Annotated in this window: 54 protein-coding genes, 1 pseudogene and 1 riboswitch (1 of these 56 running past the window's edge); of the genes and pseudogenes, 20 read left to right on the top strand and 35 right to left on the bottom strand. The window is 69.6% G+C overall.

Translation table 11 applies throughout. The features are described 5' to 3' along the window. The 12 genes from AO398_RS04245 to phaZ all read right to left on the bottom strand — a co-directional run. Window positions 1–217: the 5' portion of a hypothetical protein gene (locus AO398_RS04245; protein ID WP_058190785.1), read on the bottom strand. Its footprint begins 110 nt before the window's first position; 217 of the gene's 327 nt are visible here — the first part of the coding sequence; its start codon is at window positions 215–217; the stop codon falls past the left edge of the window. A 10-nt stretch (window positions 218–227) separates the two neighbouring features. Then, entirely contained in the window at window positions 228–1,430 is a 1,203-nt protein-coding gene (locus tag AO398_RS04240; RefSeq protein WP_058190784.1) for a molybdopterin-dependent oxidoreductase, read from the bottom strand. 169 nt (window positions 1,431–1,599) lie between these two features. Beyond that, on the bottom strand, window positions 1,600–2,592 hold the full coding sequence (locus AO398_RS04235) for an Ldh family oxidoreductase (protein ID WP_058190846.1): 993 nt from the start codon (window positions 2,590–2,592) through the stop codon (window positions 1,600–1,602). Between the two features lie 54 nt (window positions 2,593–2,646). Further along, window positions 2,647–3,567, bottom strand: a complete 921-nt coding sequence (locus tag AO398_RS04230) for an ABC transporter permease (RefSeq protein ID WP_152997405.1) — start codon at window positions 3,565–3,567, stop codon at window positions 2,647–2,649. After that, window positions 3,560–4,330, bottom strand: a complete 771-nt coding sequence (locus tag AO398_RS04225) for an ABC transporter ATP-binding protein (protein ID WP_058190783.1) — start codon at window positions 4,328–4,330, stop codon at window positions 3,560–3,562. Before AO398_RS04225 ends, AO398_RS04230 begins: the two co-directional genes overlap by 8 nt. 408 nt (window positions 4,331–4,738) lie before the next feature. Continuing rightward, window positions 4,739–5,878, bottom strand: a complete 1,140-nt coding sequence (locus AO398_RS04220; protein ID WP_058190782.1) for an amidohydrolase/deacetylase family metallohydrolase — start codon at window positions 5,876–5,878, stop codon at window positions 4,739–4,741. A gap of 20 nt (window positions 5,879–5,898) precedes the next feature. Further along, the gene (locus tag AO398_RS04215) at window positions 5,899–6,903 is read right to left on the bottom strand and encodes an oligopeptide/dipeptide ABC transporter ATP-binding protein (protein WP_058190781.1); all 1,005 of its coding nucleotides are present in this window, start codon (window positions 6,901–6,903) and stop codon (window positions 5,899–5,901) included. Window positions 6,904–7,156: 253 nt separating this feature from the next. Beyond that, window positions 7,157–8,170 (bottom strand): ABC transporter ATP-binding protein, encoded by a 1,014-nt coding sequence (locus tag AO398_RS04210; RefSeq protein ID WP_058190780.1) that lies wholly within the window; start codon window positions 8,168–8,170, stop codon window positions 7,157–7,159. After that, entirely contained in the window at window positions 8,167–9,030 is an 864-nt protein-coding gene (locus AO398_RS04205) for an ABC transporter permease (RefSeq protein ID WP_058190779.1), read from the bottom strand. Before AO398_RS04205 ends, AO398_RS04210 begins: the two co-directional genes overlap by 4 nt. A gap of 107 nt (window positions 9,031–9,137) precedes the next feature. Further along, window positions 9,138–10,079 carry an ABC transporter permease gene (locus AO398_RS04200; RefSeq protein ID WP_058190778.1) on the bottom strand — a complete coding sequence of 314 codons (942 nt, stop codon included), beginning with the start codon at window positions 10,077–10,079 and terminating at the stop codon, window positions 9,138–9,140. 264 nt (window positions 10,080–10,343) lie between these two features. Next, a complete protein-coding gene (locus AO398_RS04195) occupies window positions 10,344–11,930 on the bottom strand; it encodes an ABC transporter substrate-binding protein (protein WP_058190777.1) in 1,587 nt (528 codons plus the stop codon). 482 nt (window positions 11,931–12,412) lie between these two features. Further along, entirely contained in the window at window positions 12,413–13,690 is a 1,278-nt protein-coding gene (gene phaZ / locus AO398_RS04190; protein ID WP_058190776.1) for a polyhydroxyalkanoate depolymerase, read from the bottom strand. A 291-nt stretch (window positions 13,691–13,981) separates the two neighbouring features. On the opposite strand from phaZ, the gene AO398_RS04185 reads away from it, so the two are divergent. The 5 genes from AO398_RS04185 (at window position 13,982) to purQ (ending at window position 17,428) form a co-directional block, all read left to right on the top strand. After that, complete coding sequence (locus AO398_RS04185; RefSeq protein ID WP_058190775.1) at window positions 13,982–15,367, top strand: ActS/PrrB/RegB family redox-sensitive histidine kinase; 1,386 nt, start codon at window positions 13,982–13,984, stop codon at window positions 15,365–15,367. A gap of 58 nt (window positions 15,368–15,425) precedes the next feature. Then, complete coding sequence (locus AO398_RS04180) at window positions 15,426–16,025, top strand: ActR/PrrA/RegA family redox response regulator transcription factor (protein WP_058190774.1); 600 nt, start codon at window positions 15,426–15,428, stop codon at window positions 16,023–16,025. Window positions 16,026–16,144: 119 nt separating this feature from the next. Then, window positions 16,145–16,378 (top strand): hypothetical protein, encoded by a 234-nt coding sequence (locus tag AO398_RS04175; protein WP_058190773.1) that lies wholly within the window; start codon window positions 16,145–16,147, stop codon window positions 16,376–16,378. A 130-nt stretch (window positions 16,379–16,508) separates the two neighbouring features. Continuing rightward, the gene (gene purS / locus AO398_RS04170) at window positions 16,509–16,748 is read left to right on the top strand and encodes a phosphoribosylformylglycinamidine synthase subunit PurS (RefSeq protein WP_058190772.1); all 240 of its coding nucleotides are present in this window, start codon (window positions 16,509–16,511) and stop codon (window positions 16,746–16,748) included. Then, window positions 16,748–17,428: a phosphoribosylformylglycinamidine synthase subunit PurQ gene (gene purQ, locus AO398_RS04165; RefSeq protein ID WP_058190771.1), complete on the top strand. Its 681-nt coding sequence runs from the start codon at window positions 16,748–16,750 to the stop codon at window positions 17,426–17,428. The genes purS and purQ overlap by 1 nt, the downstream gene beginning before the upstream one ends. A 437-nt stretch (window positions 17,429–17,865) precedes the next feature. Here purQ and AO398_RS04160 read toward each other — a convergent pair whose 3' ends face one another. From AO398_RS04160 to AO398_RS04140, 5 genes are all read right to left on the bottom strand, one after another. Continuing rightward, window positions 17,866–20,289 (bottom strand): penicillin-binding protein 1A, encoded by a 2,424-nt coding sequence (locus AO398_RS04160; protein WP_058190770.1) that lies wholly within the window; start codon window positions 20,287–20,289, stop codon window positions 17,866–17,868. Between the two features lie 168 nt (window positions 20,290–20,457). Further along, on the bottom strand, window positions 20,458–21,726 hold the full coding sequence (locus tag AO398_RS04155; protein ID WP_058190769.1) for an N-acetylmuramoyl-L-alanine amidase: 1,269 nt from the start codon (window positions 21,724–21,726) through the stop codon (window positions 20,458–20,460). Between the two features lie 132 nt (window positions 21,727–21,858). After that, a complete protein-coding gene (locus AO398_RS28735; RefSeq protein ID WP_058190768.1) occupies window positions 21,859–22,422 on the bottom strand; it encodes a phasin family protein in 564 nt (187 codons plus the stop codon). Window positions 22,423–22,572: 150 nt separating this feature from the next. Next, the gene (locus tag AO398_RS04145; protein ID WP_058190767.1) at window positions 22,573–22,929 is read right to left on the bottom strand and encodes a phasin; all 357 of its coding nucleotides are present in this window, start codon (window positions 22,927–22,929) and stop codon (window positions 22,573–22,575) included. A gap of 316 nt (window positions 22,930–23,245) precedes the next feature. Next, window positions 23,246–24,499 (bottom strand): glycosyltransferase, encoded by a 1,254-nt coding sequence (locus AO398_RS04140; protein WP_058190766.1) that lies wholly within the window; start codon window positions 24,497–24,499, stop codon window positions 23,246–23,248. A 111-nt stretch (window positions 24,500–24,610) separates the two neighbouring features. On the opposite strand from AO398_RS04140, the gene AO398_RS04135 reads away from it, so the two are divergent. Together AO398_RS04135 and AO398_RS04130 are read left to right on the top strand one after the other, a co-directional pair. Then, window positions 24,611–25,879, top strand: coding sequence for a glycosyltransferase family 4 protein (locus AO398_RS04135; protein ID WP_058190765.1), 1,269 nt, complete (start codon window positions 24,611–24,613; stop codon window positions 25,877–25,879). Between the two features lie 113 nt (window positions 25,880–25,992). Then, window positions 25,993–26,172 carry a hypothetical protein gene (locus AO398_RS04130; RefSeq protein ID WP_058190764.1) on the top strand — a complete coding sequence of 60 codons (180 nt, stop codon included), beginning with the start codon at window positions 25,993–25,995 and terminating at the stop codon, window positions 26,170–26,172. A gap of 73 nt (window positions 26,173–26,245) precedes the next feature. Here AO398_RS04130 and AO398_RS04125 read toward each other — a convergent pair whose 3' ends face one another. The 4 genes from AO398_RS04125 to AO398_RS04110 form a co-directional block, all read right to left on the bottom strand. Further along, entirely contained in the window at window positions 26,246–27,928 is a 1,683-nt protein-coding gene (locus tag AO398_RS04125) for an acyl-CoA dehydrogenase family protein (RefSeq protein ID WP_058190763.1), read from the bottom strand. A 208-nt stretch (window positions 27,929–28,136) separates the two neighbouring features. After that, window positions 28,137–28,343 (bottom strand): hypothetical protein, encoded by a 207-nt coding sequence (locus tag AO398_RS04120; protein ID WP_058190762.1) that lies wholly within the window; start codon window positions 28,341–28,343, stop codon window positions 28,137–28,139. A gap of 193 nt (window positions 28,344–28,536) precedes the next feature. Continuing rightward, window positions 28,537–30,087 carry an FAD-dependent oxidoreductase gene (locus AO398_RS04115; protein ID WP_058190761.1) on the bottom strand — a complete coding sequence of 517 codons (1,551 nt, stop codon included), beginning with the start codon at window positions 30,085–30,087 and terminating at the stop codon, window positions 28,537–28,539. Window positions 30,088–30,185: 98 nt separating this feature from the next. Further along, complete coding sequence (locus AO398_RS04110) at window positions 30,186–31,076, bottom strand: DMT family transporter (protein ID WP_058190844.1); 891 nt, start codon at window positions 31,074–31,076, stop codon at window positions 30,186–30,188. Between the two features lie 185 nt (window positions 31,077–31,261). On the opposite strand from AO398_RS04110, the gene AO398_RS04105 reads away from it, so the two are divergent. From AO398_RS04105 to AO398_RS04095, 4 genes and pseudogenes are all read left to right on the top strand, one after another. Continuing rightward, the gene (locus AO398_RS04105) at window positions 31,262–32,164 is read left to right on the top strand and encodes a YihY/virulence factor BrkB family protein (protein ID WP_058190760.1); all 903 of its coding nucleotides are present in this window, start codon (window positions 31,262–31,264) and stop codon (window positions 32,162–32,164) included. Window positions 32,165–32,607: 443 nt separating this feature from the next. Beyond that, window positions 32,608–33,510: a hypothetical protein gene (locus AO398_RS28080; RefSeq protein ID WP_152997403.1), complete on the top strand. Its 903-nt coding sequence runs from the start codon at window positions 32,608–32,610 to the stop codon at window positions 33,508–33,510. 257 nt (window positions 33,511–33,767) lie between these two features. After that, a pseudogene (locus tag AO398_RS28075) lies at window positions 33,768–33,968 on the top strand (hypothetical protein); the annotation flags it as partial. Further along, window positions 33,947–34,819, top strand: coding sequence for an alpha/beta hydrolase (locus AO398_RS04095; protein ID WP_058190758.1), 873 nt, complete (start codon window positions 33,947–33,949; stop codon window positions 34,817–34,819). The pseudogene AO398_RS28075 and the gene AO398_RS04095, both read left to right, overlap by 22 nt. Before the next feature lie 5 nt (window positions 34,820–34,824). On the opposite strand, the gene AO398_RS04090 is transcribed toward AO398_RS04095, so the two are convergent. From AO398_RS04090 to rho, 6 genes are all read right to left on the bottom strand, one after another. Next, on the bottom strand, window positions 34,825–35,007 hold the full coding sequence (locus tag AO398_RS04090; RefSeq protein ID WP_201025708.1) for a hypothetical protein: 183 nt from the start codon (window positions 35,005–35,007) through the stop codon (window positions 34,825–34,827). 108 nt (window positions 35,008–35,115) lie between these two features. Beyond that, window positions 35,116–35,757 (bottom strand): dephospho-CoA kinase, encoded by a 642-nt coding sequence (gene coaE, locus AO398_RS04085; protein ID WP_058190757.1) that lies wholly within the window; start codon window positions 35,755–35,757, stop codon window positions 35,116–35,118. Next, the gene (locus AO398_RS04080) at window positions 35,754–36,605 is read right to left on the bottom strand and encodes a shikimate dehydrogenase (protein ID WP_058190842.1); all 852 of its coding nucleotides are present in this window, start codon (window positions 36,603–36,605) and stop codon (window positions 35,754–35,756) included. The genes coaE and AO398_RS04080 overlap by 4 nt, the downstream gene beginning before the upstream one ends. Then, the gene (locus tag AO398_RS04075; protein WP_058190756.1) at window positions 36,602–37,624 is read right to left on the bottom strand and encodes a cation diffusion facilitator family transporter; all 1,023 of its coding nucleotides are present in this window, start codon (window positions 37,622–37,624) and stop codon (window positions 36,602–36,604) included. The genes AO398_RS04080 and AO398_RS04075 overlap by 4 nt, the downstream gene beginning before the upstream one ends. 10 nt (window positions 37,625–37,634) lie before the next feature. Next, window positions 37,635–38,246 carry a nucleoside triphosphate pyrophosphatase gene (locus AO398_RS04070; RefSeq protein ID WP_058190755.1) on the bottom strand — a complete coding sequence of 204 codons (612 nt, stop codon included), beginning with the start codon at window positions 38,244–38,246 and terminating at the stop codon, window positions 37,635–37,637. A 238-nt stretch (window positions 38,247–38,484) separates the two neighbouring features. After that, window positions 38,485–39,852, bottom strand: a complete 1,368-nt coding sequence (gene rho / locus AO398_RS04065) for a transcription termination factor Rho (RefSeq protein WP_243959235.1) — start codon at window positions 39,850–39,852, stop codon at window positions 38,485–38,487. A gap of 581 nt (window positions 39,853–40,433) precedes the next feature. On the opposite strand from rho, the gene AO398_RS04060 reads away from it, so the two are divergent. From AO398_RS04060 to AO398_RS04025, 8 genes are all read left to right on the top strand, one after another. Next, on the top strand, window positions 40,434–40,937 hold the full coding sequence (locus AO398_RS04060) for a DUF3429 domain-containing protein (protein ID WP_058190754.1): 504 nt from the start codon (window positions 40,434–40,436) through the stop codon (window positions 40,935–40,937). A gap of 425 nt (window positions 40,938–41,362) precedes the next feature. Beyond that, window positions 41,363–42,913 (top strand): histidine--tRNA ligase, encoded by a 1,551-nt coding sequence (hisS, locus tag AO398_RS04055; RefSeq protein ID WP_058190753.1) that lies wholly within the window; start codon window positions 41,363–41,365, stop codon window positions 42,911–42,913. 171 nt (window positions 42,914–43,084) lie between these two features. Then, window positions 43,085–44,227 (top strand): ATP phosphoribosyltransferase regulatory subunit, encoded by a 1,143-nt coding sequence (locus tag AO398_RS04050; protein WP_058190752.1) that lies wholly within the window; start codon window positions 43,085–43,087, stop codon window positions 44,225–44,227. Continuing rightward, window positions 44,224–45,216 (top strand): ATP phosphoribosyltransferase, encoded by a 993-nt coding sequence (gene hisG / locus AO398_RS04045; RefSeq protein WP_058190751.1) that lies wholly within the window; start codon window positions 44,224–44,226, stop codon window positions 45,214–45,216. Before AO398_RS04050 ends, hisG begins: the two co-directional genes overlap by 4 nt. A gap of 10 nt (window positions 45,217–45,226) precedes the next feature. Beyond that, window positions 45,227–46,087, top strand: coding sequence for a LysR family transcriptional regulator (locus tag AO398_RS04040; RefSeq protein WP_058190750.1), 861 nt, complete (start codon window positions 45,227–45,229; stop codon window positions 46,085–46,087). Between the two features lie 146 nt (window positions 46,088–46,233). After that, the gene (locus AO398_RS04035; RefSeq protein WP_058190840.1) at window positions 46,234–46,947 is read left to right on the top strand and encodes an amino acid racemase; all 714 of its coding nucleotides are present in this window, start codon (window positions 46,234–46,236) and stop codon (window positions 46,945–46,947) included. A gap of 78 nt (window positions 46,948–47,025) precedes the next feature. Further along, window positions 47,026–47,313 (top strand): type II toxin-antitoxin system HigB family toxin, encoded by a 288-nt coding sequence (locus AO398_RS04030; RefSeq protein ID WP_058190749.1) that lies wholly within the window; start codon window positions 47,026–47,028, stop codon window positions 47,311–47,313. A gap of 4 nt (window positions 47,314–47,317) precedes the next feature. Beyond that, on the top strand, window positions 47,318–47,725 hold the full coding sequence (locus AO398_RS04025; protein WP_058190748.1) for a transcriptional regulator: 408 nt from the start codon (window positions 47,318–47,320) through the stop codon (window positions 47,723–47,725). Between the two features lie 150 nt (window positions 47,726–47,875). On the opposite strand, the gene AO398_RS04020 is transcribed toward AO398_RS04025, so the two are convergent. The 3 genes from AO398_RS04020 to AO398_RS04010 all read right to left on the bottom strand — a co-directional run bounded on the left by AO398_RS04020 (window position 47,876) and on the right by AO398_RS04010 (window position 49,881). Next, window positions 47,876–48,229: a lysozyme inhibitor LprI family protein gene (locus tag AO398_RS04020; protein WP_058190747.1), complete on the bottom strand. Its 354-nt coding sequence runs from the start codon at window positions 48,227–48,229 to the stop codon at window positions 47,876–47,878. A gap of 89 nt (window positions 48,230–48,318) precedes the next feature. Next, the gene (gene hemJ, locus AO398_RS04015) at window positions 48,319–48,750 is read right to left on the bottom strand and encodes a protoporphyrinogen oxidase HemJ (RefSeq protein WP_058190746.1); all 432 of its coding nucleotides are present in this window, start codon (window positions 48,748–48,750) and stop codon (window positions 48,319–48,321) included. A gap of 3 nt (window positions 48,751–48,753) precedes the next feature. After that, the gene (locus tag AO398_RS04010; protein ID WP_058190839.1) at window positions 48,754–49,881 is read right to left on the bottom strand and encodes a uroporphyrinogen decarboxylase; all 1,128 of its coding nucleotides are present in this window, start codon (window positions 49,879–49,881) and stop codon (window positions 48,754–48,756) included. 484 nt (window positions 49,882–50,365) lie between these two features. Here AO398_RS04010 and AO398_RS04005 point away from each other — a divergent pair, with 484 nt between their 5' ends. Continuing rightward, window positions 50,366–51,196 carry a pyruvate, water dikinase regulatory protein gene (locus AO398_RS04005; protein WP_058190745.1) on the top strand — a complete coding sequence of 277 codons (831 nt, stop codon included), beginning with the start codon at window positions 50,366–50,368 and terminating at the stop codon, window positions 51,194–51,196. A 121-nt stretch (window positions 51,197–51,317) separates the two neighbouring features. Here the strand turns inward: AO398_RS04005 and crcB are convergent, their stop codons facing one another. From crcB to AO398_RS03980, 5 genes are all read right to left on the bottom strand, one after another. Then, window positions 51,318–51,695, bottom strand: a complete 378-nt coding sequence (gene crcB, locus AO398_RS04000) for a fluoride efflux transporter CrcB (RefSeq protein WP_058190744.1) — start codon at window positions 51,693–51,695, stop codon at window positions 51,318–51,320. A 64-nt stretch (window positions 51,696–51,759) separates the two neighbouring features. Then, window positions 51,760–51,832: riboswitch (Fluoride riboswitch) on the bottom strand. 48 nt (window positions 51,833–51,880) lie between these two features. Beyond that, window positions 51,881–52,390: a hypothetical protein gene (locus AO398_RS03995; protein ID WP_058190743.1), complete on the bottom strand. Its 510-nt coding sequence runs from the start codon at window positions 52,388–52,390 to the stop codon at window positions 51,881–51,883. Between the two features lie 159 nt (window positions 52,391–52,549). Beyond that, window positions 52,550–53,800, bottom strand: a complete 1,251-nt coding sequence (locus AO398_RS03990) for a BatD family protein (RefSeq protein ID WP_058190742.1) — start codon at window positions 53,798–53,800, stop codon at window positions 52,550–52,552. 215 nt (window positions 53,801–54,015) lie between these two features. Then, a complete protein-coding gene (locus AO398_RS03985) occupies window positions 54,016–54,936 on the bottom strand; it encodes a tetratricopeptide repeat protein (protein WP_058190741.1) in 921 nt (306 codons plus the stop codon). Continuing rightward, on the bottom strand, window positions 54,936–55,685 hold a 750-nt coding region (locus tag AO398_RS03980), incomplete at its 5' end, for a VWA domain-containing protein (protein ID WP_058190740.1). The genes AO398_RS03980 and AO398_RS03985, both read right to left, overlap by 1 nt.

Here is a 55,685-nt window from a genome sequence, read left to right as displayed (position 1 = left end):
CCCGGCCCGGCGGCTGGGTGGTGAGGTAATCGACCGAGTGGCAGGTCTGGCAATTGGCCTGCGCCGCGGCAAATCCCTGACCCTGGCTGCCCCCCTCCCCATCCTTGGGCGCCTTCAGCTGCGCCGTGGGGTCCGGTACCGCGTAGCTTCGCGGCGCCGACAGAGCGGAGCCGGCGACCAGACCGGCAGCCAGCGATCCGAGCAGAAGCGCGCGCATCCCGTTCTCCTCACGCCACCCGGACACGGGTGGTCTCCACCACGTTGCGCATGTAGCCGGACGGGTTCCAGCGCGCGCCTATCGGCTGCGTGCTCCCGTCGTTGGCGGTGGCCCGGACCCGGAGCACGTATGCCCCGGGAGTCAGATCGAGACCGAGCGACCAGGGCCGGAACGCGTAAGCGCCGAGATCCTGGCCGAGCTCCGCATTCGTCCAGGTCCGGCCATCATCGGCGGACACCTCCACCGTCCGGATCCCGGAGCCGCCGTCGAACGCGATGCCGCGCAGTTGCACCGGGCCGGCCTTGATGTCCGCCCCGTCGGCGAGGTTGGTCAGAAACGAGCGGACGTTGAGGCGTCCGATCGGCACCGTGGCGGCAGCGGCTTGGCCGGGTTCCGTGCAGGCGCACGCATTGTCCGGGATGCGGTAGGCGCTCTTCATGAAGAAGCCGTCGAACGGCGTGTCGCGAACCGTGATGGCGGTCAGGTGCTTGACCCAGTAGGTGCCGTAGAAGCCCGGCACCACGAGGCGCAGCGGGAAGCCGTTGAGCCAGGGCAGATCCGCGCCGTTCATGGCCCAGGCCAGCATCACCTGCCCGTCGCGGGCGTGGTCGAGGCGGAGCGCCTTCACGAAATCCGGGGTCTCGGGCAGGACCGGCCCGTCCAGCCCATCGAATGTGACCTGCTCGGCACCGGCCTTCACGCCGGCCCGGTCCAGCACGCTCTTGAGCGGCACGCCGGTCCAGCGGGCGCAGCCCATGGCGCCGTTGCCGAGCTGGCCACCGGCCATGCGCGGCTCGAAGAAGCCCCGGGAATTGCCGGAGCATTGATTGACGGCCACGATCTCGGTCCGCCCGGGCAGCGCCTTGATCTCGGCCAAAGCCAGCGAGACCGGCCGCTCGACATGGCCGGTCACGCCGAGCCGGAACGTCTCCGGGTCGATCTCCAGCGGGATGTCGGCCAGATGGTAACGGACGAAGAAGGCATCGTTGGGGGTGATGGCGCCCTCGTCGAACACCGCGAACGGCGTCTCGAGCTGAGGGGGCCGGGCCGTGGTCTGCAGGAGCGGGCGCTTGCCCGGATAGGTCACCAACGGACGCACGCCGTTGCCGAATGGAAGTGCGACCTCCTCGGCCCGGGCACGCAACGGTGCCGCGGCGGCCGCGAGCGCGCCGAGGCCGCCCCGCAGCACCCGGCGCCTGTCGAGATGAGCCATCGTCGCGTCCCTGTTTAGCGACCCCGGGGGAGCCGAGCGATCCTGTGCGGACGCCTTGTGAGGCGGCGATCCCCGGGAAGGCTCTTACTCTGGCGGTGTATCAGAATTTCTTCTGGTCGAACCGGCTTGGCCCGCAGCCTGGCTGGCTCCCGGGAACCATCCGGCCTCGTCATCCCAGCTTCGCGATCTCGGAGAAAAGAGCGTCCGGTAGCATCAGCCCATCCACCACGGCGCGGGCGCGCAGAGCGAGGCGCCGGCTTCCCGGCAGGCGGGTGCCGTCCTGATCTTCGATCGCGGCGGCGAGGACGGCAAAGCGCTCCGGCGCCCCCGGGCTCAAGGCGGACGCATCGATTGCCAGAACCAGCTGACCGGTCCCGGGCGGGTCGCCCGCGGCGTCGAGGAACGAGCTGGCTTCCGCGGCGAAGCGTGCGCCCGTGAGCCCGGCCGCCAGAAGCTCTACCATCAGAGCCAGCGCCGTCCCCTTGGCGTCGCCGAGCGGTGCCATCGTGCCGTCGAGGGCGGCGGCGGGATCGGTGGTCGGATGACCCTCGGCATCGAGGGCCCAGCCCTCCGGGATCGCCTCGCCGCGCTGCTTCGCGCCCACGATGGTGGCCCGCGCGACCTTCGACAGGGCGAGGTCGATCACGATGGGCGCCCGGCCGGGCAGCGGGCAGCCGAAGGCCAGCGGGTTGGTGCCGAACACGGCGCGGCTGCCGCCCCAGGGGGCCATGGCGGCGGGGGTGTTGGCGAACAGGATCGCGATGCACCCGGCCTCGGCCAGCTTCTCCACAGGCAGTCCAGCCGCACCGCAATGATGCGAGCGGCGGATCCCGGCCGCCGCGATGCCCTGGTGGCGCGCGAGATCCGGCAGCGTGGCCAGCGCAGCATCGAGGGCCGGATAGGCGAAGCCGTGCCCGGCATCGATCGCCAGAAGCCCCGGCCGCGGATGGGTCACGACGATCTCGGCATCGCCCACGACCTTGCCGGTCCGCAGCTGCGCCGCATAGCTCGGCACCCGCGACAGCCCGTGGCCCGTCAGGCCGTCCGCCTCGGCGGCCACCAGGGCCCGGGCAGTGCTGTCGGCCGCGGCGGGTGAGGCTCCGCACCGGCGGAAGGCGCCGGCCACGAGGGTGTGCGCCTCCGCGAGGGACAGGATCGGCATGGTCAGGGCTCCGGATGGCTGCACGACGTCACCCGATGCCATGCCGGAGTTCGATCAGGCCTGCATCCCCCAGCGCTGGATGGTCCGCCGCTCGATCGTCTGGAAGATCAGGTTCTCCACCACGAGGCCGATCAGGATCACGGTGAGCAGCCCGGCGAACACGTTCGGGATGTCGAGCATGTTCTTGTTCTCGAAGATGAACCAGCCGAGCCCGCCCGCCCCGGAGCTGACGCCGAACACCAGCTCGGCCGCGATCAGGGTGCGCCAGGCGAAAGCCCAGCCCACCTTCAATCCGGTGAGAATCGAGGGAAACGCTGCCGGGATCAGGATCTTGGCGATCAGCCGCGGTCCCGACAGACCATAGTTGCGCCCGACCATTCGCAGGGTCCGGCTCACCGACAGGAAGCCGGAATGGGTATTGAGCGCGATCGCCCAGGTCACCGAGTGGACCAGGACGAAGATCAGGCTGCCGTTGCCAAGCCCGAACCAGATCAGCGCCAGCGGCAGCAGCGCGATCGCCGGCAGCGGGTTGAACATCGACGTCAGGGTCTCGAGGAAATCGGTGCCGATCCGCGACGCGATGGCGATGCCGGTGAGCAGGGTCGCCAGAACGATGCCGGCGGCGTAACCCATCAGCAGCACCTTCAGCGAGCTCCAGGCCCGGGCCGGCAGCGTCCCGTCGGCGACCGCCCGGAAGAACGCCTCCATGGTGGCCGAGAAAGTCGGGAACAGCAGGTCGTTGTCGAGGTAGCGCCCGTAGGCCTCCCAGATCCCCGCGAGCAGGACGAGGATCAGGATCTTGCGCAGCCAGGCCTGGTTGTAGAGCCGCTCGAAGGCCGAGAGCGGCTTCTCCACCACCGGGGCGCCGTGGGCGTGGCCGGTCTCCCGGACGATCTCGGGGCGGACCGGCTCCGCGGCGGCCGGGCGTGGCGGTACCGTCAGGGGAGCGCCGGTCAGGACGCGCGCGTTAGACATTCTCGGCTTCCTCGATCTCCTCGGAGAACAGCATCTCTTGAATGCGGTTCTCGAGCCGCAACGCCGCTTCCGGGGTGGCGGCGCTGTTGAGCTCGGCCTTGACCTCACCGGGATGGGGCGAGAGCAGCAGGATGCGGGAGCCGACCTTGATCGCCTCGGGGATCGAGTGCGTCACGAACAGGACCGTGAACCGGGTCTCCTCCCAGAGCATCAGCAGCTCGTCCTGCATGCGCCGCCGGGTGAGCGCGTCCAGCGCCGCAAACGGCTCGTCCATCAACAGGATGTCGGGCTCCATCGCCATGCCGCGGGCGATAGCGACGCGCTGCTTCATGCCCCCCGACAGGGTGTGCGGGTAGCTGTCGGCGAACTTCGTGAGGTTGACCTTGTCGATGTAGAGGTTCGCCCGCTCCAGCGCATGCCGGCCTTTGAGCCGGCCCGAGGCTTCGAGGGCGAAGACCACGTTCTGCCGGACCGTCTTCCACGGCAGAAGCTGGTCGAATTCCTGGAACACCATCATCCGGTCGGATCCGGGCTCGGTCACCGGGCGGCCTTTCAGCCGGATCTCCCCCTCGGTGGGGGCCATGTAGCCGCCCACCGCCTTGAGCAGGGTCGACTTCCCGCAGCCGGACGGCCCCAACAGGACGAACCGGTCCCCGGGCCAGACCTTGAAGCTCACCCGATAGGTGGCCGTGACGAGGTGGTCGGGCGTCTTGTAGCGGAGCGTGACGCCGTCGACCTCCAGCAGAGGTTGACCCGTACCCATCCATCCTCCCTGGCGCCGCAGCTTGAGCCGCGTGTCGCTGATGGCCCGGAGATGGTCCAGGCCTCACGGGAAAGTGTAGGGTCGGCGAGGAGAGACTGTAAAGCGGCGTATTCTTGATAAACTCGGATTGCTGTCCGGATTGAGACGATGATTTCGTCATCCTGGGCTGCCGCGCAGGTTCGGGAATATCCTACAAGGCTGTTCCCAGCGGTCAGCCGAAGGGGCGTATTTGGTACGCCTCCGGGTCGAAGCGCGCGTTCGATGGTCCCGCACCGTCATTGCGAGCGCAGCGAAGCAACCCAGGGCAGCGCGCGATCCCGGGAGGTGGCGTTTCCCTAGGTTGCTTCGCTGCGCTCGCAATGACGGTGGAGCGTGAACCCTCCGAAGGGAAACCTCACCCTCCCCATCTTACACCGGGTGCCACCAATGGCCCCGCAGCACCACGCCCTCGGAAATGATCCGCTGGGCGCCGGTCATGTGCTCGCCCCTTGTGTCCACGTAGTCGAACGCGCCGTCCCGCACCGACAGCACGGTGGCGTCGCCGAGCGCGCCGACCTTCAGGGTGCCGTATTCCATGCGCTTCAGCGCCACCGCGGCATTGACCGTGGAGGCGGCGATGACCTCGTGCAGGTCCATGCCGAGGCAGAGCATTTTGGACATGGTGGTGACCTGGTCGAAGGCCGGCCCGTCGATGCAGAGCTGGTGCACGTCGGACGAGATCGTGTCCGGCATAAAGCCGCCGGCCAGCATGGCCCGGGCGGTCTTGAACGCGAACGAGCCCTTGCCGTGGCCGATATCGAACAGCACGCCCCGGGCCCGGGCCTCGCGCAGCGCCGGCTTGACCGCCCCCTGCGCGGTCACGGGCGCGTTCGGGAACGGCCGAAAGGCGTGGGTCAGCACATCGCCGGGGCGCAGCATGGCGAGCACCTCCTCGTAGCTCGGCGGCGGCTCGTCGATATGGGCCATCAGCGGCAGCCCGGTCTCCTCGGCAACCTGGAGGGCGATGTTGAGCGGCGCGGTACCCTGGTCCCCGGAGGAATTGCGCCCGACCCGGACCTTGATGCCGACGATCACGTCCCGGTTGGCCTCGGCCACCTCCACGGCCTCGCGCGGCGCCATGAGCCGCGGATCCTGGCTCTCGCCGACCATGATCGTCTTCGAGAAGGCGTAGATGCCGGCAAACGACACGTGGAGATAGGCGAGGATGCGCGCCTCCGACCGGTCGATCACGTGCTTGCGAAAGCCGGCAAAGTTGCCCGGCCCGGCGCTGCCGGTATCGACCGAGGTGGTCACCCCGGAGGTGCGGCAGAAATCGTCGGCGTCGATGCCGATCGAGGTGCCGCCCCAGTAGACATGGGTGTGCAGGTCGATCAGCCCCGGGGTGACGATCGCCCCGGCCATCTCCCGCACCTGCGTGCCCGGACCCGCAACCAGGTCGCGGCCGAAGCCGGAGACCCGGCCCTCCGCGAAGGCGACATCGCAAAGCCCATCGTGGTTCTGCGACGGGTCGATCACCCGGGCCCCCTTGAGGATGAGATCGTGCTGCACGGCTGTCTCCGGTAGGGGCGTCAGGCCGCGACCGCCGGCGCGGCCGCATCATTGAGGTGGCACGCGGCAAGATGGCCGGTGCCCACGGTGTCGAGGCGGGGCTCCTCGACCCGGCAGCGGTCGAAGGCCTGCGGACAGCGGGTGTGAAAGCGGCAGCCGCTAGGCGGGTTGATCGGGCTCGGCACGTCGCCCTTGAGCACGATGCGGGTGCGCCCGGCCCCGGGCTCCGGGATCGGCACCGCCGAGAGCAGCGCCTGGGTGTAGGGGTGCTTGGGGGCCAGGAACAGCTCCCGGCGGGGGCCGATCTCAACGATCTTGCCGAGATACATCACCGCCACCCGGTGGGTCATGTGCTCGACGATGGCGAGGTCGTGCGAGATGAACAGCATGGCGAGGTCGAGCTCGCGCTGCAGGTCGCGCAGCAGGTTGACGATCTGAGCCTTCACCGACACGTCCAGCGCCGAGACCGCCTCGTCGCAGATGATCAGGTCCGGCTCGGCGGCGAGCGCCCGGGCGATGCCGATGCGCTGGCGCTGACCGCCGGAGAATTCGTGGGGCCAGCGCCCCAGCGCCTCCCGCGGCAGGCCGACCCGCACCACCAGGGCGGCGATCTTCGCCTCGAGGTCGGCCGAGCCCTTGGCCAGCCCGAAATTGCGGATCGGCTCGGCCAGGATCGCCCGCACCCGCATCCGCGGGTTGAGCGACGAGAACGGGTCTTGGAACACCATCTGCATCCGCCGCCGCAGGGGCCGCAAAGTGCCGGCCGAGAGATCGTCGATGCGCCGGCCAGCCAGCACCACCTGCCCGGCCGTGGGGGCGTAGAGGCGCATCAGCGCCTTGGCGACCGTGGACTTGCCGCAGCCGGATTCCCCGACCAGCGAAAGGGTCTCGCCCCGGTCCACCGTGAAGGACAGGCCGTCCACCGCCTTGAGCACCCGGGTCGATCGGCCGAACAGACCGCCGCCGAGCGGGAAGTGTTTTTTCAGGTCGTTGACCTGCAGGAGGGTGCGGGCGGTCGTGGTCACGGGCGGGTCTCCGTGACGAGACGAGGAAAGGCGCGCGCAGCGCGTCCCCTCCCCCCTCTGCGGGGGAGGGTGGCCCCCAAAGGGGGTCGGGAGAGGGGAGCGACGGTGCAGGATGAGGCGGTGGCCTTCATACCGGCTCGGCCTTGTCCTGAAGCCGGGTTCCCCTCTCCCGACCCCTGCTGACGCAGGGGCCACCCTCCCCCACAGAGGGGGGAGGGAAGACGCGCCGCGCGTTGCGCCAAGTCACAAAAAATCATGCCGCGAGGGCGTCCTTCGGCGCGTAGTGGCAGGCGGCGAGGTGGGCGGGGGCCTTCGGCTCGAGGGCCGGGGCGTAGCTGCGGCACAGGTCGGTCACGTCCGGGCAGCGGCCGGCGAAGACGCAGCCCTCGATCCGCTGCTTCAGGCTCGGGACCATGCCGGGGATCTCGGCGAGGCGCTCGGTGGCGCCGTGCTCGACCGCGCCGAGCTTCGGCACCGCCCCCATCAGGCCGCGGGTGTAGGGATGGCGCGGCGCCCGGAACAGGTCGCGGACCGAGGCCTCCTCGACCTTTCGGCCGGCATACATCACCACCACCCGGTCGGCGACCTCGGCGACCACGCCGAGGTCGTGGGTGATCAGCATGATCGCGGCGCCGACCCGGCGCTTCAGGTCACGCATCAGGTCGAGGATCTGGGCCTGGATGGTCACGTCGAGCGCCGTGGTCGGCTCGTCGGCGATGAGGAGCTTGGGCGAGCAGGCGAGCGCGATGGCGATCATCACCCGCTGGCGCATGCCGCCGGAGAGCTGGTGCGGGTATTCCCGCACCCGGCGCCCGGGCTCGGGGATGCCGACCAGCGTCAGCATCTCCACCGCCCGCGCCTCGGCCTCGCGCCGGCTCAGGCCCTGGTGCAGCCGCAGGGTCTCGCCGATCTGGTGGCCGACGGTCAGAACCGGGTTCAGGCTGGTCATCGGCTCCTGAAAGATGACGCTGATGTCGTTGCCGCGGATCCTGCGCATCGCCTTCATGGGCAGGTCGAGGAGATTCTGCCCCTCGAACCGGATGGCGCCGGCGATGGCGGCCGGCGGCTCGGGCAAGAGCCGTAGAATCGACATCGCGGTCACCGACTTGCCGCAGCCGGATTCGCCGACGATCGCCAGGGTCTCGCCGGCCTGGATCGCGAAGGACACGCCGTCCACCGCCCGGTTGGCCCCGTCGGAGGTGCGGAAATGGACCTGCAGATTCTCGATGGAGAGGAGGGGTACGCCGCTCACGCCGGGGTTCCTCATGCGTCTTTGGCCATGCGGGGGTCGAGGGCGTCGCGCAGGCCGTCGCCGACGAGGTTCACCGCGAGCACCGTCATGGACAGGAAGATCGCCGGGAACAGGACGATGTAGAACTTGACCTGCCAGAGGGCCCGGCCCTCGGCCATGATGTTGCCCCAGGAGGGCGTCGAGGGCGGCACGCCCGCGCCGATGAACCCGCGGATCGCCTCGGTGATCATCGCGGAGGCGCAGATATAGGTCGCCTGCACGGTCATGGGCGCCAGGGTATTGGGCAGGATGTGTCGCCAGATGATCGCCGGCATGCGCGTGCCCGTAGTCACGGCGGCCTCGACATAGGGCTGCTCGCGCAGAGACAGCACGACGCCCCGGACCAGCCGGGCGACCCGGGGAATCTCCGCGATGGTGATCGCAACGATCACGTTCTGGACCGAGCCGCGGGTCAGCGCCATCAGGGTGATGGCCAGCAGGATCGGCGGGATCGACATCATGCCGTCGACGATCCGCATGACGATGCCGTCGAGCCAGCGCACCATCCCCGAGATCAGCCCGACCGCGAGCCCTGCCACCGAGGCGAGGAGCGCCACCGAGAAGCCGACCAGCAGCGAGACGCGGGCGCCGTAGACCACGCGCGAATAGATGTCCCTGCCGAGCATGTCGGTGCCGAACCAGTATTGGGCCGAAGGCACGCGGGTGCGCTTGGCCGGGGCGAGCGCCGTGGGATCGACGGTGCCGAGATAGGGCGCGAGCAGAGCCATCAGGAACACGATCAGCAGCAGGATCCCGCCGACCACGATGGTCGGGTTGCGGCGGACGTAGCCCCAGACCGGCCCCCGGCGTTTGCGCGCCGGGATCACGTCCGGCATCGGCGTTGCGACGGCGAGGCCCGCTGGGGGCGACCCCTTATGCGGCGCGTCCTGGGGCGACGGGTCCCTGGCGCGGGACGGACCGGAGAGTGGCGCGACGGTCGCGGTCAATAGCGGATCCTCGGGTCGAGCACGGTGTAGAACAGGTCGATGGCGAGGTTCACCAGCACGTAGACGAAGCTGAACAGCAGGACGACGCCCTGGATGACCGGGTAATCACGGCGCAGGATCGCATCGACGGTGAGGCGCCCGAGGCCGGGGATCGCGAACACCGTCTCGGTGACCACGGCGCCGCCGATCAGGAGCGCGATGCCGATGCCGATCACGGTGACGATCGGCACCGCGGCGTTCTTGAGGGCGTGGATGAACAGCACCGGTCCCTGCGCCAGGCCCTTGGCCCGGGCGGTGCGCACGTAATCCTGCTGCAGCACGTCCAGCATGGTCGCCCGCGTCACCCGGGCGATCAGCGCGATGTAGACGAGGCCGAGCGTCACCGCCGGCAGGATCAGGTTCGCGAACCACGGCCACAGGCCCTGCTCGATCGGCGTGTAGCCCTGCACCGGCAGCCAGCCGAGCTCGAGGGCGAACACGTAGGCGAGCACGTAACCGACCACGAACACCGGGACGGAGAAGCCCATCACGGCGAGCCCCATGACCAGGCGGTCGATCAGGCTGCCGGCCTTCCAGGCCGCCACGACGCCCAGCGGCACCGCCACCACGATGGCCAGGATCAGGGTTACGAGCATCAGCGACACGGTCGGCTGAATCCGCTGGCCGATCATCGTGGTGACCGGCAGGTTGGTGAAGATCGAGGTGCCGAGATCCCCGTGGAGGATCTGCCAGGACCACTCGCCGAACCGCACCAGGAACGGCCGGTCGAGGCCGAGCGAGGCACGGATGCGCGCCACGTCATCCGGCGTCGCCTGATCGCCCGCGATGATCGCGGCCGGATCGCCGGGGGCGAAGTAGAGGAGGCTGAAGACGAACAAGCCGACCACCGCCATCACCGGGATAGTGGCCAGGATGCGCCTGCCGATATAGCCGAGCATGGGTCCTCCGCTATGGCGTGAGCTGGATGTGGCGGAGGGCGCAACGCAGTCCCCTCCCCCCTTTGCGGGGGAGGGTGGCCCCCGAAGGGGATCGGGAGAGGGGAGCGACGGCGCAGAACGAAGTGGTGGCTTTCATGAAGGCTGCGCCCTTCCCAACAGCCGGGTTCCCCTCCCCCGACCCCTGCTGACGCAGGGGCCACCCTCCCCCGCAGAGGGGGGAGGGAGCGCGCGGCACGGATGCCGACATGACAACCACCCGCCCCATCACGCCTTCGACACGCCCCAGGTGAACGGGATCGGCCCCTTCACGATGCCCGAGACCGATTTGCGCCAGGCCTGGTAGCCGAGGAAGAACCCGGTCGGGACGTAGACCACGCCCTCGCAGGCGGCGGCGTTGACCTTGTCGATCGCGGCCTTTTCCGCGGCCGGGTCGGCGGCGTCGAACCACTCGGCGATGGCCGCCTCCACGGGGGGTATGTTCGGCCAGCCGAACCAGGCCTTGTCGCCGCCGGCCCGCACCGCGGGGTAGCCCGCCGGGTTGATGGCGTCGGCGCCGGCATGCCAGGTGTGGAACATGTTCCAGCCGCCCTGGCTCGGCGGCGCCTTGGAGGCCCGTCGGGTGCCGGTGGTGCCCCAGTCGGTGGCGACGAAATCGACGTTGAAGCCCATCTGCTTCAGCAGGTCGGCGGTGATGTCGCCCTGCGCCTTGGTGATCCCCTGGTCCTGGGCCACGACGCAGACCACCGGCTCGCCCTTGTAGCCGGCTTCCTTGAGCAGCTTCTGGCCGAGCTTGATGTCGCCGGTGCCGACGCGGCTTCCCCCCGCCTCGGTGTAGAGGGGTGTGCCCGGCGTAAAGAAGCCCGGCAGCTTCTTCCACAGGCTGTCGTCGTCTCCGACGATCGCCCGCATGTAATCCTCCTGGCTCATGGCGGTGAGCACGGCTTGGCGGATCTTCGGGTTGTCGAAGGGCGGATACAGGTGGTTCATTCGGAACGACCCGATATTGCCCAATGGGTCGGCGATATCGACGTTGAGGTTGGCGTTCTTGCGCAGGAGCGGCACGAGGTCGGAGATCGGGTTCTCCCACCAATCGACCTCGCCGTTCTGCAACGCCGCCGAAGCGGTGGCGGCATCCGGCATGATCACCCACTCGACCCGGTCGACCAGGATGTGCTTGCCCCCGGCCAGCCACGAATTCGGCTCCTCGCGGGGCTTGTAGTCGGCGAACTTCTGGAACACGGCGCGGGCGCCCGGCACCCACTCGTTGCGCACGAAGGTCATCGGGCCGGAGCCGACATAGTCGGTGATCTGCGTGAACGGGTCGGTCTTGGCGATCCGCTCCGGCATGATCAGGGCCATCGGGGCGTTGGTCTTGCCGAGTGCGTAGAGGAGCTTCGGGAACGGCTTCTTCAGGCGCCATCGGAAGGTCCGATCGTCGGTGGCGGCGAGGTCGTCCTGGATCCCGCGGATCATCAGGCCGATCGGATCGCGGGCCATCCAGCGGGTCAGGCTCGCCACGACATCCTTGGCGAGAACCGGCTCGCCGTCGTGGAATCTCTGTCCGGACCGCAGCCGGAAGGTCCAGGTCAGCTGGTCGCCCGAGACCTCCTCGGATTCGACCATCTGGCGCTGCGGCTTCAGCTGCGCGTCGACCCCGTAGAGCATGTCCCAGACGAGGGTGCCGGCATTGCGCACCACGTATTGCGTGCCCCAGATCGGATCGAAATTGGCGAGGTTCGCCTGGGGCACGAAGCGCAGCACCTTGGAGCCCTGCGCCACGGCCGGCATCGCGACCTGCGGGGCGGCGAGCCCGAGTGCGGCCGAGCCCTTGAGGAACGTCCTGCGGTCCATCGTGATCTCCCTGGCCGGCGGGATCTCGATCCCGGCTACCGGCCCGCATCTCGGATGCGTCTGTGACTCGGTCGACGGAAGGCTCCGGCGGTGTATCGGGCCGGAGCGGGCTGGATTTTCACGCGATCTGCAGCATGCGCCAGTTCCCCGCTATCGCAAGACGGTTCTAGGGAGTTGAATTCTAGTTATCCGCATCCTGTCCGCGTGCGACATCATCCGGCCGGATGCCGGCCGGCAGGGGATACGGAGGGGCGACAGGAGATCAGCGGTCATCGTGCTCACGGACACGGCCACGCAAGCCTCGCGCCACCAGGAGCGGAAGAGAATTCAAAATGCAACGCGGCCGCCCGGCCAGGCGCGGCGGATTGCAGGTCGAGACACGGAGTTCCGCAGGGCATGCAGCCCTTTGGTTGAGGCCCAGACACCAGGGCTCAACCCAGTCCCGGCGATAGGTCTCGGACCGGTCGAAACCAGGACGTTCGTCAGCCCACTTGGCGCAAGTGCGAGCCTTGCACGCCGGAATCAGCCTGCTGGGCACGGATAAAGGCGGCGATCCGCGGAGCGATCACCGTGCGATAGCGGGAGCCGTTAAACACGCCGTAATGCCCGACGCCCGCCTGGAGATGATAGGCCTTGCGGGACTCAGGCAGGTTCGGCGTTAGGTCGAGGGCGGCCTTGGTCTGGCCGACCCCGGAGATGTCGTCGTTCTCGCCCTCGACGGCCAGGATGGCGCAGCGGCGGATGGCCTCCAGATCGACCGGGGTACCGCGGTGGCGCATCCGGCCCTTGGGCAGATCATGATCGACGAAGACGGTCTGCACGGTCTGGAGGTAGTATTCCGCGGTGAGGTCCATCACCGCCAGGTACTCGTCGTAGAACTCCCGGTGCTTCTCGGCCGAGTCGCCGTCGCCCTTCACCAGATGGTCGAACATGTCCGAATGGGCGGTGACGTGGCGGTCGAGGTTCATCGCCATGAAGCCCGATAGCTGCAGGAAGCCGGGATAGACCCGGCGCCAGACGCCTGGGTAAATCGGCGGCACGAGGCTGATCGTGTTACGCTCGAACCAGGTCTGGCCGCGCTCCTGGGCGAGGCAGTTCACCGCGGTGGGCGAGCGGCGGGTGTCAATCGGGCCGCCCATCAGGGTCATCGAGGCCGGCACCGCCGGATCACCCTTGGCCTCCAAAAGCGCCACCGCAGCCAGCACTGGCACAGCCGGCTGGCACACGGCCATGATGTGCAGATCCGGCCCGAGGACGGCGAAGATTTCCTGCAGATAGTCGATATAGCTGTCGAGATCGAAGCGCCCCTCCGCCAGGGGCACCATCCGGGCATCGGTCCAGTCGGTGACGTAGACCCGGTGGTTGGGCAGCATCGCCTCCACGGTGCCGCGCAAGAGCGTCGCGTAGTGCCCGGACATCGGCGCGACGATGAGCAGCTTCGGCTGCGGCTCAACCGGGGGCGTGATGAAGGCGCGCTCGAACGCGACCAAGCGGCAGAACGGCCGCTCCCAGACCACGCGCTCGCTGACCGGGACCGCCGTCCCGTCGACGATCGTCTCGGTGAAGCCGAAGGCGGGCTTGCCATAGCGGCGGGTCGCCCGCTCGAACATCTCGCAGCCGGCACTGATCGCCCGAGCGTAGGGCCCGTAGGCGAGCGGATTGCCGGGCATCTGAAGGGCGTGGCGGGTGAGATCCGCGGCGAGCCGGGCTGGCGCCATCAGGGCACGCGCACCTTCGAACATCCCATAAGCCAGAAGCATCGCACCCTCGCAGTCTCGGATGCCGTCCGGGGCCGACCGAGACCGGTCCGCCACGGGACGGCACGCCACCCGGGCGGCCGACATCCGGCCTGCACGCGGAGCCTTTTGCAACCTGGCTCGCGGGATAAGGTTCCACCCTGAACGATCGCGGAACATCCCCGGCCCCGAGCGACTTGCTCGTGACACGCCGTGGGCACAACGGATCCGGCCCTTCGCCCGGACGCTGCGCTGCGGCCTCCGTCGAAACACCCTGCGCCGGCGAGGCCTCACCGGCGCTTCACCGATGCCTGCATGCCCGACAGCAACCTCCACGGCCTCGTCCGCAACTCGCGCCATCTCCGGCTCGACACCTTCGTCCGCCTGCGCTGGCTCGCCATCACCGGCCAGAGCGCCGCCGTGGTCGGGGCGCAGTTCGGCCTCGGCTTGGCGCTGCCCTTCGGCTGGTGCTTCCTGGTGATCGCCACCTCGTCCTGGCTGAACCTCGCGCTGCGGATCCGCTTCCCGGCGAGCTACCGGCTGAGCGACGATTCCGCGGCCCTGCTGCTCGCCTTCGACATCGTGCAGCTCGCCGCCCTCCTGTTCCTCACAGGCGGCCTTCAGAATCCGTTCTCGCTACTCTTCCTCGCCCCCGTGCTGATCTCCGCCACCGCGCTGCCGCCCGAGCGAACCCTGGCGCTCGGCCTGCTGGCCGTGGGACTGGCGACCCTGCTTGCCCTGGTGCACCGGCCGCTCCCCTGGTTCTCGGACGGGCGGATCGAATTGCCGTTCCTCTACGTCTCCGGAGTCTGGACCGCGATCCTGCTCGGGACCGCGTTCACCGGCGTCTACGCCTGGCGGGTCGCCGAGGAGACGCGGCTCCTCGCCCAGGCGTTGGCGGCCACCGAGCTGGTGCTGGCGCGCGAGCAGCACCTGTCTCAGCTCGACGGTCTCGCGGCGGCGGCTGCCCACGAATTAGGCACGCCGCTCGGGACCATCATGGTGGTGACCAAGGAGCTGATCCGGCAGCTCGGGCCGACCGCATCGCCGGCGGTGGCGGAGGATCTGAACCTGCTGCGCGAGCAGGTCGACCGCTGCCGCGGCATCCTCGGCAAGCTCACCTCCCTCGACGGCGACGGCGTCGGCTTCCTGGAAACGGTCACGTTCAGCCATCTGGTCGAAGAGCTTGTGGCACCCCAGCGCGCCCTCGGCGCGGTCCTAGACATTTCCAGCCTGGGTGACGGCCCGGAGCCCGCCTGCCGCCGCAACCCCGGGGTGATGTTCGGGCTGGCCAACATCCTCGACAACGCCGTCGACTTCGCCGATTCGCGCGTCGCCGTGGAGGGGCGCTGGACCCAGGAGCGCGTCTGGATCGAGATTCGCGACGACGGGCCAGGCTTCTCCAGCGAGGTCCTGCTGCGGGCCGGTGAGCCCTACGTAACCACCCGCAGTGCCGATCGCTCGCAGACCGGCGGGACCGTGGGTGCCGGCCTCGGCCTCGGCCTGTTCATCGCCAAGACCCTGATCGAGCGCTCGGGCGCCCAGATCGCGCTGATGAACGTCTCGGCGCCGGAGGCTCACGGGGCGATCGTGCGCGTGTCCTGGGCCCGCCACATCTTCGAGCGGGGGGCAGCCCCGCGCCATTCGCCGGAACTCAATATCCACACGCCCCTGCCCCCGGGCGATGTCGTCCCTATATGAGGATCAGACCAAGAACTGACTTAGTAATTCCCTTACGAAAACCTGAAAGGAGTGCCGGATGCTGACGCAGCCCGGGACCACGGCAGCGATCGATCCCGCCGTGATCAACGAAGCCGATCCGCTCGCCGCCTTCACCGACCGCAGCTTGCTGATCGTGGATGACGACAAGCCCTTCTCGACGCGGCTCGCCCGCGCCATGGAAAGCCGTGGCTACCACGTTCAGGTGGCAGACAGTGTCGCCGACGGAGTCTCGGCGGTCGAAGCCCGGCCGCCCGCCTTCGCGGTGATCGACATGCGGCTCGGCGATGGCAACGGCCTCGACGTGATCGCCCGCCTGAAGGAGCGCCGCCCCGAGGCGCGGGGCGTGATCCTGACCGGCTACGGCAACATCGCGACCGCCGTCACGGCGGTGAAGCTCGGTGCCTTCGACTATCTCGCCAAGCCCGGCGACGCGGACGAGATCCACGGTACGCTGATGGCGCAGCCTGGCGAGCGGGCCGATCCGCCGGAGAACCCGATGTCGGCGGACCGGGTCCGCTGGGAGCACATTCAGCGGGTCTACGAGCTGTGCAGCCGCAACGTCAGTGAGACTGCCCGGCGCCTCAACATGCACCGCCGGACGCTGCAGCGGATCCTGGCCAAGCGCGCGCCGCGCTGAGGCGCAAAACCACCGATCCCGGGTCCCGCGGTTGCATCCCCCCTCTCCGGTGGGCTAGCTGCGCAGGTCCCGGGGTTACCACGTCCGGGACCTCGCAATCGACCGGGGGGACGAGTCTCGTGAACGGGCGCAACGCCATCACCATCGTGAGCATGATGGTCCTCGTCGGCACCGAGGTGTTCGCCGTGGCCATCGCCGCCGGCTGGGCCCTGGCCGGCCTGTTCGATCTGGGCGACCGGGTGGGCCACGTTCTGATGGGTGTCTTCAGCCTGTTCGCTGTCTGGATCATGCTCCAGCTCTGGCGCCGGGCGACCAGCATCGAGCCGATCCGGACGCGAGCCACGCCGCGCTAGCCGGGCCGCCTGTCCGAGACGGCGTTCGACAGGCCGGCAGCCTTCCTGCTAGGAACGCGCAACGGCCGCCGGTGTGACGACGCCGCGTGTCGCGCCCTCGTTTCCGGCTACGCGTGAGACCTGAAGATCCATGAAAGCCCGTATCATCGTCACCCTGAAGACCGGTGTGCTGGACCCGCAGGGTAAGGCGATCGAGGCCGCGCTCCGGTCCCTCGGCATCGAAGGCGTCGACAGCGTCCGTCAGGGCAAGGTGTTCGATCTCGAAATCTCGGCTGCCGACGGCCCATCGGCCGAGTCCACCCTGCGGACGGCCTGCGAGAAGCTGCTCGCCAACACCGTCGTCGAGAACTACGCGATCGAGATCCTCTGATGCACGCTGCGGTCGTCGTCTTTCCGGGCTCGAATCGCGAGAGCGATGTCGCCCGGGCTCTGCGCCGCTCGGGGGCGCGGGTCAGCATGGTCTGGCACGCGGATCAGGACCTGCCAGCCGGCACCGACCTCGCCGTCCTGCCGGGCGGCTTCTCCTACGGCGACTACCTGCGCTGCGGCGCCATCGCCGGGCGCGCGGCTGCCATGGATGCGGTGCGGGCGCATGCGGCCCGGGGCGGTCTCGTACTGGGCATCTGCAACGGCTTCCAGATCCTGTGCGAATCCGGCCTCCTGCCGGGCGTCCTGATGCGCAACGTCAACCGCCGCTTCATCTGTCACCGGCAGACGCTTCGGGTCGAGCGCACCGACACGCGTTTCACCAGCGCCTACACCCGGGGACAGGTCATCGACGTCTGCGTCGCGCACGGCGAGGGCAACTACTTCGCTGATCCCGAGACGCTGGCACGGATCGAGGGCGAGGGCCGCGTGGCCTTCCGGTATTGCGACGCCACCGGGACCATCACGGTCGAGGCCAACCGCAACGGCTCCCTCAACGCCATCGCGGGGGTCTATTCGGAGGGCGGCAACGTCCTCGGGATGATGCCGCACCCGGAGAACTTCGTGGAAGGCCTGATCGGCGGCACCGACGGCCGAGGACTCTTCGACAGTCTCGCCGCATGAGTTTTGGTTTCAAAACTGATTTTTAATCAGCCGTTAACGCTCATGATGCATAGAAAGGCATCCAGAGATCTGGATATCGAGTTGGACGGTTCCGTCCGCTCTGTTTGATGCCTCCCTGACGACTCGCGAAGCCGCCCCCAACCGGGCGGCTTTTTTCTGTCCGGTGGGTGAACCGCGCAGCCGCATCGGTACAATGTCGCCTCCCCAAAATCCTGGGACGCGCGTTCGCAGACAGGGATTTTTGGCGCTTCCTGGACTGCCGAACAACCGATCCCGTCATTCAGAGGCGCGGCAGACAGTCCAGATCCGAAGGGACTGCCGATGGCGGCACGCGAGAGCCGTCAACGGTGCAAGGTTTTGATCGCAGGGTACTTCCAGACTCCGGGCTCTGCTTGGCGGCCCCGAAATCCAACGCTGGTTCGTCCTGCGGCCGTCCCTTAGTAAAGCCCACCCGCCTGCGCGGCCCGGTCTGGGTCCGCCGGGACCGCCGCGGGGGCAGCGCTCTGGCTGGAGGCTGGGGCGACGTAGGAATCGGGCGGCGCGGTACCCGGCTTGAACGCTTCCAGGATCGTGCCGGCACCTTCCCCCGATCCGGCCCGGGTGCCGGAGGCGAGGTTCACACGGATCAGCTTGATCCCGGGCGGCACCCGGAACGGTGTCGGCGGCTTGTCCTTGAGGGCCGTCTTCAGGAATTCGAGGGCGATGGGCGCCGCCAAGCCGCCCCCGGTGGCACGGTCGCCGAGCGAGCGCGGCTTGTCGAAGCCGATATAGATGCCGACCGCGAGATCCGGCGAGAAGCCGACGAACCACGCATCCTTGGCGTCGTTGGTGGTGCCGGTCTTGCCGGCCAGCGGCTTGCCGATCTGCTTCAGCAACGTCGCGGTGCCGCGCTGGACGACGCCCTCCATGATCGACACCATCTGGTAGGCGGTGAGCGGGTCGAGCACCTGCTCGGAATCGTCCACCAGCTTCGGCTCATCCTGGCCGGACCACTTTTCCGCGTCGCAGCCGATGCACTTGCGGTTGTCGTGCCGATAGATCGTCTCACCGATCCGGTCCTGGATGCGGTCGATCAGGGTCGGCCGGATGCGGCGCCCGCCATTGGCGAGCATCGAGTAGGCGGTGACCATGCGCATGACCGTGGTCTCGCCGGCGCCGAGCGACATCGGCAGCACCGGCAGCAGGTCGTCGTAGACGCCGAAGCGGCGGGCGTATTCGGCGATCAGCGGCATGCCGACATCCTTGGCGAGCCGGACCGTCATCAAGTTCTTCGAATGCTCGATCCCGTACCGCAGGGTGTGCGGGCCGCCGGACTTGCCGTCGTAGTTCGAGGGCGTCCAGGCTTCCTGGCCCGGGCCGGCCTCGATGGTGATCGGCGTGTCCTGCACGATCGACGACGGCGTGTAACCGTTGTCGAGCGCCGCCGAGTAGACGATCGGCTTGAACGACGAGCCGGGCTGGCGCATCGCCTGGGTGGCGCGGTTGAACTCGGATTCGTCGTACGAGAAGCCGCCCACCATCGCGTGGACGCGGCCTGTGTTCGGGTCCATCGCCACGATGGCGCCGGAGACCTCGGGCTTCTGGCGCAGGCGGAACTGGCCACGGCCGCCCTCCATTGCCTCGACATAGACCATGTCGCCGGGCTGGAGGTTCGGCCGGCCTGCCCAGCGCATGCCGTCCGGGGGGATCACGCCGGTCTCACGGTCCTTGCCGACCTGGCCCGACGCCTCGCGCCGGGGTTGGAGGCCGACCTGCACGCCACCGCCGCCATTGCCCAGCACCACGGCGAGCCGCCAGGGTGCGACGTCGCCGAGCGCCGGAACCTCGGCCGCCGCCATGCCCCAGTCGCGCCCGGTCAGGTCCACCTTGGTGACCGCGCCGCGCCAGCCATGGGCCTGGTCGTAGCGCACGAGGCCGTCGACCAGGGCCTTGCGGGCCCAGCCCTGCATCTTCGGATCCAGCGTCGAGCGCACCGAGAGGCCGCCCTCGTAGAGCTTCTTCTCGCCGTAGCGCTCGGAGATCTCGCGGCGGACCTCCTCGGTGAAGTAGTTGGCGTTGGCGGCGTTCGGGAAGGCCACCCGGGGGTTGACCCCGAGCGGCATCTTCTTGGCGGCATCCGCCTCGTCCTTGGTGATGTAGCCGTTTTCCGCCATCAGGCGGATGATCTCGTTGCGGCGGTCCAAAGCCGCCTGGGTCTTGCGGTAAGGGTGGTAGTTGTTCGGCCCCTTGGGCAGCGCGGCGAGATACGCGGCCTCGTTGATGGTCAACTCGTGGACCGATTTTCCAAAGTAATCCAGCGCGGCCGCCGCCACGCCGTGCAGGTTCCGGCCGGGAACGATCGTCCCCAAAAAAATCTCGTTGAGGTAGAGTTCGAGAATCTTGTCCTTCGAATAGGCCGCCTCGATGCGCAGGGCCACGAGCGCCTCCTTGATCTTGCGATCATAGGTCTGCTCGGAGGACAGCAAAAAGTTCTTGGCGACCTGCTGGGTGATGGTCGAGGCGCCCTGGCGCTTACCCGACTTGGCATTGGTCAGGAAGGCGCGCACGATCCCCTCGGGATCGATGCCGCCGTGCTTGTAAAAATTCTTGTCCTCGGCCGACAGGAAGGCCGCGACCACGATCTTCGGCATCGCCTGGATCGGCAGGTACAGCCGCCGCTCGCGGGCATATTCGGCCAGGAGCGAGCCGTCCGACGCGTGGATGCGGGTCATCACCGGCGGCTCGTAATTGGCGAGCGCGGCATGATCGGGCAGGTCCTGGCTGTACTTCCAGTAGAAGTAGCCGCCGGCCGCGGCGCCGACCACGAACAGCACCGCGCCGGCGCTGAACAGGATCCCGAAGAAACGAAGGATCAGACGCATCCGGTGTTCCGCTCGTCGCTGGCCCGGCCGCATGCCGGGTTCGGCTCATCCGGCACGGGCGTCCGTATTCGACGCGGTCGGCTCCCGGACGCTCCCGTGAGGCCCCCTCGGATTGCCGGTTCAGCGGCGGTGCGACGGGGCGTCGGACGTCCCGTATCGACACTTACTCTATGGTAAAACTGGGGCGACGGCGGCCGATCGACGGGTGATCGTCGGCACCTTGAGCGTCGCGCGGTTGCCGAAGAACAGATCGATCGCCTTGGCCATGGAGCCGGTGACACCCGCGCGCCACTCCGGCGATTGCAGCATCTCCAGGTCGCGCTTGCTCGAGAGATAGCCGAGTTCCACCAGCACGCTCGGCACGTCGGGGGAGCGCAGCACCATGAAGCGCGCCTCCCGGTGGGGCTTGGAGCTCATCTCCATGACCGGGGCGAGCTGGCCCATCAGGGTGCGGGCAAAGCCCGACGAGAAGCCGCGGGTCTCGCGCAGCGTCAGCTCCTGCAGGATGTCGGCGATGTCCGGGGGCGCCTCGGCGGCATCGGTCCCCGCCGCGGCATCGGCCTTGTTCTCGCGCTCGGCGAGCCGGGCGGATTCGATGTCGGTGGCCTTCTCGGCGTTGGTGTAGATCGTGGCGCCGCGCACCTGGGGCGCCGCCGAGATCGAATCGGCATGGATCGACACGAACAGGTCGGCCTTGGCCTCGCGGGCGAGGCGTACCCGGTCGGCCAGCGGCACGAACACGTCCCGGTCGCGGGTCATCCGGACCCGGTAGCGGCCGCTCGCTTCCAGCTTCTCGACCAGCGCCTGCGCGTAGCCGAACACGATGTCCTTCTCGAACACGCCGCCCACCGCGATCGCCCCGGGATCGGTCCCGCCATGCCCGGCATCGACCATGATCAGCGGCCGCTGGTCGGCGCGTTCGGAGCCAGCGCTGCGGGCCTGGGCGGGGGCCGGATCGCTGGCGGCGGCCGCCTTGCGGAACGCCTCGCGCTCGACGCGCTGGAGCGGGATCGTCAGCAGCACGGCACCGTCCCGGGCTCGGGTGACGGTCTCGATCCGCCCGATCGTAGCCGGGGCGGCGAGGTCGATCACGACCCGGGAGCGGCCGGGGGCGAACAGGCCGTAGCGGAAGGATTGGACCAGGCCGTCGCGGCGGCGCCCGGACCCGGAATCGAGCTGGAAATTGACCTCCGGCAGGTCGATCACCGCCCGGTCGGGCCGCTCCATCACGAAACCGCGGGCATCGACAGCCCGGGACAGGGTCAGGGTGAGCCGCGTGGTGCCGGCCTGGCTCGCGAGATCCGCCCCGATGGCGATCGCGGGCGCAGGTCCGGACGGCTTGTCGCCGTTCTGTGCGACGACCGGGGCACCTGCCAACGTCAGAGCGAGGCAGAGGCCGTGAACGGCAGAACGGATCAGGTGCGCGCGGCTCGGCATCGGTCCGGATTCATCTCCCGCGCCCTCCGATGAGGCATAGGAGCGACAGGGTTAATCGTTGGTTGCCCGGTGCGGTTCGATGCGGCCGTGCGTGTCGTCCCTATGCGACAGCCTGAACATGGCGATCGTACGTCAGCGGAACGCAACGATGCGGCTCGCCTTGCGGATGACGTCGCTCCAGCAGGTCAGCGAGGCATCGGCCGCGCGCTGGACCTCGCCCATCTGCAGACGCATCAGTTCGCTGGGCGAGCCGGCGTCCGACAGGGCGCGCAGATGTGCAAGGGCTGCTTCACCCTCCCCACGCATGTAGTGGGCGATCGTCGAGCCGATGCCTAGGCTGTCGGAGCGATCCGGCACGAATCCGGCTCGGCTGGGTGAGGCGACGCCTGCGGGGCCGGCGTCTTTCGCGACCGGCGCGTCGGACGGAAGCGCGACGGGCGGGATCGTAACGGGTGGGATCGTAACGGGTGGGACCAGGGCGGCCACCGGGACCTGGGCCTCCGGGGGAGCTTCCGGCTTGGCGGCGTCCGGATTCCGGCTCGCGACCGCCTCGCGGGCCCTGTAAACGGCGGCGTCCGGGATGGCCGTGTCGGTGAGCGGTGGGACGGCGCGGAGCGCAATGCCATCCGCAGCACCCGGAGCCGGCTTCGGATCCCATTGGGGACGGGGCGCCTTCGGTCGACGCGGCTTGCTCATGGCGCGATCTCCTCCTCATCCGCGTCGGGCTCCCTGACGGAGCAGCGGCCGGAGGGAGAGACCGTCTTCAGTTTGTTGTGTTCAACGACGCCCGGCCCTCCGGGCCGAGCGCCGCCTCAATCGATCCGCCGGCGGCGGACCGGTCGGTCTTCAGCGGGCGATGTTCTGCTGGGCGAGGGCGCCGAAATCCTTGGCCTGGGCCTGGAGGGCAGCGAACTGGCTGCGGACGAACTCGGACTGCAGCTCGAACGCCTCGCGCAGGTCCTTGGTGCGCGCCAGCTTCTGAGCGAAGTCGAAGGTCGCGTTCGCGTTGTTCTGTGCGTGCTCGAAGCCCTTCGAGACCGCCGCCGTCATGGTGGACTGGAAGGTCTGGCCCGAAACCTGGGCCTGCTCGGCGGCCTTCATGGCGTTCGCCATCATGGTGCCGACAGCGTTGCGCGCCTGGTCGACGCTCTTCTCGGCGAAGTCGCGCATCTCGTTCGGGATCTCGAAGTTCGGGGTCTGCATCGGGGTCTCCAGCACGCTGTCTCGGGTGGGACGCCGATCTGCGTCCGCGGTGACGCGTCCGTATATGTTGCAGTGCAACAAGAAGTCAAGTGCATAATCGGGCGAGGAGCAGGGCCATGAAAGGCCCGATAAAATGCCGGATTTCGGTATACGCTCAGTCGTCACGTCGCATCAACACCAACGCAATCGCTGATGATAAAGCTCGACCATTGCACGTCCCGTCGTGGCGTGGTCGCACCGATCGAACGCCTCTCTATATCAATCCGATCGTCTGTCTATAGGCCTGCGGGCGTCCTGAAGTCTTGCTAATCCGACCTCAGGCCGGTCTGGCGTCGGCCCGTCTATGGTGCATCGCACCAGGGGCTGTGCCGGCCAGTCCGGCATAGAGGGACCGAAGCGCGGCGGCATGCGTGGCGAGCGTCATCGGTGCCGCGCGGAACCGGGCTCGGGCATTCGCTCCGAGGGTTCCGACGCGAACATCGTCCCGCAGGGCCGAGAAGGCGGCCGTCAGCGCTTCGATGTCAGGGGTGACCACGAAGCCGGTCCGCCCGTCCCGGACTTTCTCGGCGGCCCCGGACCGTTCGGAGACGACCACAGGGATGCCGGCCGCCAGGGCCTCGTAGACGGTGAGGGGCCCGGTCTCGTACCAACGCGACGGGGCAGTGAGGGCTCGGGCACGGCTGCGTAACAGCGTCGAGACGGTATCGGGTGCCTGCCAGCCGATCACCTCGACGCCGGGCCGGGCGCGCAGCTCCGCCTCCAGGGGTCCGGCGCCGATGAACAAGGCGGGGAGCCCGGCAGCCCGGGCGGCGTCAGCCACGAGATCGGCCCCCTTCTCCCGGGTCAGGCGCCCGACATACGCGATGGCATCGCCCCGGGCGGGATCGGCCGGCGGGCCGTCCGCGACCCGAACCGGATTGTCGACGCGGTGATGAGTCAGGGCGTAGCCGCCGAGCAGGTCGCCGAGCCGCCGCCGGCTGGCGTCGCAGACATGGACGACATGGAGCGGGCGCCGATGAAGCGCTTGCCGGAGCGCCCCCGCGCGGGCGACGCGCACGAGCTTGTGAACCCGGCTGTGAGGATCGCAGGGGGCGGCCAGGCAGGCGGGCCCTAGCGGTGCCAGCCCGCAGGGCTCACCCCGGTCGAACCGGTAATAGACCCCGTTCGGACAGGCCATGGCGTAATCATGCAGGGTGACGACCACCGGCACGCCGAGCCGGGACAGGACCGGGAAGATCGCCGGCGACAGAGCGCGGGTCCACTGGTGCAGGTGGAGGCAGTCCGGCGCCGCCGGCAACTCGCGTAGCACTCCCTCGAGGGCACGCGCCGCAGCCGCGTGCCAGATCCCGGTGGCCGCCGCCTTGATACGGCCCAGGGTCCAGATGTCGGGCAGCCCGAGTTCGATCCGCCGGATGTTTGGGTGGTCCAGCAGGGGATCGACCGGGCTCGGGATCGCCTGGACATAGGTGATCGCCAGGCCGGCCTCGGCCAGCAGCCGGGCCGATTCCAGGGCGACCTTCTCGGCCCCGCCGCTGGCGGTCGCAAATTCGGCGAGGATCACGACGTGCATGGACCATACCGGCTGGAACTGCTGCGACGGTAAGTCAAGGCGGGTTTACGGAGGATCAACCGGCAGCCGTTACAGGTTTTCGTCCCGGATTTGAGCGGCGGAATTTCTGACGTGCACGTCGTCCTCGTCGCGGATCACGCCGCGATCAACGGTGGCCAAGCCAAGGTCGCGATCGAATCCGCCCTCGGGCTTGCCGCCCGCGGGTTCCGCGTCAGCCTGTTCGCCGCGGTGGGTCCGGTCGATCCCCGGCTGGAGGCCGCCGGCGTCCGGGTGGTGTGCCTGGATCAGGACGATGTCACGACGGCGCGGAGCAAACTGGCTTTCGCGGCGCAGGCGATCTGGAACGGGTCGGCAGCCCGCGCGCTGGCGGCCGAACTCGCGGCCTGCGATCCGCGCGACACGCTGGTCCACGTCCACGCCTTCGCCAAGGCGCTGTCGCCCGCCATCGGCCCCGCCCTGCGGGCCTCCGGCCTGCCGTGCCTCTACACGATGCACGAGTTCTTCCTGGTCTGCCCGACCGGGGGATTCTACGCCTATCCCGAACAGAAGATCTGCCACCGGGTGCCGATGTCGGCGTCCTGCATCCTGGCGAAGTGCGACGCGCGCAGCTACCCGCGCAAGGTCGCCCGGATGATCCGCCATGCCGGGCTCACGCATGTCGCCCGGCTGCCGGACTTGTTCTCCCACGTCGTCACGATCAGCGACCTGCAGGAGAGCGTGGTCCGGCCGCTGATGCCCGGCGGCACCATATTCCATCGGGTCGACAACCCGATCGCTGTCACGCAGGCGCCCGTCCACGAAGGCCCGCCGGGCGACTTTTTGTTCGTCGGCCGGATCTCCACCGAGAAGGGCGCGCCGATCTTCGCCGAGGCGGCTCGGCGGGCCGGGGTGCGGGCGGTGTTCGTCGGCGATGGCTCGGAGCGGGCCGACCTCGCCGCCCGGTATCCCGAGGCGGTGATGCTGGGCTGGCCCTCTCCCGCCACCGTGCAGGCGTTGATGCGAGAAGCCCGGGCGCTGGTGTTCCCGAGCGTCTGGTACGAGGGTCAGCCGCTTACCGTCTACGAGGCGCTCGCCTGCGGCACCCCGGTGGTCGTCAGCGATGCCTGCGCGGGCCGGGAAGCGGTGGTCGACGGCGAAACCGGCTTCTGGTTCCGCTCGGGCGATCCCGATGCGCTCGCCGCCCATCTCCGCCGCCTGTCCGACGACTCCCTCGCCGGCCGGATGGCTCGGGCAGCGCATGCCCGCTACTGGACCGCGCCCCTGACCCCGGAGGTCCATCTCGATCGGCTGACCAGCGTCTACGACACCGTGATGCGTGAGGCGTCTGCGCCAGGCCGGGCGGCGCGGCTATCGGCCGGCCGGGCGGTGGTGACGGCCTGACGCGACAGCCCGATTGACACCCTTTGCGATCGAAAGAACCGGAAACACCCGGGCTCCGTCGCGTTGACGCGCACAGGCACCGAGCGTGCACCCGTCACGGACGAGCGACAGACATGGCCGACGACCACAAGCTGAAGAACGAGACCAAGCCCGGCTTCCAGCAGGGCAGCGCCAAGCCGGACGACAAGGCTAATCCCGCCAACAAGCAGGAGAAGATGGACGAGCGCCTCGACGACGCCCTTGAGGAGACGTTCCCTTCGAGCGACCCGGTCTCGGTCAAGATCACGAAGTAGCGGGTTCCCAAAGGGCTCAGCCCTTTGGCGGGGTTCGGGGGCAGAGCCCCCGAGCCTTTCAGTTCCTGATCCGTCAGGCGGCTTCGAGCAGCCGCCGGGCAATGACCTGAGCCTGGATCTCCGCGGCGCCCTCGAAGATCGACAGGATGCGAGCATCGCACAGGATCCGGCTGACCGGGTATTCCAGCGCGAAGCCGTTGCCGCCGTGGATCTGGAGCGCGTTGTCGGCAGCCGCCCAAGCGACCCGGGCACCCAGCAGCTTGGCCATTCCGGCCTCCAGGTCGCAGCGCTTGCCGGCATCCTTCTCGCGGGCCGAGAAGTAGGTCAGCTGGCGGGCGATGTTGATCTCCACCGCCATCATGGCGAGCTTGTCGGCCACCCGCGGGAAGCTGACCAGCGCCTTGCCGAACTGGACCCGCTCCTCGGCGTAGCGCAGCCCCACGTCGAGGGCCGACTGGGCGACGCCGATGGCCCGGGCCGCGGTCTGGATCCGGGCCGACTCGAAGGTCTGCATCAGCTGGGCGAAGCCCTTGCCCTCGACCTCGCCGAGCAGGTTGCCGCCGGGCACCTCGAACCCCTCGAAGGCCAGCTCGTACTCCTTCATGCCCCGGTAGCCGAGCACCTCGATCTCGCCGCCCGACAGGCCCTGGACTGGGAACGGCTCTTCGTCCGTGCCCCGGGGCTTCTCGGCGATCAGCATCGAGAGGCCGCGATGGCCCTTCTCCTCGGGCTTGGTCCGCACCAGCACGGTCATGATGTCGGCCCGGACCGGATGGGTGATCCAAGTCTTGTTGCCCGTTATCTTCCAGACCTCGCCCTCCTTCACCGCTTTGGTGCGCAGGCTGGCCAGGTCCGAACCCGTGTTCGGCTCGGTGAAGACGGCGGTCGGCAGGATGTCGCCGCTGGCGATCTTCGGCAGGAAGCGGTGCTTCTGCTCCTCGGTACCGCCGCACAGGATCAGCTCCGCGGCGATCTCCGAGCGGGTGCCGAGCGAGCCGACGCCGATATAGGCCCGGGACAGCTCCTCCGAGACCACGCACATGGCGGTCTTGGGCAGACCCATGCCGCCGTATTCCTCCGGGATGGTGAGGCCGAACACGCCCAGCTCGGCCATCTTGGTGACGACCTCCATGGGGATGTATTCGTTCTTCAGGTGCCACTCATGCGCCTGCTCGACCACCTCGGCCTTGCCGAAGCGGCGCATCTCGGACCGGATCGCCTCCATGTCCTCGTCGAGGCCTGAGGCACCGACGGTGGCCGAGCCGCCGCCCTCGCGCATCAGCGCCACCAGGGCGGCGCGGTGCTCCGGGGTGTTGCCCTCGGCAATCAGCGTCTCGATTGCGTCGGTGCGGTACTGCGCCACCTCCTTGGCCGAGAGACCGAGCGATCCGATCGGACGGACCATCTCGCCCTGGCTCATCGGGATGCCGGAGAACAGCTGGTCGAGATACTCGCCGGCGCCGATCCGCACGAGCAGCGTCTCGGTCTCGCCGAACCGTCCCTCCGCCTGCAGGCGCTCGGCATAGCCGCCGAGTTCGGCCACCGCCTCCGCGTAGGTCGCGAGCCAGGCCAGCCCGTGGGCGGCATGCTGCTGAGCCTCAAGCTTGCCCGCATCGATCCGCCCATCCGTGCCGAGGATGCGGGTCCGCACCCGGCGCGTGGCCTCGGCCACGAGGGCCTTCGCGCTCTCGCCAGCAGCCTTGGTGAGGCTGACGACGTCCTGCGGCTCGGTCTGGATGGCGGGGGATGCGGACATGATTTTTTGCTCGCGTGGCGTTTTATTGGATCGTGACTTCTAACCCGTCCGACGCCAAGGCCGAAGCAGATTTCATTTGTCGCGTCTTGAACTCAAGTTGAAGGGAACGACGTACGGTCCTTCGCAGTCGAGGCCGGTCTGGCCCCAGACCGCGCCTCGCGCCGGAGACTGATCAGCCGTAGGCTTGTTCGTCTGGAACGCGTCCGGCTCAGCGCTTCTGCTCGCAGCGGGTCTTCACGTAGGCGCCGCCCTCACCCGTGAAACCGGAATTGGCAGCCAGCACCGGTCCCTGGATCAGGCATTCCTGAAGCGTGTGGGCCGGGCCGGTGATCACGTCCAAAGCGGTGTCGCGCGAGCAATCCGGGGCCTGGACGGAGGCGGCACAGATCAGCGCGACGACGACAATCGAATTCATGATGCCTCCCAGGATGGCCCAGCTTCTCTGACGGCGGGCAGCGTTTTACTGAAGGATCGACCGCCAGAACTGGTTCCTTCGACATGAAGGCGCCCGTCCCGACGATTTGACTCAGTACCGCTACGTCAATCGGCCGCGTACTGTCCTGGGGCTCATCGCCGCGCGCGAAGACGGCACGCAGCGAAGCCGGGGGTCACACCAGCGCGGGGAGATCCGCGCCGGCTTCGATCGCCTCCGGGCTCGGCACCCTGTCCTCGCCCAACAGGTGCAGGAAGGCGGTGAAGGCCGGGTTGCGCCCAATGCTGCAGGCGGCCACGGCCCGGTTCTCACGGACGTAGTAGGCGATGAAGTCCAGGGCCTCCGGATCGCCCTGCAGGATGAGCCGGTCGAAATCTGGCGCGTAGCCGCCGTAATCCAGGCGCTTGTCGCCCTGGTTGCTCCAGAAGAACGGCACGCCGGAGAACGCCTCCGTCGCACCCAGGATCGCCTGGGCCGCGTGGGTCCCATGCTGCTGGGCCAGCCGCCAGTGCTCGATCCGGGCGGTGAGCCCGCTGCCGCGCTCCGGGAAGGCCGCGATGTCGCCCGCGATCCACACGCCGTCGGCGAGCTTCAGATCGGCACCGACCGGCAGGCCGCCGTGCTCGTCCGGCTCCACCCCGGCGACGACCGCGGTCTCCGGCGCGGCGCCGGCGCCGATCAGCACGATGTCGGCTGGCAGCCGCGCGCCGTCCTCCGTCTCGACCGCCTCAACGGATCCGTTGCCGGCGATCCGCGCGACCTGTCCCGTTACGAAGGTCACGCCGTTGCCAGCATGGTAGCGCTTCAGCGCCGTCCCCACCGCCTCGCCGAAGCGCTTGGCGAAGGGCACGGCCTCGCGGGACAGTACCGTCACGGACAGGCCGCGCTTGGTCAGGAAGGCCGCCGCCTCCAGGCCGATGAAGCCGGCCCCGATCACCACCACGCGCTTGCCGTGCTCCGCCGCGTCGCTCAACCGCACTGCGTCGTCGAGGCTGCGCAACGTCATGACACCCGCGAGGTCCGTCCCCTCGAAATCCGGCACCACCGCGCGGCTGCCCGTGGCGATCAGCAGCGCGTCGCCGGTGAGCACGCGCCCGTCTGCAAGGGTGACGCTGCGGGCAGCCGGCTCGATCCGGGTCGCCTCGGCCTCGATCCGCTCGACATGGTGCGCAGCGGTGAAATCCGGCTCCAGCAGGGTCTTCTCGGGGGGCGTCGGCTTGGCCAGGAACTGCTTGGACAGCTTGGTCCGGTCGTAAGGTGGCGGGAGCTCGCGACCAACCATGGTGATCGCGCCCGAAAAACCCTCGCGCCGGAGCGTGGTCACGCAGGCGGCCGCCGCCGCGCCGGTGCCGACGATCAGGACTTTCCCGACGGCCGTCCCGGCCCGCTTGGTCGGGGCAGGCTCGGGGGTCAGCGTCGCCACCGCCTCGCCGCCCTCGATCCGAACAGGATAGCGGGTCAGTGCCGCCAGGGCCGGCGGCTCCTCCAGGCTGCCGTCGGCGAGCGCGAAGGCCGCCTTGTGCCACGGGCAGTAAAGCCGGCCGCCGCAGATCTCGCCCTTGGCCAGCGGCGCTCCGAGATGCGGGCACTTGGCCTGAAAGGCGCGCACGCCGTCGGCATCGCGCACGAACAGCACCGCGTCCTCGCCGGCCTTGCCCTCGGCCTTGTCGCCGAGGGGGATCGCTTCGAGGGCGAGGCGGATCTCGCGAGGCTTGTCCTGATCCATCCTCGCGTCTCCCGGTGGCGGCCCGAGCCATCGTGGCCCGCGCACCAAACCGCGAATCGAGGAAGAGTTTCCGGGCCTTCAGTCGCAGGGCCGGCGGCTCAGGCGCGGCTCGCCACCGCCACGCCGAGCGCCGCCACCGCCATCCCGGCACCCTGGGCCAGGGTCAGCACCTCGCCGAACAGCAGGTAGCCCAACAGGGCCGCGACCGGCGGGACCAGGAAGAACAGGGCGGCGACGCCCGCCACCGCGCCCCGCCGGGTGAGCGCCAGCAGCAGCAGGATCCCGGCCACCGAGTTCACCAGGATCGCCCAGGCGAGCCCGAGCCAGAGCGGCGCCACCGGGTCGATCGTCGCATGGCCGAAGGCCAGCGCCAGCGGGATCGCGCAGGCCATCCCGCCCACGAATTGCAGCGTCGCGTTGACCAGGAGGTCGCCGCCGCCGCCGGTGCGCTTCTGCCAGAGGGTGCCGAGCGTCAGGGCCAGGACCGCCACCAGGCTGACCGCCAGGGCCACCGGCGGGATCCCGGACGGGTCGGCGGCGCCGAGCTTGGGGGCGAGCACCAGACCGGCCCCGGCAAAACCCAGCAGGATCCCCAGCGCCCGCCGGCCGCTGACGCGCTCGCCGAGCAGCGGCCCCGCCAGGAGCGCCGTCAGCAGCGGCTGGAGGCTGCCGACCAGGGCGGCGATCCCGGCCGGGAGCCCCCGGCTCACAGCCCAGAACACCCCCGACAGGTAGATCCCCTGCATCAGGAAGCCCGCCACCATGGGATCGCGCCAGCCCGCCCGGGTCCCGGGCCAACGCACCCGGGAGGCCGCCGCGATCAAAGCCAGCAGCACGGCGACCCCGGTGAACCGGACCGCCGTGAAGCCCAGCGGATCGGCGTGCGGGATCACGGCCCGGGCGGAGATGAAGCCGGTCGCCCAGATCGGGACGAACAGCACCGGCAGGGCGCTGGCGGTGCGGGGGGAATTGCCTGAGAGGGTGGGCATGACGGCGCGGACGGAGCATGCCGGGGGGCAAATGGCAACGGCGATTCCGTACCAGGATCCGGTCGATTCGGCGTGGCCGTGGCGCGTCACCGGTCAGCGAACGGGACCGGACCGGCTCAGCGGCGTTGACGGGCCGGCCCGGGCGCCCTTCATCGGCGGGCCGGCACGAGGATCGTTGGACACCCGTGAACTCTCTCCGCAACGGATTCCAGGTCGCGGGCCTCGCGGCGCAGCGCTTCGTCGCCCATGACGGCTGGGCGATTGCCAGCCACATCGCGCTCTCGACCCTGACCTCCCTGTTCCCATTCCTGATCCTGCTGGCCGCGCTCGCCGGCCTGTTCGGCACGCAGTCGCTCGCCGACGAGGCCGGGGTGCTGATCTTCGACGCCTGGCCCCGGGAGATCGCCAAGCCGATCGTCGGCGAGGTCCATCGGGTGCTGACCGAGCAGCGCAGCGGCGTGCTGACGCTCGGCGCACTGTTCGCCCTCTACTTCTCCTCCTCGGGGGTCGAGAGCCTGAGGGTCGGCCTGAATCGGGCCTATGGGCTGCGGGAGAGCCGGCCGTGGTGGCTGACCCGGCTCGAATCGATCGGCTACGTGATCTGCGGCGCCTTCGCGATGCTGGCCTTCGCGCTGCTCGTGGTGTTGGGACCGCTGATCTGGCGCAACGTCGTGCTGGTCGCGCCCGGGCTGGAGCCCTTGAGCCTCACGGTGGCGATCGGGCGGATCGCCGTCACGGCGCTGCTGCTCACCGTCGTGCTGGTGATCGCCCACAAGTTCGTCGCCGCCGGCCGGCGCTCGATCCTGTCGGTGCTGCCGGGGATCGGGGTGACGCTGATCCTGTGGTTCTTCGCCGGCCTCGGCTTCGGCTATTATCTCGACCGCTTCTCGAACGCCTACGCGTCGACCTACGGGGGGCTGGCCACCGCGATGGTGTTCCTGGTGTTCCTCTACTGGCTGGCCGCCATGTTCCTGTTCGGGGGCGAGATCAACGGCACGGTGATCGCCGCCCGCCGCAGCCGCCTGCAGGCGAAGATGCTGGCGCGCCGAGCCGAGATGGAAGGAAGATGGACGGGATCGAGCACCTAAGGATTGGCGCGGATCGGGCGGATCGGCCGGTTTCGAGCTCGTCCATCCGGGTCGCGGCCCCCGCCGCGGGGCACCCGACCGGCTGAACGAGATCCGGGACCCGTCCTGCAACCCGATGGGTCCGGCGGAGACGTGGGTCGGCGTCGGCCGGGCAGGTGATGCTGCTCATGACACTGCGCACCGACGAGGCCCTGCCCCGACCTACGGCCGTTGCGCCGTCGAACGGGCCGTTCCGCCTTCCCTTGAGCTACCGCCTGCGTCGCGGGCCGCTGCCTGTACGCGCGCGCAAAGAGGACTGTCGCGAACCCGGAAGGTTTAATCTTGACGCGGCGGCCTTGGGCGCCTTTCATGTGTCATCGGATAAGACTTATGCAGTTGATTCGTTTGTACTGGATACTAAATTATAGTACATATTCCGATTCATGTAGATATGGACTTCCACGATGAGTTCGACCGTCAGAGCATTATCGTCCTCGATCATCGCCCTGAACACCCTTCAGAACGATGCGGCGACGCAGACGAAAGGCGCCCACGGAGAAGGACATCCCCTCCTTCGGTCGCCGGATCCGCGCAGCGCCTATACGATCTCAGTGTCCGTCGCGAATGTTCTCATGTCTTTCTCCGACAAAACGGGCGAACGAACGCTGGACCCGTCACCGACCGATTATAAAACCGATACCCCATCTCAAAACGCGAATTCGAGCGCAGTGGTTTTTCGAAACGTTCATTCCAGCGACGCAGATATCCTGCAATTGAAGCTACAATCCTTCTCCAGACATCCGGATTCCGATATCAAAGCGCTATCATCCGATCTTCCGAAATATTTGGCAAGACAAATTGAATCTCACAAGGCGTCGGATTTTGCGACCCAACCAAAAATTTACCTTGACGATGAAAGTTTGGTAAGATTGGCGCGGAATAACGTGCTCGGCATCTACGAAATCGCCACGACAGACCAGAAAGCACGAGATTGGGTCGCACGCCACATGTCCCATTCCGGTCCCTACGACCCGAATGACGCCAAGGCTCAGGCCGTCTTGAATGGAACGGCTCGGATCGTTCGCGGTCCTGAACTGCTTAAGGCGAGAGACATTTCGCACAATCGGACGATCTATGGCCGCGATCCGGTCACGGGGATCGTCGAAGACATAGGCACCACAACCTGGTCAGAAACCAACCCGAAACGAGTCGAAAACGACAAGGCATTCGTCGAAGACTTCGAGCGGAAAAACCCAGGGCTTACGGTCTACACGGTCCATCTGTACGATGACGTGGCCCTCGTGATTTACCCGATCGCCCCGAACGCGCCGAACGCCAAGCCGATTGCATCTCAGCCGATCCGGTAAGCGGGTTCGGTCATACGCCCTTCGAAACCGAGATCCGGGGTCCGGGCACTCGGCCCGGGCTCCGCATCCGTCTTTCAGCGATGGATCCCCCTCACGCCTGCCGGGAGCGGGCTGGCGTGAGGGAGGAGACTCTTCGGGGCGGGTCATACCGCTCACCGGGATCTTCCCGCGCGCCGGCTTATGCCTCCAGGCGAAGAGACGGACCTGCGCGCCTCCGAGTGCGCTCAGCGCCAGCCCGGCCTCACGCGGCCGGTGCCAGCCCCTCGCTCGCGTCAAACGCCGGGGGTCTGGCCATCGCGATAGTGTTCCTGGTGTTCCTCTGTCGGCGCGGCGCCGTGTGCTTGTTTGGCGGCGAGATCAACGGCACGGTGATCGCCGCCCGCCGCAGCCGGCTGCAGGCGAAGATGCTAGCCCGGCGGGCCGAGATGGAGGGGAAATGGACGGCCTCGAGCACCTGACGATCCGCGTGAACGGCGCGGACCTGCATGTCGCGCGCTGCGGCACGGGTACGCCGCTGCTGCTGCTCCACGGCTGGCCGGAATTCTGGCTGACCTGGGAGCCGGTGATGGAACGGCTCGCCGCCCGCCACACCCTGATTGCCCCGGATCTGCGCGGCTTCGGCGACAGCGACAAGCCCGCCGGTCCGTTCGGGGCGGCCGACCAGGCCGCCGACATGGCGGCGCTGCTTGATGCGCTCGGCATCGAACACGCCGGCATCGTCGGCCACGATATCGGCGGCGCGGTGATCCAGGCACTGGCGCGCGCCCATCCGGAGCTTTGCGCCGGCCTGTTTCTGTTCGACTTCGTCTATCCCGGGATCGGTCCCCGCCTCGGGGCGCCCGACCGGCTCAGCGAGATCTGGTACCAGTCCTTCAACCAGATGGACCTGGCGCTGACGCTGGTGGGCGCCAGCCGGGAGAGCTGCGCCGCCTATATCGGCCACTTCCTGCGGCACTGGTCGCACCGCAAGGACGCGTTCGATCCCGTGATGGACGCCTTCGCGGACACCTTCTGGAAGCCGGGAAACCTCGCGGGCGGTTTCGCGCATTACCGGGCAGCCCATGCCGGCCGGATCGCGATGCTGAAGGGCGAGGTCCCGCCCCTGCCGCCGATCGCCGTGCCGACCTGCGTGCGCTGGGCCGAGCACGACCCGATCTTCCCCTATGCCTGGACCGACCGCCTGGGCGAGACGTTTTCGAATCTCGACCTCGCGCTGTTCCCGGGCGTCGGCCACTTCCCACACCGGGAGGATCCCGACCGGGCTGCAGCCGAGATCGCGGGGTTCTTCGGGCGGATCGGGTGGGTCTGAAAGCGTCAGCGGGATTGGTTGCGGTAGACGCAGTCGCGCCCGCGATCCTCGTACCCGCCCGGGCAGGCGGTGACGCAGGCGCCGGCCGCGAGCTTCTTCGGGGGCGGGCAGGCGCCGGCAACTTGCGCCTCGGCCGGCACGGCCGCGAGCAGCGGCAGGATCAGCAGCGCGATCAAGACCTTGGCCATGATCGCGAGGTTCGCCGAGGTCCGGCCGATCCCTTCGAGACACCGCATCGTCGTCGTCCATCCCGCAGCCGGATCGGTGACCGGGAGATATGCCGTCCCGCGGCCGCGTCACCCGGCGGCGGGGTGTTCCGGCGCACGACGCTCCGCCAGCGCGGCCACGATCCGCGCCACCTCGGCCTCGGCGGCGGGAAAGCCCCGGCTGGTATCGATCACGAAATCCGCCCGGGCCCGCTTCTCGGCATCCGGCATCTGCTTGGCCAGGATCGACGCGAAGGCCGCCTCGGTCATGCCAGGGCGCGCCAGCACCCGTGCGCGCTGGACGTCCGGCGGGGCGCTGACCACGGCGACTGCGTCGCAGCGGCTTTCGCCCCCGGTCTCGTAGAGGAGCGGGATGTCGAGGACGACCAGGGGCGCGTCCGCGTGCCGGGCCAGGAACGCCGTGCTGGCCGCCCGGACCAGCGGATGGACAATGGCTTCGAGCGCCGCCATCCGGCCGGAATCGCCGAGCACCGCCGCGCGCAGGCGGGCGCGGTCGACGCCGCCCTGCGGGTCGAGCACGCCGGGAAAGGCCTTTCCGATCGCCGCGGCGGCCTCGCCCCCTGGCCCGTAGAGGGCGTGGACGGCCGCGTCGGCATCGTGGACCGGGACGCCGAGCGCTGAAAACATCTTGGCGGTGGCCGACTTGCCCATGCCGATCGAGCCAGTCAGGCCGAGAATGACGGGGCGGCTGACGGGAGGCCCCTTGGTCATCCGGCGAGATCCGCCACGATCCGGTCCCGCAGGCCCGGGGTGACGGCGGGGCGCAGGCCGAACCAGGCCTCAAAACCCGGCACCGCCTGGTGTAGCAGCATTCCGAGACCGTCCACCGCCGCGAGTCCCCGGCGGCGCGCCGCCGCGAGCAGGTCCGTCTCCAGGGGGGCGTAGACGATGTCGGCCACCGCGGCAGAGGCCGGCAGCGGAGTGAGATCGATAGCGAGGGGCGGCTGGCCCTTCATGCCGAGCGCGGTGGTGTTGACCAACAGCCCCGCCCCTGCGAGCGCCTCAGGCAGGTCGTCCCAGGCAAGCGCCGCAGCGATCCCCGGTGCCAGGGCCGCCAGGGTCTCGGCCCGGGCGCGGGTCCGGTTGGCGATCAGGATCCGGCGCAGGCCGTTTTCGGCCAGCCCGACCACGATCGCCCGCGCCCCCCCGCCGGCCCCCAGCACCAATGCGGTGCCGCCGGCCCGCTCGGGCCAACCGGCGCCGAGGCTGTGGTCGAGATGGGCACAGAAGCCCGGCGCATCGGTGTTGTCGCCGCGGATCCGGCCGTCGGGCTCGACCACCAGGGTGTTCACCGCCCCGATCTTTCTCGCCCGTGGCGTCAGGGTGTCGGCCAGCGCGAAGGCCGCCTCCTTGTGGGGGATCGTGACGTTGCCGCCCCGGAAGCCGGAATTCGGCAGCGCCCGGAGGAAGTCGGGAAACGCCGCCGGGGCGACGTCCAGGCGCTCGTAGGAGCCCGGGATGCCGTGCTGGCTAAGCCAATAGCCGTGAATGAGCGGCGAGCGCGAATGCGCGATCGGGTGGCCGACCACGAAGGCCCGGGGGATCGAGGCCGCGCTCACGCGGCGCACGCCTCGGCGAGCCGGCAGGCCGGGCCGCCGGCCGCCTCGATCTGCAGGGTGGCGTGGCCGATGCCGAAGCGGGTGCGCAGGCCTTCGGCGGTCTCCGCCAGGAAGCCGTTGCCCGGGTGGTCCTCGGCGATCACCAGATGGACCGTGAGGGCGACGCTGGTGGTGCTCATCGGCCAGATGTGCAGGTCGTGGAGATCGATCACCCCGGGCCGGTCGCGCAGGAAGCCGGTCACCGCCTCCGGGGAGATCTCCGGCGGCACCGCGTCGAGGGACATCGCCACGCTGTCGCGCAGCAGCCCCCAGGTCGCCCAGACCACCAGCCCCGCGATGGCGAGGCTGACCGCGGGGTCCAGCCAGGCGAGACCGGTGAGCTGGATCACCAGGCCGGCGACCACGACCCCGGCCGAGACCGCGGCATCGGCCATCATGTGCAGGAAGGCGCCGCGGATGTTGATGTCGCCCTTGGCCCCGCTGGCGAACAGCCAGGCGGTGACGCCGTTGACCAGGATGCCGATGGCGGCGACCACCATCACGATGGTGCCGACCACCGGCTCCGGGTGGACGAGCCGGACCAGGGTCTCCCAGATCACTGCGCCCATGGCGATCAGCAGGAAGACGGCGTTGAACAGCGCCGCCAGGATCGAGGAGCCGCGATAGCCGTAGGTGAAGCGGGCGCTGGCTTGGCGGCGCACCAGGATGGCGGCGATCCAGGCGGCGGCGAGGCCCAGCACGTCGGAGAGGTTGTGGCCGGCATCGGCCACCAGCGACATCGAGTTGCTGAGGTAGCCGTAGGCGGCCTCGACCACCACGAAACCGGTGTTGAGCACGATGCCGATCGCGAAGGCCGGCCCGAAATTCTTCGGCGCGTGGACGTGGCCGCCATGGCCTCCATGCGCGTGACCGCCATGGGCATGCCCCCCGGATCGGCCAGCCGTCGAAGAATTGCCGGGGCCAGTCTGCGAAGCGCCTTCGCAGGCAGCGCCTCCATGCGAATGATCGTGCCCGGCCACGCGATGCTCCCTAGAAATCCAGATAGCCGGCTGCACGCAGGCGGGCGAGCAGCGGCAGCAGCGGCAGGCCGAGCACGGTCGAATGGTCGCCGGCGACCGATTCGAACAGGTGGATGCCCGGCCCTTCCAGCTGGTAGCCGCCGACGCTGGCGCACACCTTGTCCGCGCCGGCACAGTCCACATAGGCGGCGATCGCCCGGGTATCGAGGGGGCGGATCGTCAGCCGGGCGGTTTCCACGAAGCCGTCGTTCAGGGTCCCGGCGAGCGCCACCGCGGCATGCAGGGCGTGGGTGCGGCCGGCGAGGCGGGCGAGCTGGGCCCGCGCCTCGTCCGGATCCCGGGGCTTGTGGAAGATCGTGCCGTCGAGCTCCAGCACCTGATCGGCGCCGATCACGACCCGTCCCGGATGGCGGGATGCCACCGCGTCGGCCTTGGCCTGGTCGAGGCGCAGGGCGAGCGCGGGCGGCGACAGCCCCTGGCTCGAGGCCTCCAGGGCGCGCTCGTCGATGTCGGGGGAGGCGGTCTCCACCGGAAGCGCCGCGCTCTCCAGCAGGAGGCGCCGGGTCGGGCTGGTGGAGGCGAGGAGGAGCGGATCTGGACGGAGCCAGGGCGAGCGGGGCATCGCGCCAGTGTCACGGATCGGGCGCGGGAGGCAAGACGCCGTACAGGGACTTGGCTGCGACGAGCCCCGCCGCCGGGATGAACCGGTCGGCGGGGCTGTCGCGGAGCCGATACGCAACCTGGCTCCCAAGGCCGACCATGGCAGGCACGGGTTAGGAGAAGGTCAACGCAGTCTCTGGTTTCCAAAGGGCCGAGCCCTTTGGCGGGGTTCGGGGGCGGAGCCCCTGAGATCGCCCCGATCAGGTGTTCATCGAGTCGAAGAAGTCGCCGTTGCTCTTGGTCTGGCGCAGCTTGTCCATCAGGAACTCGATCGCGTCGGTGACGCCCATCGGGTTGAGGATGCGGCGCAGCACGTAGGTCTTCTTGAGGGCGTCCGGCGGGACCAGCAGCTCCTCCTTGCGGGTGCCGGAGCGGGTGATGTCGATCGCCGGGAAGATGCGCTTGTCCGAGACCTTGCGGTCCAGGATGATCTCCGAGTTGCCGGTGCCCTTGAACTCCTCGAAGATCACCTCGTCCATGCGCGAGCCGGTGTCGATGAGCGCGGTGGCGATGATCGAGAGCGAGCCGCCCTCCTCGATGTTGCGGGCGGCACCGAAGAAGCGCTTGGGCCGCTGCAGGGCGTTGGCGTCGACACCACCGGTCAGCACCTTGCCGGAGGACGGCACCACGGTGTTGTAGGCACGGCCGAGGCGCGTGATCGAGTCGAGGAGGATGACGACGTCGCGGCCGTGCTCCACCAGGCGCTTGGCCTTCTCGATGACCATCTCGGCGACCTGCACGTGGCGGGTGGCCGGCTCGTCGAAGGTCGAGGCGATGACCTCGCCCTTCACCGAGCGGATCATGTCGGTGACCTCCTCGGGGCGCTCGTCGATGAGCAGCACGATGAGGTAGCATTCCGGGTGGTTGATGGTGATCGACTGCGCGATGTTCTGCATCAGCACGGTCTTGCCGGTGCGCGGCGGCGCCACGATCAGGGCGCGCTGGCCCTTGCCGATCGGGGCGACGATGTCGATGATCCGCGGGCTGAAATCCTTCTTGGGCGGATTGTCCAGTTCGAGCTTGAAGCGCTGGGTCGGGAACAGCGGCGTCAGGTTGTCGAAATGGACCTTGTGCTTGATCTTCTCGGGGTTCTCGAAATTGATCGTGTTGACCTTGAGCAGCGCGAAGTAGCGCTCGCCGTCCTTGGGGCCGCGGATCGGGCCCTCGACGGTGTCGCCGGTGCGCAGGCCGAAGCGCCGGATCTGGGTCGGCGAGATGTAGATGTCGTCCGGGCCGGGCAGGTAGTTCGAGTCGTTCGAGCGCAGGAAGCCGAAGCCGTCCTGCAGCACCTCGACGGTGCCGGCGCCGATGATCTCGACCTCCTTGGCAGCGAGCTGCTTCAGGATCGCGAACATCAGCTCCTGCTTGCGCATGGTCGAGGCGTTCTCGACCTCGACCTCCTCCGCGAAAGCGATCAGGTCGGTCGGCGTCTTGGCCTTGAGGTCGAACAGCTTGACCTCGCGCACGCCCTCGAGGACGGCGATGGTACCGGTCGCCGGGGCGTCGGCCGGATCCGCGGTCTCGGGATCGGCCAGGGGATCGGCGAAGGCGTCGGGATGTGGCGTCATGGGGTGTCTTGCAACCGACGGAGAAGGTGGGAGGGCCGGTTCTGCGCCAAGCAACCCGGGGGACGGGTGCCGGAGAGCGGGCCGCGCTGGAACAGCGAGGGGCCCGAAAGATCGTCTTGGCTGGACCGTTTTCGGCAGGACCCTCGTGGCTCACGGGCGCGCTGCGGCGCTGACCTTGTGAAGAGGGCACGTGAGAAATAACGCGTTTCTCCACCGCACTCAAGGGGCTCATGGATCGGGGGGGCCCGGGAGGCCGCGGGATCGGTGACGACGGGCCCGCATCGTCGCCGGATGAGGGCAGGGACGCATGTCCCGGACACACGCCGCGGTGGGCTACAAGTCCTCACGCATGCGAGAATAAAGCGCGAGATCCCCTCATCCCCGCGTGCGGAGAGACCCGGATCCGATGGGCTAACCCAGCCGCCACGATCAATTGAATCCCCCCCGCACACGCCGGATCTCGCGGTTTCGCTTTCGCGGGGCTAAAGCCCTCGGCGCGGAACCGGGGTCCCGCGGGACCGTTCCCCGTCCCGGCGCCGCAGCGCAGCAAACCGTCCACCCGAGAGCCCGGCCCCACCGACATGCGCGACGACGCCACCGGACGCACCATCACCGCACACGAGCCGCGCCGGATCCCGTGGCTCGACCTCGTGTTCGGCTTCGGCCCGATGATGCCGATCGCCGTCGGCGCTGCCGCGGCCTGGTGGCTGAACGGCCAGCCCCTCGATTATCTCATCGCCCTGTTCACCCTGCTCTACGCCGCCTCGATCCTGCTGTTCCTGGCCGGCGTCCACCGGGGCGTCAGCTTCCGCACCGAGGGCGGCCCGCGGCTCGCCCAGATCGTCACGATGCTGATCCTGTACGCGCTCGGCCTGTTCAGCCTGTTCTCGGCGGTGATGGGCAAGGCGGTGCCGGCACTCGCCATGCTGATCCTCGGCTACGCGGCCATCGGCATCCTCGATCCGATCGCGGCCCGCGCCGGCGAGGTGCCGCTGGCCCATGCCCGCCTGCGCCCCCTGCAGATGCCCATCGCCGTGGTGAGCCTCGCGGTCCTGCTCTGGCTCAAGCTGACGGCGCCCTACTGATAGATTTTCCCAAACCCGACCTCCCGCCCGCCCCCTCATCCTGAGGCGACGCAGCGAAGTGGAGGCTTCGAAGGAGGGCTCCAGGGGTCACAGCGGCCGCTGGAGGGCTCCTTCGAGGCGGCTTCGCCGCACCTCAGGATGAGGATTGGTCTTGGGATTTCCGTGAGGTTGCCAGCATATCACCGTCATTGCGAGCGCAGCGAAGCAACCCAGCGTAGCGCGAGGCCCCCGAACGTGGCGTTTCCCTGGGTCGCTTCGCTGCGCTCGCGATGACGGCGCAGGATGGACACCCAAGTAAGCCCACCGGAAACCGAATTCCCCTTTCGGTCGTCATGCTCTAGAGCCCGGCCCCAGGATCCCCGCCGTGCCGGGGACGACTCACACCGGATCCGGGCTCCGGGTCCGCGAGAAGCGAACGCGCTCACATGTCCAAGCCGGAAACCGCGAAGGCCGAAAGCCGGGCCGAAACCCTGAAACCCCGCCTGCCCCGCGGCTTCGTCGACCGCCGCGCCGACGAGATCGCCGCGCAGGGTCGGATGCTGGAGACGATCCGCAAGAGCTTCGAGCTCTACGGCTTCGAGGCCCTGGAGACACCGTTCGTCGAATATACCGAGGCGCTCGGCAAGTTCCTGCCCGACCTCGACCGTCCGAACGCCGGCGTGTTCTCGTTCCAGGACGACGACGAGGCCTGGCTCTCCTTGCGCTACGACCTGACCGCGCCGCTGGCCCGGTTCGTGGCCGAGAATTATGATTCCCTGCCCAAGCCCTATCGCAGCTACCGGGCCGGCTACGTGTTCCGCAACGAGAAGCCGGGGCCGGGCCGGTTCCGGCAGTTCATGCAGTTCGACGCCGACATCGTCGGCGCCGGCAGCGTCGCGGCCGATGCCGAGACCTGCATGCTGATGGCCGATACGCTGGACCGGCTCGGGCTCGGCGGCCAATACGTGGTCAAGGTCAACAACCGCAAGGTGCTCGACGGAGTCATGGAGGCGATCGGTCTCGCCGGCCCCGACAAGGCCGGCCAGCGGCTGACCGTCCTGCGGGCGATCGACAAGCTCGACCGCCTGGGCGTCGACGGCGTGCGCGACCTGCTCGGCCCCGGCCGCAAGGACGAGAGCGGCGACTTCACCAAGGGCGCCGGCCTCGATGCCACCGCGGTCTCCCGGATCCTGGCCTACGTGTCGTTCCAGGCCGATGCCGGGGACGGCGCCGACCGGATGGCGTTCTGGGAACAGTTCTTCGCCGGCTGGCACGAGGCGGTGGGCTCCTCCGAGACCGGCCGCGAGGGCATCGCCGAATTGCACGCGATCATGCGGCTCTGCGCGGCGGCCGGCTACGGCCACGACGTGATCCGGGCCGATCCCAGCGTGGTGCGCGGGCTCGAATACTATACCGGTCCGGTCTACGAGGCCGAGCTGACCTTCCCGGTCACCAACGAGGACGGCCAGACCGTGCGCTTCGGCTCCGTGGCCGGCGGCGGGCGCTACGACGGCCTGGTCGGGCGGCCTCGGGCCGAGCCGGTGCCGGCCACCGGCTTCTCGATCGGCGTCTCGCGGCTGTTCTCGGCGCTCCAACTGGTGAAGAGCCCGCTGCTCGCCGGCACCGAGACCCCCGGCCCGGTGGTGGTGCTGGTCCTCGACCGCGAGAACATGGCCGATTACCAGCGGCTGGTCGCCCTGCTGCGGGCGGACGGGATCCGGGCCGAGCTCTATCTCGGCGCCGCCGGCATGAAGGCGCAGATGAAATACGCCGACCGCCGCCGCGCCCCGGTGGCGATCATCCAGGGTTCGAACGAGCGCCTGGCCGGCGAGATCCAGATCAAGGACCTGATCGAGGGCGCCCGCGCCGCCGAATCCATCGGCAGCAACGCCGAGTGGAAGGCCGCCCGCCCCGCCCAGTTCTCCTGCCCGGAGGCCGACATGGTCGCCCAGGTCCGCGCCGTCCTGGCCCGCCACTTCCCGGCCACCGCGGGCTGAATCCCGGTTTCAAAAGGTCTTCGACCTTTTGCGGGTCCAGGGCAGAGCCCTGGTCCATCGGGGCTCTGCCCCGATACCCCGCCAAAGGGCTGAGCCCTTTGGGATCTCATGATGTTCGCGTGTCGCCAAGCGCCGCCGCGATTGCTAGAGAGCGCCCGCGAGGGACATGCGATGACACGACCGGAGGCCGGTGAGACGGGAGCGGGGGACGCGGCGCGGGCGCGGCTGCTCGCGCATCTGAGCGCGGCCGGCTACCGGCCGGTGCTGCCCCCGGTGCTGCAGCCGGTGGAGCCGTTCCTGGAACTGTCCGGCGAGGATATCCGCCGGCGGATCTTCGTCACCCAGGACGCGTCCGGGGCCGAGCTGTGCCTGCGGCCGGAATTCACAATTCCGGTCTGCCGCCTGCACCGGGCCCAGGCCGACGGGCAGGCGGCCGATTACAGCTATTGCGGCCCGGTCTTCCGGCTCGCCGCCGACGAGCCCGACGAGTTCTTCCAGGCCGGCATCGAATCGATCGGGCGCACCGACACGCCGGCCGCCGATGCCGAGGTGCTGGGGCTGGCGCTGGAGGGCCTCGCCCTGTTCGGCCGGACCGACCCGGCGGTGCGGCTCGGCGATATGGGCCTGACCGTGGCGCTGCTGGACGGGCTGGCGGTGCCGCCCGCGGCCAAGCGCCGGACCCTGCGGGCGCTCGCGGCCGGGCGCTCCCTCGACGCGGTCACCAATGGCGGCGCGGATGCCCGGCCCGAGGATCCGCATGCGGGCCTGCTGGCGGCGATCCAGGGCCAGGACCCGCAGGGCGTGCGCGCCTTCGTGGAGGATGTGCTGGCCATCGCCGGCATCTCGGCGGTGGGCGGCCGCAGCGCCGGCGAGATCGCCGAGCGCTTCCTCGGCAAGGCGGCCGCGCAGGCCAATGGCGGGGCCGGGCTCAACGCCGAGAACCGCGCCGTGCTCGACCGCTACCGGGCGATCGCCGGCCATCCGGACGCCGCGGCCCGCGACCTGCGGGGGCTGGTGGCCGAGGCGGGCCTGCGCCACGACGCCTTGTCGGCCGCCCTCGACCTGTTCGAGGAGCGCACCGGCTTCATCGCGGCGCGCGGCCTGCCGATCGACCGCTTCCGCTTCCAGGGCGGCTTCGCCCGCAACCTCGATTACTACACCGGCTTCATCTTCGAGGTGAACGAGGGCGACGGCCCGATGCTGGTCGGCGGCGGCCGCTACGACGGCCTGCTCGGGCATCTCGGCAGCCCGACGCCCCTGCCCGCGGTGGGCTGCACCTTCTGGGTCGAGCGCGTGGCGGGAGCCGGTCGATGACCTCCTCGGATTCGGGCGCCATGCCGCTGATCCTCGCCGTCCCGTCCAAGGGCCGCCTCCAGGAGAATGCCAGCGCGTTCTTCGGCCGGGCCGGCCTGCGGCTCGCCCAGGGCGCGGGCGCGCGCGACTATCGCGGCAAGCTCGTCGGCGTGCCGGGGGTCGAGGTGCGCTACCTCTCGGCCTCGGAGATCGCCGCGCAGCTCGCCTCCGGGGCCGCCCATCTCGGCATCACGGGCGAGGACCTGATCCGCGAGACCCTGCCGGACGTGCGCGGCCAGGTGGAGCTCTTGACCCCGCTCGGCTTCGGCAACGCCACCGTGGTGGTGGCGGTGCCCCAGGCCTGGATCGACGTGCGGGCGATGGCCGACCTCGACGAGGTCGCGGCGCTGATGCGCACCCGCCACGGCCGCCGCCTGCGGGTGGCGACCAAGTACGTGAACCTGACCCGCCGGTTCTTCGCCGAGACGGGCGTCGCCGATTACCGGATCGTCGAGAGCCTGGGCGCCACCGAGGGCGCACCGGCGGCGGGCTCGGCCGAGATCGTGGTCGACATCACCACCACGGGGGCGACGCTCAGCGCCAACGCCCTCAAGGTGCTGGACGACGGCATCATCCTGCGCTCCGAGGCCAACCTGGTCGCCTCGCTGAAGGCCCCCTGGGGCGAGGGCCAGCGGGCGGCCTTGCGCACCGTGCTCGGCCGGATCGCCGCCGAGGAGCGCGCCCGCACCACCCGGGAGGTCCGCGCCGCCCTGCCGGAGAGCGGCGCCATCGACCTCGCCACGCTCGCGGGCCTGCACGAGGCCGAATTGCCCTACGGCGCCCCGCGGGGGACCGACGGCGAGATCGTGATGCGCTGCCCCGAGGCGGCCGTGTTCGAGCTCGCCGGCGCCCTGGTGGAGGCCGGGGCCCGGGCCGTGACGGCCCTGCGGGTCGACTACGCCTTCGCGGCCGAGAACCCGCTGGCGGAGCGGCTGCTGGCCCGGCTCTAAGCGCCCGGCCATGGAGCTGAAATGGCTCGAGGACTTCCTGAGCCTCGCGCGCACCGGCAGCTTCTCCCGCTCGGCGGTGGAGCGCCACGTCACCCAGCCGGCCTTCGGGCGGCGGATCCGGGCCCTCGAGGGCTGGCTCGGCGTCCCGCTGATCGACCGCAGCACCTACCCGACCGCCCTGACGCCCGAGGGCCAGCTGTTCCGCGAGACCGCGCAGGAGACCGTCCGGCTCCTGTCCGAGGGTCGCGACGCGCTGCGGGCCCGGACCCGGCCGCCCGCCCGGGCCGTGTCGGTGGCCGCGCTCCACACCCTGGCGCTGACCGTCTTCCCGAACTGGTACCGGGCCATCGAGGTCCGGACCGGGCCGCTCGGCAGCCGGCTGCTGCCGGGGGATTTCCACGCCTGCGTGCAGGCGCTGGCCGAGGGCAGCCACGACCTGCTGCTGACCTACCACCATCCCGGCGTGCCGATCCCCCTCGATCCCGCGGCGTTCCCGCACCGCGTCATCGGCCGGGACAGCCTCGTGCCGGTGCACCGGCCGGGCCCGGAAACCTCCGACCTGCCCGGCCTCGGCTACCCGGCGGATTCCTTCCTGGGCCGGGTGGTGGCGCTGACCGCCGAGCCGATGAAGGCGGCCCATGTCAACGAGAACGCCATGGCGGAGGCCCTGAAGTTCATGGCGCTGGCGGGCCATGGCCTCGCCTGGCTGCCCGAGAGCCTGATCACCCGCGAACTCGCCGAGGGTAGCCTCGTGGCGTCCGGGCCCGGGGCCGCCCTGGAGATCCGCCTCTACCGCAATGCCGGCCGCCGCCACCCCGCCCTCGACGCGGTCTGGCAGGCCGCCGGCGCCCTGGCGTCCGAGGGCCGCTGAAACCGGGTTCCCAAAGGGCCAGCCCTTTGGCGGGGGGGCGGGGCGGCGCCCCGACGATGCCGGACCGGCATGACTCGTGCCGACACGGCATTGGACCCACCTGCCTCCGCTCCGCATGACGGTCTCCGCAACGTTCGGAGGCGATGATGCTGGGTGTTCTCGGGGGGATGGGTCCGCTGGCGACGGCGGACTTTTTGGCCAAGCTGGTGCGGGCGACGCCGGCCCGGCGCGACCAGGACCACATCCCGACCCTGATCTGCTCGGCCTCCGACATCCCCGACCGGGCCGCCGCCATCCTGGGCCGGGGCCCGGACCCGCTGCCGGCGATGCGCGCGGCCCTGGCCCGCCTGGAGGCGGCGGGCGCCACCCGGATCGCGATCCCCTGCAACACCGCCCATCACTGGCACGCGGCGCTCCAGGCCGGCACGGCGCTGCCGATCCTGCACATCGTCGACGCCGTGGCCGACGACCTCGCCCGAAGCGGTCTGACCGGTGGCCCGGTCGGCCTCCTGGCCACCAACGGGACCCTGCGGGCCGGCCTCTACCCGGAGCGGCTGGCCCGGCACGGCTTCACCTGCCTGAGCCCCGGTCCGGAGGGACAGGATGCGGTGGTCGCGGCGATCGACCAGGTGAAGGCCGGCCGGATCGCGGAGGCCGCCGTGATCCTCGAAGCCCAGGCCCGGGCCCTGGCGGCCGCCGGCTGCCGCCGGGTGGTGATGGCCTGCACGGAGATCCCGGTGGCGCTGTCCGGCCTCGACGACGGTCTCGCGGGCGTGATGGTGGATGCGACCGCGTCCCTGGCGCGGGCCTGCGTCGCCGGCTGGCGGGCCGATGCGGCGGCACTGCCGCTCGTGGCGTGATGGGCGGTTGATATCGCGCATTGCGATACGTGCGGCATGTCTCTACGATCGCGGTGGCGCCTCGCGCGATGCTGCCTCATGCACATCATCACCCGGGCCCGGATCTGGGCGGCAAAGAAGCGGTGGCCGCAAGCCGCGAACGCGCTCGACGCCTGGTACCGGTTGATGAAGGTGTCCGAGCCGAGCGATTTCGCCGGCATGAAAGCGCTGTTTCCGGCAACCGACAAGGTCGGCCACTTTCACGTGTTCGACATCGGCGGCAACAAGATACGGCTCATCGCCGTGGTGCAATACAAGTTCAAGAAAGTTTATATCCAAGCCATCATGGATCACGGCGAATACGACACCGGCAGATGGAAGGCGTAGGACGATGCGTCCCCTCATCAAGGAAGCCGTCGAGCATTGGCCTCATGTCGCGCCGTTGCTCACCATGCCGACCGACCAGAAGGATTACGACCGGCTGGTTCAGGCGATAGATCAGATCCTGGCCCTCGTCGGCGAGGATGAGGATCATCCTCTGGCGCTCCTGGCGTCCCGGATCGGCGACTTGGTCGAAGCCTATGACGAGGCCCATCGACCCATGCCGCAGGTCACGGGTGCGGCGGCGCTCCGCGCCATCATGACCGAGCGTGGTCTCGGCCAGGGTGACCTGCCGGAGGTGGGCACCCAATCCGTCCTCTCAGAGATCCTGAGCGGGAAACGGCAGATCAATGTCCGTCAGGCCAAAGCGCTGAGCGAGCGGTTCTCCTTTCCGGCCGCGGTGTTTCTCGGATTGTGATGCGTTTCCTGGGAAGCCGTCTTTGCGAGCGGGGCGCAGCAACCGAGGGCAGCGCGCGCTCTCAGTTCGTGGCGTATCCCTGGGTTGCTTCGCTGCGCTCGCAATGACGGTGAGGCGATCGGCGGAAGAGACCGGTCGCCTGACCTTCCATCACTGCGGCCCCTGCTTGGCGAATTCCGCCAGCACCCCGCGCAGCACCTTGAGCCGGGTCTCGTAGAGGCCGCGCAGGCAGGCGAGGTCGGCGCCGCAGGCGTGGCGCTCCTTGAGCCAGGTCTCCTGGTCGTCGCGCAGCTTGGTCTGGCCGCCCATCGGCAGGACGTCCTTCAGGATGGCGAAGCGGGTCGCCATCTCGACATCCATGTCGTTGAGGGGGAGATGGGCGCAGATCGCCGTCTCGTCGGGGGTCCCGGCCTTGTCGCAGGCGAAGCTCGCGGCCCGGGCGGGGTCGGCGGCCGACAGCGTCAGGAGAACCAGCGGCGGGACGAGGGCGAACAGCTTGGTCATGGCCCCCCAACGGCCCGGCCGGCGAAAGGCTCCGGGGATGCCGTCGGCCCAGGGAATTGGTATCGGAACCGGATCACAGGATCCCCGGATCAGAGGCCCGGCTTGACGATCGCCAGGATGACGATGCCGATCATCAGGAGCGTCGGCACCTCGTTGAGCACCCGGTAGAACTTGTGCCCGCGGGTGTTCCGGTCGGCGGCGAAATCCTTGACCATCCGGGCGAGCCAGCCGTGGATGCCCGACATGGCCAGCACCAGCACGACCTTCGCCTGGAGCCAGGGGCTCGCGTAGAAGCCGCTCATCCAGGCGAGCGTCAGCCCGAACGCCCAGGTGGCGATCAGGGCGGGGTTCATGATCGCCTTGAGCAGGCGGCGCTCCATCACCTTGAAGGTCGCCGATTGCGCCTCCGAGCCCGGGGGCAGGCTGGCGTGGTAGACGAACAATCTGGGCAGGTAGAGCATGCCCGCCATCCAGGCGATCAGGCTGATGACGTGCCCGGCCTTGAGCCAATCGTAGAGCACGGCCTACCTGCGCAGCCGCGCGAGCATGCGCTCGACATGGGCGACCGGCGTCTGCGGGGTGATGCCGTGGCCGAGGTTGAAGATGTGCGGCAGGCCCGCGGTCGCCTCCAGCACGGTGTCGACCGCGGCGTCGAGGGCGTCGCCGCCTTCGATCAGCGTGTCGGGATGCAGGTTGCCCTGGGTCACCATCGAGGCCGGCACCTGCGCGCGCAGGGCCTTCAGGTCCACCGCCCAGTCGACGCCGACGGCATCGGCCCCGGTCTCCGGCACCACCCGGCCATGGCCGTCGAGGCCCGAGCCGCGGGCGAACACGATGATTTTTGCGCCCGGCACCTTTTCGCGGACGCCCGCGATCATCCGGGCGATCGGGCGGAGCGACCAGCGGGTCAGGGCGTCCATCGCCGCATCGTCCGGCAGGGCGCTCTCGGTCACGTCGCCCACGGGCTCGACGATATCCCCGGAGGCCGGCACGGCCCGCGGCAGGGTGCCGGCATGGGATTCGAAGATCTGCACCGCGTCGGCGCCGGCCTCGAGCTGGCGGACGAGATACGCGGTCTGCACCGTGACGAGGCGGTCGATCAGGCTGTCGACCAGGGCCGTGTCGCCCTCGGCGAGCGCCCGGGCGGGGGCGAGGTCCGGGGTGCCGCGGCCGCCGATCATGTAGCTCGTCGCCGTCCAGGGCGCGCCGCAGAAGCCCAGCAGGGTGGTCGCGTTTGGCAATTCGGACCGCAGCCGCTTCACCGTCTCGAAGACCGGGGCCAGATGCGTGAAGATGGCCGGATCGCCGGCCTCGCGCAGCCGCCCGAAGGCGTCGCGGCCGTCGAGCGGATCGAGGCGGGGCCCCTCGCCCTCGACGAAGCGCACGTCCTGGCCCAGCGCATGGGGGACGACTAGGATGTCCGAGAACAGGATCGCCGCGTCGAAGCCGAAGCGGCGGATCGGCTGGAGGGTCACCTCGACGGCGAAGTCCGGGCTGTAGCAGAGGTCGAGGAAGGAGCCGGCCTCGGCCCGGCTCGCCCGGTATTCCGGGAGGTAGCGGCCGGCCTGGCGCATCATCCAGGCGGGGGGCGGTCCGATCGCCTCGCCCTCGAGGACGCGCAGCACCGTCCGCTCGGACTTGCCTTCGGACATGCGCTCCGTCCCCGTCATCGTCGCTCCCATCCCGTCTTCGTCATCCCGCATGCCCGTCGGCGCGCCTCCTGTCGAGTCGAGGCGCGCCGGATCCCCACACAGGCCCCTCTCGAAAAGAAAAGAGAGATTCTAGGACTCTGTTTTTTCTATTGGGGGGGCTCAACACGGTGGTGCAAGCGGGTCCACAGGCCGTCCCCGCCGCCGCGCCGTTAACGAGGCTTTAAAGGATTCGCTCCATGTTGCGAGAACGGCCAGGTCCAACAGCGGCTTGCGAACGCCGAGTCCGGTACGCGCCCCTGTTGCGTCCCGGATTCTCCCAGGCGCCCGGATTCCGCGTGCCCATCTGGCGGACCTGTGAACGGCGGAGTCGATAAAGCGCAGCCCCTGCGCCCTGGACCTGCCCGAAGCCGCATCCTATCCACACTCATCGACTCCCCTGGCGGCCGGTTGTGGATAACGCGCCCGGCGAGACGAAGGCGACCGGATGGGCCGCAGCTACTTCCACCTCCACCTCGTCTCAGACTCCACCGGCGAGACGCTGATCAATGTCGGCCGGGCGGCGGCCGCGCAGTACGAGGGCGTCTCGGCGATCGAGCACGTCTATCCGCTGGTGCGCTCGGCGGCGCAGCTCGACCGGGTGATCTCGGAGATCCGGGCGGCCCCGGGCCTCGTGCTGTACACCCTGGTGGGCGGCGACCTCGGCGAGCGGCTTGAAGAGGTCGCCCGGGAGACAGGCTCGCCCTGCCTGTCGGTGCTGCGGCCGGTCCACGACCTGCTGCGCGCCTATCTCGGCGCCGAGACCACGGCCCGGCCGGGCGCCCAGCACATGCTGAACGCGGAGTATTTCAAGCGCATCGACGCGATGAACTTCACGCTGGCGCATGACGACGGCAACCTGCCCGAGGACCTGGAGGATGCCGACGTGATCCTGCTCGGGGTCAGCCGGACCTCGAAGACGCCGACCTCGATCTACCTGGCCAATCGCGGGCTCAAGACCACGAACCTGCCTCTGGTGCCGGGCATGCCGCTGCCGCCGGCGATCGAGCGGGCCCGGAAACCCCTGGTGGTCGGCCTGTTCGCCTCGCCGGAGCGGATCGTGCAGATCCGGCAGAACCGGCTGTCGAGCCTCAACGCCGACGAATCCTCGATGTATGTCGACCGCTCGGCGGTGGCCGACGAGATCACCATGTCGCGCCGGCTGTTCACCAAGAACCGCTGGCCGACCATCGACGTGACCCGCCGCTCGATCGAGGAGACCGCCGCGGCGATCGTCGACCTCTACCGCGACCACCGTCTGAAGTTCATCGCGGACTGAGGAAGGTCTGGGATCCCAAAGGGCAAGCCCTTTGGCGTGGTTCAGGGGCGGAGCCCCTGAGCTTTGCAGGGCTCTGCCCTGCACCCGCAAAAGGTCGGAGACCTTTTGAAACCATCTTTTTTCAGAGCGCGCGGATCAGGGCCATGCCGGCGAGGAGGCCGAGCAGGCCGCCCGCCACGGAGACGCCCACGTAGAGGGCGGCGAGGGCCGGCTCGCCGCGCTCGTACAGGCTGATCGCGTCGAGCGAGAAGGTCGAGAAGGTGGTGAAGCCGCCCAGGATCCCGGTGGTCAGGAACAGCCGCGCCGGATGGCCGGCCGCGCCGCGCAGGGCGAAGCCCTCGGCCAGCACGCCCATCAGGAACGAGCCGAGCACGTTGATCACCAGGGTCGCGAGGGGAAACCCGAAGCCCGGCAGCAACCGGGCCACCGCGACGTTGATGCCGTGACGGACCCCGCCGCCGAGCCCGGCCCCGAGGATGACGATGAGGGTGTTGACCATGCCTGCCCTTCCTGTTCGGTCGGGCGGCGTCGGCACATGCCCCACCGCGGACGACCGGAGCGCCCGTTCGGTAGGAGCCATCAGCCCAGCATGGCGATGCCGGGCGGTTATCGGGGAGCTCCATCCCCATCCCGGCCAGATCTAGCGCAGGATGGGCCCGAGGGAAATCCGGATCCACCCCTGCGCTACTGCACGGCGGCGAAGTGGCTGCGCTGCTCGATCTGGGCGGCGTAGAAATCCTCGACCACCTCGCGGACCACCTCGGCGAGCTCGGTGCCGCGGTTCTCGTCCAGATGGATGTCGCTGCCGACGCTCCGGCCGAGGGCGGCCCCGGCCGCGCCCGGGACCAGGCGCTCGTTGTAGCGCTGGTTCAGGCCCGAGACCGAGATGGTGTTGCTGCCGCCGAGCTCGGGACCGTACTTGATCTTGATCTTCTGCTCGGTCTCGGTCCCGCGCAGCTTGGCGCAGAGGCTGATGAAGTTGTCCTGGTCGATCTGGGCCTCGAGGCCGGTGATGCTGCCGTGGACGTTGTCCGCCTCGTTCAGCACCTCGGCCATCAGGCTCAGGACATCGACCACCGGCTCGAGGGCGCGGGTGCCCTCCGCCAGCAGCTTCCGGCGGAAATCGGTGCTGCGGGCATCGGCATCCTGCAGCCGGGCGCGGAACCGGTCCTTGACGTCGTTGGCGCGGGCCATGGCGCTTCTCCCTGATGTTCGTTGCAAGTCTTCAGTGTTGAGGCAACGAAGGCTACGAAGCGACATCAGGTGACGCAAGACCGTGCAAAATATTGATGCCTGATCAGAACTTGGGCTGTTGCCCAGGAATAGTCCGTGCCCAAGTCCTGTGCAAAGGTTTCAGGCCGCCGGCCCGTCGAGGGGCGCCAACCGGTCCGGTTCGGAGGCGGTCGGCAGGATTTCGGGCCGCGACAGGGCGCGGGCGAGCGCCGGCAGGTCCGGGGCGGGGGTGCCCGCTTTTCCGAACACCGCCCGGTCGAGGGCCGCGAGCGGCGCGGCCAGATCGGGCCGCGCCTGCCAGGTCCGGGCAAGCTCCGGTGTCTCCCGGCGGGCGGCCTCCAGGGCGGCGCGGAACCCGCCCGGATCGCCCGTGCGGGCGGCCCGGTTCAGGGCCCGGCGGGTGGCGGCGGAGAGGCGCAGGCGCGGGCGGCCCGTGCCGTAACCGATCAGGGCCAGGCCGAGGCCGAAGGCGGCGAGCGCCGCGGCAGCGGCCACCAGCGGCGAAGGGACGGGCGGGGGCGCCCGGTCGCCCTCCCGGTCGGGCAGGCCGCCGCCGATCTGGCGGGCCGGGATCTCGGCCTCCCGCATGGTGCGGCTGTTGGTGTCGAACCACGGGATCGCGATGGCGTCGAGGGGGATGACCTCGGGCACGCCGGGCTTCACGTCCCACTGGTAGGTCGCCCGCGCCACGGGGCCGGAGGGCGTCAGCAGGGTCTCGCGGGTGACCGGGCCGGCGAAGGTGAGGATGCCGCGGGTGCGCATCACCGGCCGGGGCGGCAGGCCCTCGGCGACCATGCCCTGGACCTCAAGGGTCACGATCCGCCGCGTGGTCTCACCGAGCTTCACGGTCTCGGGGTCGGGGCTCCAGGAATCGGTCACCGCCACGTCCCGGGCCGGCAGCCACCAGGGCTCCTTCACGTCCGGGCCGCCCGTCGCCTCTTTCCAGGCCGCTACCGGGAACGGGATCGGCTTCGAGCGCACCTCGACCATCCGCCGCTCGCCGACATCGTTGACCGTGAGCTTGTGGGTGAAGGGCTCGATGACGAAGTCGCCCGCATGGTGCGGGAACACCGCCACGGTGCGCTCGAACGCGATGGCGCTCTGCCCGTCGGGCAGCTTGGTCTTGCTCCAGTGGTCGCGGCCGAGCTGGGTCCAAGAGAAGTTGGCGAGCGAGGGCTGGACGACCTCCTCCAGCAGGATCGGCTGCTTGTAGACCCCCCGGATCTTCAGCAGCACCATCTCGCGGGCGAAGGGCGCGCTGTTGCCGTTGAACTCCGCGGTGACCGTGAGGGTCAGGTCGCCGGGCTCGACCTCGGCCCGGGCCGGGAGCGGGGCGAGGAGGAGGATGACGGCCAGAGACCATGCGCGCACCCGCCCTCCCCCCTCTGCGGGGGCGGGCGGCCGGCGCAGCAGGGGGGGAGAGGGGCAGCGCAACGCTACGGGCTTCGGCTCCCGAAGAGACCTTTTTAGAAGTGGCGTTCCCCTCTCCCGACCCTCGCTGACGCGAGGGCCACCCTCCCCCGCAGAGGGGGGAGGGAGAACACCCGCCGTGCCTGCGGAGCCAAAGGCCCAAATCCCAAAAAAAACTACCACGGGTTGCTCCCGGCCGGGATGGCGGTGCCGGCCTCGACCCGGCGGGTCTGCTCGGCGCGCAGGCGCAGCTTGAGGAAGCGGCCCGGATCGTCCGGCAGGGTCTGGAGCCAGAGCCGGTCGGGGCGGATCTCGTGGGCCTCGAAGCTCTTGGTCACCCGGCGGACCTCGCGCTCCGGCGCCTCCGCGACCATGGCCGAACCGCCCCCGGTGCGCCCCCGCCCGGCCGCGTCGCCGGCCGAGCCCCGGGCCTGGCCCTTGCCGGCATCGATCGATTGCTGCTCGGCCTTGCCCCGGCGGGCGACCTTGCTGTTGCCGGGCAGCGAGGCGCTGGCGTTGGATTCCTTGTTGCCGGCTAGGCCCTCGCCGCTCGAGGCGGCGTTGATGTCGTTGTTCGGGTCCTGGTTGGCGGTGTTGTTGTAGCGGGCGCCGTATTGCGCGGTGCCGTTGGCGATGCCGCCGCCGGGGCCGCGGTCGATCACCTCGGCCTGCATCCGGGCGACCAGCGAGCGGTTGGCCTGCGCGTCGGCGTCGCGCGGGTCGAAGCGCAGGGCCTCGTCGTAGGCGGCGAGCGCGCCGTCGAGATCGCCCGCGCGGGCCAGCGCGTTGCCGAGATTGTAGCTCGCCCGCCGCCCGCCGGTGCGGAACAGCGCGATCGCCGCGTCGTAGCGGCCGGCCTCGTACAGGGCGGCGGCGCGCCAGGCCGGATCGACGATCAGGTCGGCGGCGAGCCCGGGCAGGCCCAGCGCCATCAGCAGGCGCCCGAGCCCGGTGCGGGGCTGCGAGACGGCCAACAGGGCCACGAGGCCGAGGCCGGCGAGCGCCAGCCCGGCCATCCGGGCGAACCGCCGCCAGCCGGGGGGCAGGCCGGCGCGGATCGGAAAGGCGAGGCCGGTTTTCGGAAAAAACCGCTCCATCACGCGCTCCTGCGGAACAGGGCGAGCGCCGGCAGGGCTGCGAGCAGCAGCAGCCAGCGCCCGAGATCCGCGTAGGCCAGCACGCCGTAGCCGCCGGCCGCGAGATGCTGGGCGGTGCCGGCCCCGACCGCGTCGAGCACCGGGCCGGGCTCGGCGATGTCGGCGACTTTTCCGCCGCCGGCCCGTACCAGGGCGTCGAGGGCGGCCCGGTCGGGCTTCGGCGCGCCGGGCGGCAGCGGCTTGTCGGCGGGGACGAACAGGGCCTGGAGGCGCCAGCCGCGGTCGGCGAGCGCCCGGGCCTCCCGGTTGGCCGCCGCGCCGATGCCGTCGCCGTCGGTGATCAGCACCACGTCGGCCGCGACCACGTCGGCCTCCGCCAGCGTCCGGCGGGCCAGCGCCAGCCCGCGTTCGGGATGGCTGCCGCGATCCGGCACGGTGTCGGCGTCGAGGGCGAACAGGGTCGTGCCGAAGCTGTCCCGGTCGGTGGTCGGCGAGGCGGCGAGGTAGGCGTCGCCGGCATAGACGACCAGGGACACGGCCCGGGTGCCCGCGGCGTCGGCGATCGCAGCGGCGGCCTGACGGACGCCCTGGAAGTTGCCGCCCTCGGTGACCGAGCGGGACAGGTCCAAGACGATCACGGTCTCGTCGAGGTTGCGGAAGGTCGCGGTGTCCTGGCGTTCCACCGCAGGCCCGGTCAGCGCCAGGGCGATCGCCCCCGCGGCCTGGGCGGCGGCCCGGTTCGCCTGCCG

Origin of the sequence: Methylobacterium sp. GXS13 (assembly GCF_001455965.1) — a bacterium.
GTDB lineage: Bacteria > Pseudomonadota > Alphaproteobacteria > Rhizobiales > Beijerinckiaceae > Methylobacterium.
The sequence above is the reverse complement of the archived record's forward strand: the minus strand, read 5'-3'. Positions and strand labels throughout refer to the sequence as shown.

What these genes read in the sequence shown, in the direction of transcription:
- AO398_RS04240 (WP_058190784.1), bottom strand. Translation starts at nt 1,430, where the DNA reads ATGGCTCATCTCGACAGGCGCCGGGTGCTGCGGGGCGGCCTCGGCGCG.
- AO398_RS04235 (WP_058190846.1), bottom strand. Translation starts at nt 2,592, where the DNA reads ATGCCGATCCTGTCCCTCGCGGAGGCGCACACCCTCGTGGCCGGCGCC.
- AO398_RS04230 (WP_152997405.1), bottom strand. Translation starts at nt 3,567, where the DNA reads ATGTCTAACGCGCGCGTCCTGACCGGCGCTCCCCTGACGGTACCGCCA.
- AO398_RS04225 (WP_058190783.1), bottom strand. Translation starts at nt 4,330, where the DNA reads ATGGGTACGGGTCAACCTCTGCTGGAGGTCGACGGCGTCACGCTCCGC.
- AO398_RS04210 (WP_058190780.1), bottom strand. Translation starts at nt 8,170, where the DNA reads ATGAGGAACCCCGGCGTGAGCGGCGTACCCCTCCTCTCCATCGAGAAT.
- AO398_RS04205 (WP_058190779.1), bottom strand. Translation starts at nt 9,030, where the DNA reads ATGCCGGACGTGATCCCGGCGCGCAAACGCCGGGGGCCGGTCTGGGGC.
- AO398_RS04200 (WP_058190778.1), bottom strand. Translation starts at nt 10,079, where the DNA reads ATGCTCGGCTATATCGGCAGGCGCATCCTGGCCACTATCCCGGTGATG.
- AO398_RS04195 (WP_058190777.1), bottom strand. Translation starts at nt 11,930, where the DNA reads ATGGACCGCAGGACGTTCCTCAAGGGCTCGGCCGCACTCGGGCTCGCC.
- phaZ (WP_058190776.1), bottom strand. Translation starts at nt 13,690, where the DNA reads ATGCTTCTGGCTTATGGGATGTTCGAAGGTGCGCGTGCCCTGATGGCG.
- AO398_RS04185 (WP_058190775.1), top strand. Translation starts at nt 13,982, where the DNA reads ATGCCCGACAGCAACCTCCACGGCCTCGTCCGCAACTCGCGCCATCTC.
- AO398_RS04180 (WP_058190774.1), top strand. Translation starts at nt 15,426, where the DNA reads ATGCTGACGCAGCCCGGGACCACGGCAGCGATCGATCCCGCCGTGATC.
- purS (WP_058190772.1), top strand. Translation starts at nt 16,509, where the DNA reads ATGAAAGCCCGTATCATCGTCACCCTGAAGACCGGTGTGCTGGACCCG.
- purQ (WP_058190771.1), top strand. Translation starts at nt 16,748, where the DNA reads ATGCACGCTGCGGTCGTCGTCTTTCCGGGCTCGAATCGCGAGAGCGAT.
- AO398_RS04160 (WP_058190770.1), bottom strand. Translation starts at nt 20,289, where the DNA reads ATGCGTCTGATCCTTCGTTTCTTCGGGATCCTGTTCAGCGCCGGCGCG.
- AO398_RS04155 (WP_058190769.1), bottom strand. Translation starts at nt 21,726, where the DNA reads ATGCCGAGCCGCGCGCACCTGATCCGTTCTGCCGTTCACGGCCTCTGC.
- AO398_RS28735 (WP_058190768.1), bottom strand. Translation starts at nt 22,422, where the DNA reads ATGAGCAAGCCGCGTCGACCGAAGGCGCCCCGTCCCCAATGGGATCCG.
- AO398_RS04145 (WP_058190767.1), bottom strand. Translation starts at nt 22,929, where the DNA reads ATGCAGACCCCGAACTTCGAGATCCCGAACGAGATGCGCGACTTCGCC.
- AO398_RS04140 (WP_058190766.1), bottom strand. Translation starts at nt 24,499, where the DNA reads ATGCACGTCGTGATCCTCGCCGAATTTGCGACCGCCAGCGGCGGGGCC.
- AO398_RS04130 (WP_058190764.1), top strand. Translation starts at nt 25,993, where the DNA reads ATGGCCGACGACCACAAGCTGAAGAACGAGACCAAGCCCGGCTTCCAG.
- AO398_RS04125 (WP_058190763.1), bottom strand. Translation starts at nt 27,928, where the DNA reads ATGTCCGCATCCCCCGCCATCCAGACCGAGCCGCAGGACGTCGTCAGC.
- AO398_RS04120 (WP_058190762.1), bottom strand. Translation starts at nt 28,343, where the DNA reads ATGAATTCGATTGTCGTCGTCGCGCTGATCTGTGCCGCCTCCGTCCAG.
- AO398_RS04115 (WP_058190761.1), bottom strand. Translation starts at nt 30,087, where the DNA reads ATGGATCAGGACAAGCCTCGCGAGATCCGCCTCGCCCTCGAAGCGATC.
- AO398_RS04110 (WP_058190844.1), bottom strand. Translation starts at nt 31,076, where the DNA reads ATGCCCACCCTCTCAGGCAATTCCCCCCGCACCGCCAGCGCCCTGCCG.
- AO398_RS28080 (WP_152997403.1), top strand. Translation starts at nt 32,608, where the DNA reads ATGAGTTCGACCGTCAGAGCATTATCGTCCTCGATCATCGCCCTGAAC.
- AO398_RS04095 (WP_058190758.1), top strand. Translation starts at nt 33,947, where the DNA reads ATGGACGGCCTCGAGCACCTGACGATCCGCGTGAACGGCGCGGACCTG.
- AO398_RS04090 (WP_201025708.1), bottom strand. Translation starts at nt 35,007, where the DNA reads ATGGCCAAGGTCTTGATCGCGCTGCTGATCCTGCCGCTGCTCGCGGCC.
- coaE (WP_058190757.1), bottom strand. Translation starts at nt 35,757, where the DNA reads ATGACCAAGGGGCCTCCCGTCAGCCGCCCCGTCATTCTCGGCCTGACT.
- AO398_RS04070 (WP_058190755.1), bottom strand. Translation starts at nt 38,246, where the DNA reads ATGCCCCGCTCGCCCTGGCTCCGTCCAGATCCGCTCCTCCTCGCCTCC.
- rho (WP_243959235.1), bottom strand. Translation starts at nt 39,852, where the DNA reads ATGACGCCACATCCCGACGCCTTCGCCGATCCCCTGGCCGATCCCGAG.
- AO398_RS04060 (WP_058190754.1), top strand. Translation starts at nt 40,434, where the DNA reads ATGCGCGACGACGCCACCGGACGCACCATCACCGCACACGAGCCGCGC.
- hisS (WP_058190753.1), top strand. Translation starts at nt 41,363, where the DNA reads ATGTCCAAGCCGGAAACCGCGAAGGCCGAAAGCCGGGCCGAAACCCTG.
- AO398_RS04050 (WP_058190752.1), top strand. Translation starts at nt 43,085, where the DNA reads ATGACACGACCGGAGGCCGGTGAGACGGGAGCGGGGGACGCGGCGCGG.
- hisG (WP_058190751.1), top strand. Translation starts at nt 44,224, where the DNA reads ATGACCTCCTCGGATTCGGGCGCCATGCCGCTGATCCTCGCCGTCCCG.
- AO398_RS04040 (WP_058190750.1), top strand. Translation starts at nt 45,227, where the DNA reads ATGGAGCTGAAATGGCTCGAGGACTTCCTGAGCCTCGCGCGCACCGGC.
- AO398_RS04035 (WP_058190840.1), top strand. Translation starts at nt 46,234, where the DNA reads ATGCTGGGTGTTCTCGGGGGGATGGGTCCGCTGGCGACGGCGGACTTT.
- AO398_RS04030 (WP_058190749.1), top strand. Translation starts at nt 47,026, where the DNA reads ATGCACATCATCACCCGGGCCCGGATCTGGGCGGCAAAGAAGCGGTGG.
- AO398_RS04025 (WP_058190748.1), top strand. Translation starts at nt 47,318, where the DNA reads ATGCGTCCCCTCATCAAGGAAGCCGTCGAGCATTGGCCTCATGTCGCG.
- AO398_RS04020 (WP_058190747.1), bottom strand. Translation starts at nt 48,229, where the DNA reads ATGACCAAGCTGTTCGCCCTCGTCCCGCCGCTGGTTCTCCTGACGCTG.
- AO398_RS04010 (WP_058190839.1), bottom strand. Translation starts at nt 49,881, where the DNA reads ATGTCCGAAGGCAAGTCCGAGCGGACGGTGCTGCGCGTCCTCGAGGGC.
- AO398_RS04005 (WP_058190745.1), top strand. Translation starts at nt 50,366, where the DNA reads ATGGGCCGCAGCTACTTCCACCTCCACCTCGTCTCAGACTCCACCGGC.
- crcB (WP_058190744.1), bottom strand. Translation starts at nt 51,695, where the DNA reads ATGGTCAACACCCTCATCGTCATCCTCGGGGCCGGGCTCGGCGGCGGG.
- AO398_RS03995 (WP_058190743.1), bottom strand. Translation starts at nt 52,390, where the DNA reads ATGGCCCGCGCCAACGACGTCAAGGACCGGTTCCGCGCCCGGCTGCAG.
- AO398_RS03985 (WP_058190741.1), bottom strand. Translation starts at nt 54,936, where the DNA reads ATGGAGCGGTTTTTTCCGAAAACCGGCCTCGCCTTTCCGATCCGCGCC.